A 55081-nucleotide genomic window follows, 5' to 3' on the forward strand; every position below is an offset into this window, starting at 1 on the left:
CGGCGGTTGGGCACAGGCCGCCGTAGGAGCGGGTTCACCCGCGAAAGGGCCGGGTCTGCTGGCCAATCTCCACCCGCCGTTCACCGTTACCGCCGCTACCGTATTCGCGGGTGAACCCGCTCCTACCACGGTGGTGGACACACATCGGGCGTTGGACACAGGCCGCCGTAGGAGCGGGTTCACCCGCGAAGAGGCCAGTACATGCAGCACATCCCGTCAGCCGAAACGATATTCCGGCAACCCTGCCAACCCCTCCTTCAGGTAATCCACCAGCCGCCGTACCTTCGGCGACAGGTGCCTCTGCTGCGGATACAGCGCCCATACCGCCGTATTCGGCGGCTGGTGCGCCTCCAGCAGCGACACCAGCGCACCGCTATTGAGGTGTTCCAGCACGTAGTAATCCGGCAACTGGCATAACCCTATCCCTTGTAACGCCGCATCCAGCACTGCCTGGCCACTGTTGCAGCGCCAGTTGCCCTGTACCCGCTGGCTGATCTCACGGCCATCCTGCTGTAGTGCCCACAAGTCCGAACTCCCCACCAGGCAATTGTGCCGCGCCAGCTCCGACAGGCTGTGCGGCCGGCCATAACGCTCAAGATAGGCCGGCGAGGCGCACAGGTACATGCGCCTCGGCGCCAGGCGGGTAGCCACCAAGCGAGAGTCGGCCAGGCGACCCAGGCGGATGGCCAGGTCCATGCCTTCATGCAGCAGGTCGAGGGTGTGGTTGCTCAGTTCCACATCCACGCGCAGCTGCGGGTACAGCGCCATAAATCGCGTCACCAGCGGCACGATGAAGCGCTCGCCGTAGGCCACAGCGCAGGTCATGCGCAGCAACCCCTTGGGTTCGCTGGCCAGGTCGCCCATGGCGCGCAGCGCTTCCTCACGGCCATCCTGCAAGCGCTGGCAATGCTGCAGGAAGGTCTGCCCGGCCTCGCTCAGGGTTACCCGGCGGGTACTGCGGTACAGCAAGCGCGTTTGCAGGCGTTCTTCCAGCCGGGCGATCTGCCGGCTGATGTGCGATGAGGAAACCCCCAGGCGTTCGGCGGCGGCAGTGAACTGGCCCGATTCGGCCACGGCGACGAATTCGTCGATGCCTTCCCATCGGCTGCTCATCGATTATCCCTGTATGGCAATAATGTTTTGTCTTTGGCCTGATTATTCATCAAAAGGCGCTGAATTACACTGCAAGACTGAATCGACCCACTGTCTGGAGACCTTTGATGATCAAGTCCCGTGCTGCCGTAGCCTTCGAAGCCAAGAAACCCCTGGAAATCGTCGAAGTCGACGTGGCCATGCCAAAGGCCGGTGAAGTGCTGCTGCGCGTGGTCGCCAGCGGTGTCTGCCACACCGATGCCTATACCCTGTCCGGTGCTGACCCGGAGGGTATCTTCCCATCGATCCTCGGCCACGAAGGTGGTGCAATCGTCGAAGCGGTAGGCGAGGGGGTCACCTCGGTCGCTGTAGGTGACCACGTCATCCCGCTGTACACCCCGGAATGCGGCAAGTGCAAGTTCTGCCTCTCGGGCAAGACCAACCTGTGCCAGGCCATCCGCGCCACCCAGGGCAAGGGCCTGATGCCGGACGGCACCACGCGCTTCTCGTACAAGGGCCAGGAGCTGTTCCACTACATGGGTACCTCGACCTTCTCCGAATACACCGTGCTGCCGGAAATTTCCGTGGCCAAGATCCAGAAAGAAGCACCACTGGAGAAGGTCTGCCTGCTGGGCTGCGGCGTCACCACCGGTATCGGCGCGGTGCTCAACACTGCCAAGGTCAAGCCGGGTGATACCGTGGCCATCTTCGGCCTCGGTGGCATCGGCCTGTCGGCCGTGATCGGTGCGGTCAAGGCCAAGGCCTCGCGTATCATCGCCATCGACATCAACCCGGCCAAGTTCGAAATCGCCCGCCAGCTGGGTGCCACCGATTGCGTCAACCCGAAAGACTACGATCGCCCGATCCAGGAAGTGATCGTCGACCTCACCGATGGCGGCGTGGACTTCTCCTTCGAGTGCATCGGCAACGTTCAACTGATGCGCGCCGCCCTGGAATGCTGCCACAAGGGCTGGGGTGAGTCGGTCATCATCGGTGTGGCCGGTGCCGGCCAGGAAATTTCCACGCGTCCGTTCCAGCTGGTGACCGGTCGGGTTTGGCGTGGTTCGGCGTTCGGCGGCGTGCGTGGCCGCAGCGAGCTGCCGAGCTACGTGGAAATGTCCGAGAAAGGCGAGATCCCGCTGGACACCTTCATCACCCACACGATGGGTCTGGAAGACATCAACAAGGCCTTCGACCTGATGCATGAAGGCAAGAGCATCCGTAGCGTGATCCACTTCTGAGGTTTGCCATGAGCCTGGATAACATCTCCTGCCAGAAGAGCTTCGGCGGCTGGCACAAGCGTTACCGGCATCACTCCAAGGTGCTGGGTTGCGACATGGTGTTCGCTGTGTACCTGCCGCCGCAGGCCGAGCAGGGCGAGAAGCTGCCGGTACTGTACTGGCTCAGCGGCCTCACCTGCACCGACGAGAACTTCATGCAGAAGGCCGGCGCCCAGCGTCTGGCCGCCGAGCTGGGGCTGATCATCGTTGCTCCCGACACCAGTCCGCGTGGCGAGCAGGTGCCGGGCGATCCGGACGGCGCCTGGGACTTCGGCCTGGGGGCGGGCTTCTACCTCAACGCTACCCAGCAACCCTGGGCCCAGCACTACCGCATGCATGACTATGTGGTGGAGGAGTTGCCAGCCCTGATCGAGGCACATTTCCCGGCGTCGGGCGAGCGCAGCATCAGCGGCCACTCCATGGGGGGCCATGGCGCGCTGGTGTGCGCCTTGCGCAACCCGGGGCGCTACCGCTCGGTGTCGGCATTCTCGCCGATCAGCAATCCGATGGATTGTCCGTGGGGCGAGAAGGCCTTCAGCCGCTACCTGGGTGAAGACCGTGGGCGCTGGCGTGAGTGGGATGCCAGCGTGCTGCTGGCTGAAACCCCTGCTGGCCAATGCCCGCCGTTGCTGGTGGACCAGGGCGACCGTGACGACTTCCTCGAGAAGCAACTCAAGCCTGAAGCACTGGAACAGGCGGCACGCAAAGGTGGCCATGAAATGACCCTGCGTATGCAGCCGGGCTATGACCATAGCTACTACTTCATTGCCAGCTTCATCGAGGAGCACCTACGCCATCATGCGGTGGCACTGGGGCGGGTGTAACACCCTGGTCCAAAAGCCGCCAAACCCGCTGCAAAGCAGGTAGAATCACGCCCTGACTCTTTCAGGGCGTTTTCTTATGCGTATTGGCCACGGCTACGATGTGCACCGTTTCTGCGACGGTGATTTCATTACCTTGGGCGGGGTGCGCATCCCGCACAAATACGGCCTGCTGGCCCATTCCGACGGTGACGTGCTGCTGCACGCCCTGAGCGATGCCTTGCTTGGCGCTGCGGCACTGGGCGACATCGGCAAGCACTTCCCTGACACTGACCCGCAGTTCAAGGGGGCTGACAGCCGCGCGCTGCTGCGCCATGTAGTCGGCATCGTCAAGGCCAAGGGCTGGAAGGTCGGCAACGTTGACGCCACCATCGTCGCCCAGGCACCGAAAATGGCCCCACACATCGAAACCATGCGCCAGCTGATCGCCGAAGACCTGCAGGTCGAGCTCGACCAGGTCAATGTCAAGGCCACCACCACAGAGAAGCTGGGCTTTACCGGTCGCGAGGAGGGCATTGCCGTGCATTCGGTCGCCCTGCTGCTGCCAGCATGACCGAACTGGAACTGCTGGGCCCGCGCGCATCGGGTGAATCCCTGGGTACCGCCGTCCTCAAAGCGGTTGCCGAAGACTTTCAGGTTGACGAAGTCCTGGATATCCCGCTATCGGGCCAGGGCGAGCACCTGTGGCTGTGGGTCGAGAAGCGTGATCTGAACACTGAAGAAGCTGCCCGGCGCCTCGCCCGCGCCGCTGGCGTGCCGGTGCGCAGCATCAGCTACGCCGGCCTCAAGGACCGCCAGGCGCTGACCCGCCAGTGGTTCAGCCTGCACCTGCCGGGCAAGGCCGACCCGGATCTGTCGCGAGCCGAGGATGCCAGCCTGCGTGTGCTCAAGCAGGTGCGTCACCAGCGCAAACTGCAGCGCGGGGCGCATTCGGCCAACGGTTTCACCTTGCGCCTGACGGCCTTGGCTGCCGATCACCAGGCGGTTGATGCGCGTCTGGAACAGCTCAGGCGGCAAGGTGTGCCCAACTATTTCGGCACCCAGCGCTTCGGGCACGGCGGTGGCAACGTCCATGACGCCCTCGATTGGGCCGTACGCAAGGCTTTGCCTGAACAGCGCAACGTGCGTTCGCGGCTGCTTTCGGCCGGGCGCAGCTACCTGTTCAATCAGGTGCTGGCTGCGCGTGTCGCTGACGGTAGCTGGACCCGAGCCCAGGTCGGGGACCTGCTGGCGTTCACCGACAGCCGCAGTTTCTTCCCGGCGGGTGAGGCAGAATGTGGCGACCCGCGCCTGGCGATTCTCGACCTGCATCCGACCGGCCCGATGTGGGGGGAGGGCGCTTCGCCTGCTGGCGCTGCGCCTGCCCAGCTGGAAAACGCTATCGGCTCAAGTCAGCCAGCACTTTGCCAGTGGTTGGCCCAGGCGGGCATGGATCACGAACGACGAATTCTGCGGCTCCCTATTGGCGGCCTGACGTGGCATTATCCCGAGCCTGATATCCTGCAACTGGAATTCGTCCTGCCGGCCGGATGCTTCGCCACCGTGGTGGTGCGTGAAGTCGTGGATCTGGTGTCGGCAGGGCAGACGGACAGCCCATGCGTATTCTGATTTCGAATGACGACGGTGTTACCGCACCTGGCATCGCCGCGCTGCATGCTGCGCTGGTGGATTATGCCGAGTGCGCGGTGATCGCCCCGGATCAAGACAAGAGCGGCGCCAGCAGTTCGCTGACGCTGGACCGGCCACTGCATCCGCAGACCCTGGCCAATGGCTTCATCAGCCTCAATGGCACGCCGACCGATTGCGTGCACCTGGGGCTCAATGGGCTGTTGCCGCAGACGCCGGACATGGTCGTATCGGGGATCAACCTCGGTGCCAACCTGGGCGATGACGTGCTGTATTCGGGTACGGTCGCTGCGGCGCTGGAAGGCCGCTTCCTCGGCGGTACCTCGCTGGCGTTCTCGCTGTTGTCGCGCCAGCCGGACAACCTGCCGACCGCGGCCTATATCGCCCGCCGCCTGGTCGAGGCACAGTCGCGCCTGGCGTTGCCGCCACGCACCGTACTCAACATCAATATTCCCAACTTGCCGCTGGAGCACATCCGTGGCATCCAGCTCACCCGTCTCGGTCACCGGGCGCGGGCGGCGGCGCCAACCAAGGTAGTCAACCCGCGTGGCAAGGAAGGCTACTGGATTGCCGTGGCCGGTGATGCCGAGGATGGCGGGCCGGGCACCGACTTCCACGCGGTGATGCAAGGCTACGTATCGATTACCCCGCTGCAACTCGATCGCACCTTCAATGATGCCTTCGAGCAGCTCGATGGTTGGCTGGAGGGCCTGCTCTGATGCGTGAGGACGATATGCTGCGGCGTGGCATCGGCATGACCTCTCAGCGTACCCGGGAGCGGCTGATCCAGCGCTTGTGCGAGGAGGGTGTTTCGAACCCCAAGGTGCTCGACGTGATCCGGCGTACGCCGCGCCACCTGTTCGTTGACGAGGCGCTGGCGCATCGGGCTTACGAAGACACCGCGCTGCCGATCGGCCACAACCAGACCATCTCCCAGCCGTTCATGGTTGCTCACATGAGCGAGCTGTTGCTCGAGGCCGGGCCACTGGACAAGGTGCTGGAGATTGGCACCGGCTCGGGTTACCAGACGGCGATCCTGGCCCAGCTGGTCGAGCGGGTGTTCTCGGTAGAGCGCATCAAAGTACTGCAGGATCGGGCCAAAGAGCGCCTGGTGGAACTGAACCTGCGCAACGTGGTATTCCGCTGGGGCGACGGTTGCGAGGGGTGGCCGGCACTTGCGCCGTACAATGGCATCATCGTCACCGCCGTGGCGCCGGAGGTGCCACAGGCACTGCTCGACCAGCTGGCACCCGGTGGGCGCATGGTCATCCCGGTAGGGCCGGCCGGCGAAACGCAGCAACTGATGCTGATCGTACGCGAGGAGCATGGTTTCTCCCGTCGCGTGCTGGGGGCTGTGCGTTTCGTGCCGCTGCTCAATGGTCCGCTGGCCTGAGGTCTGTTGAACTGAGCTGTGCAGGCATGAGGCGCGGTGTATTTTTGTGCCGGTGGCGAATTCTTGTCGCTTCGCCCTGTCTATCAGGCGGTGCGAAGCGCTAACGCACAGCGTGCACCGGGGTTTTGCGCTCGTCTTTCGTAGCCGTCTGCCAATACCGGCTGGCTTGGTTATAATTGCAACAATATTGCATTTCTTGTCTTCATATCGATTTTCGGCACCATGAGGGGAGCGCGGGTGGGTCACACAGTCATTCGGCAGCGCAAGGACGGCTCGGGTTTCAAGCTTCTGGTGATTGCATTGGCCATGGGCGCGCTTCTGGTGGGTTGCTCAAGCACCGGCAGCAACAGCGCGCGGGTGGTCGACCGCAACAACACCGTTCCCAAGCGTCCGGCAGTGACTTCCGGGCAATATATCGTCAAGCCAGGCGACACCCTGTTCTCCATCGCCTTCCGTTATGGTTGGGACTACAAGGAGCTGGCTGCACGCAATGGCATCCGGGCGCCTTATACCATTCGCCCGGGCCAGGCGATTCGATTCAGCAGCGGCTCCGGCAGCCGCACCACGGTGGTGTCCAGCCCGTCCTCGTCAAGCCGCACTACGGTCACGCGGCGGCCTGTGGGCACTCCTGCCACGGCGCCTGCCAGCACCCGTAAACCGGTCACGCCGGCCTCTTCGGGCAATGCGCCAGTGGTTGCCAGTGTGCCGGCTGCGGAGCGTGCCGTAGGCGGTTGGGCCTGGCCAGCCAACGGCGTGCTGATTGGAAAATTCGCTTCAAACGGTAGTTTGAATAAAGGCATTGATATCGCCGGTGATTTGGGACAGCCTGTTTTTGCTGCGTCTGATGGTGCAGTGGTCTACGCCGGAAGTGGTTTGAGGGGCTACGGCGAGCTGATCATCATCAAGCACAGCGACACCTACGTCAGTGCCTACGGTCATAACCGCAGGCTGTTGGTTCGGGAGGGGCAGCAGGTCAAGGCAGGGCAGTCGATTGCTGAAATGGGGTCTACGGGCACAGATCGGGTGAAGCTGCATTTCGAGATTCGCCGCCAGGGCAAACCCGTCGATCCGCTCCAGTTCCTGCCACGTCGTTGATCGTTGTACCCAGCCTGTTCCTGTGATGTAGAGGGGACAGGCTCAAGCGCTGCCAGGGATAAAGGTGCCGCTCGAGTCTGAGTTCGAACTCAGCAAAGGATTATAACAATGGCTCTCAGTAAAGAAGTGCCGGAGTTTGACATCGATGATGACGTCCTCCTGATGGAGACGGGTATCGTTTTGGAAACGGATGTGGTGTCAGACGAACCTGCTGTATCTTCGGTTCGGACGAGGGCCAAGTCGGGCTCTTCGCTCAAGCAACACAAGTACATCGATTACAGCCGGGCGCTCGATGCCACCCAGTTGTATCTCAACGAGATCGGTTTCTCGCCGCTGCTTTCGCCGGAAGAAGAAGTGCATTTTGCGCGCTTGTCGCAAAAGGGTGACCCTGCCGGCCGCAAGCGCATGATCGAAAGCAACCTGCGCCTGGTTGTCAAAATTGCCCGTCGTTACGTGAACCGTGGCCTGTCGTTGCTCGACCTGATCGAGGAAGGCAACCTGGGGTTGATCCGTGCGGTCGAAAAGTTCGACCCGGAGCGTGGTTTCCGTTTCTCGACCTATGCGACCTGGTGGATTCGCCAGACCATCGAACGGGCGATCATGAACCAGACCCGCACCATTCGCCTGCCGATCCACGTGGTCAAGGAACTGAACGTCTACCTGCGCGCCGCGCGCGAGCTGACCCAGAAACTCGACCACGAACCTTCACCAGAAGAAATCGCCACGCTGCTGGAGAAGCCGGTCACCGAGGTCAAGCGCATGCTGGGCCTGAATGAGCGGGTGTCGTCGGTGGATGTGTCGCTTGGCCCGGACTCGGACAAGACCCTGCTTGATACGCTGACCGACGACCGTCCGACTGATCCGTGCGAATTGCTGCAGGATGACGACCTGTCGCAGAGCATCGATCAGTGGCTGGGTGAGCTGACCGACAAGCAGCGCGAGGTGGTGGTGCGTCGCTTTGGCCTGCGTGGGCATGAAAGCAGTACCCTTGAGGATGTTGGCCTGGAGATAGGCCTGACCCGGGAACGGGTGCGGCAGATTCAGGTAGAGGGGCTCAAGCGTTTGCGCGAGATCCTTGAGAAGAATGGCCTGTCCAGTGAGTCGTTGTTCCAGTAGCGAAGGTCTGTGTCACTCAAAACGCCCCGATGACCTCGGGGCGTTTTCGTCTGTAGCGGAAAAGCTTGAGAGCGGCGGGGCGCACTTCAGGGCAGAACAGATACCCAATGTGTATTCCGCTACCCCGGTAACATTGCATGTAAGCCTTTTCTTACTCGTTTTGTAAGCTATCTATGCAAGCCTCAGTAGACCATTGTCGTTTCCTGGCTCTGTTTTTTTACAACTCATTGAAAATCATGATTTATTCGCCGCTGACCATATGTGTCGTCGGAAATACCCTGTGAGGTCTCGCGCTTGCCCGCCCGGCTCAACCCGCTAGTATTCGAACTGTGCACAGGGACATGCACAGGCTTTCAGGATGAAGGCCAAGGACATCGCAAGAAGCGATTTCATCAGGATGATGTTTGGGACAAGCAGGGACTACGGAAAAAATGTGGGCGGGTCAAACCGCCCCTTTTTTTGCACGTAGGAAAACAAAAAAGGCCCCGAAGGGCCTTTTTCGCGTCTGGGCGCTATCAGCGCTCCAGGTCGGCAATCTTGCCGGTCTTGCCATCCCATTCTTCAGCGTCCGGCAGGGCATCCTTACGCTCGGTGATATTAGGCCAGATTTCCGCCAGCTCGGCGTTCAGCTCGATGAAGTTTTCCATGCCCGAAGGCACTTCGTCTTCCGAGAAGATGGCTTGCGCTGGGCACTCCGGCTCGCACAAGGCGCAGTCGATGCACTCGTCCGGGTGGATGACCAGGAAGTTCGGGCCTTCGTAGAAGCAGTCCACCGGACAGACTTCCACGCAGTCGGTGTATTTGCATTTGATGCAGTTGTCGGTGACGACGAAGGTCATTTCTAATTCTCTCCTCAGGCGACGGCGGCGGCCCTTCCTCTCAGGGCCGCGCGGTTTACGGGCATGTGGCTGCAGGCCAGGCTAATAACCTGCAGCACCAGCAAACCGCGGCGGATTCTACCAGCTTGTAATGGGCGCCGTTATAACAGGTTCTTTAGTTGATATAGCATTTCGATAGCTTGACGCGGGGTCATGTCGTCCAGTTGCAGCTTGCCCAGCTTCTCGATGGCTGGATGTGGCAGGCTGGCGAACAGGTCGCTCTGGTGCGGTACCTGCGGCGCATCCTTGGCTTTTGCGGCCGGGGGCTGCTCGTGCGGCAGGCTGGTGGTTTCCAGGCGCCCCAGGTGTTCGCGGGCACGCTGGATGACCGCCGTGGGGACGCCGGCCAGTTGCGCCACGGCCAGGCCGTAGCTCTGGCTGGCAGGGCCGGGCAACACATGGTGCAGGAACACAATGCGTTCGTTGTGCTCGGTGGCGTTCAGGTGCACGTTGGCCACCAGCGGCTCGCTCTCCGGCAGCACGGTCAGTTCGAAGTAGTGCGTGGCGAACAGTGTGTAGGCACGCAGTTGGGCCAGGCGCTCGGCGGCGGCCCAGGCCAGCGACAGGCCGTCAAAGGTACTGGTGCCGCGGCCCACTTCGTCCATCAGCACCAGGCTGCGGTCGGTGGCGTTGTGCAGGATGTTGGCGGTTTCGCTCATCTCGACCATGAAGGTCGAGCGCCCGCCTGCCAGGTCGTCACTGGAGCCGATGCGCGTGAAGATGCGGTCGACCAGCGACAGCTCGCAACTCGCCGCAGGGACGAAGCTGCCGATGTGCGCCAGCAGCACGATCAGGGCGGTCTGGCGCATGTAGGTGGATTTACCGCCCATGTTCGGGCCGGTGATGATCAGCATGCGCGTGCTGTTGTCCAGGCCCAGGTCGTTGGCCACGAACGGTGTGGTCAGTACCTGCTCCACCACCGGGTGGCGGCCTTGCTCGATGCGCAGGCACGGTTCGTCGACAAAGCGCGGGCAGTTAAGGTCGAGGTTAAGCGCCCGCTCGGCCAGGTTGCTGAGCACATCCAGTTCGGCCAGCGCGGCTGCGCTGTCCTGTAGGGGTGCCAGGTGGCTGATCAAGGTTTCCAGCAGGGCGTCGTAGAGCATCTTTTCGCGGGCCAGGGCGCGGCTTTTGGCCGACAATGCCTTGTCCTCGAACGCCTTCAGCTCCGGGGTGATGAAGCGCTCGGCGCCTTTGAGTGTCTGGCGGCGGATGTAGTCGCCCGGGGCCTGCTCGGCCTGCTTGGTCGGCAGTTCGATGAAGTAGCCGTGTACACGGTTGTAGCCGACCTTGAGGTTGGCAAGGCCGGTACGGGCCTTTTCCCGGGCTTCCAGGTCGATCAGGAACTGGCCGGCGTTCTCGCTGATTGCCAGCAGCTCGTCCAGTTCGTTGTCATAGCCGGCCTTCAGTACACCGCCGTCGCGGATCACCGCCGGCGGGTTGTCGATGATTGCCCGCTCCAGCAGGCTGGCCAGCTCCGGATAGGTACCGGTAATCGCCGCCAGGCGCGCCAGGTGCGGCGCTTCGAGCTCGGTCATGGCGTTCTGCAACTCTGGCAACGCGCCCAGCGCATCGCGCAGGCGTGCCAGGTCGCGCGGGCGGGCATTGCGCAGGCCAATACGGGCGAGGATCCGCTCGATATCGCCAATTTCCTTCAACTGCGGCTGCAGCTTTTCGAAGCGGTAGCTGTCGAGCAGGCAGCGGATCGAGTCCTGGCGTGCTTGCAGCACCTTGAGGTCGCGCAGTGGGCGGTTCAGCCAGCGGCTCAGCAGGCGGCTGGCCATGGCGGTCTGGCAGCGGTCGATTACCGATTGCAGGGTGTTGTCGCGCCCACCGGCCAGGTTGATGTCCAGCTCCAGGTTGCGCCGGCTGGCACCATCGAGGATGACCGTATCATCCAGGCGCTCGTGGCGCAGGCTGCGCAAGTGCGGCAGGGCGGTGCGCTGGGTTTCCTTGGCGTAGGTCAGCAGGCAGCCGGCGGCACCGATGGCCAGGGTCAGCTTGTCGCAGCCGAAGCCCTTGAGGTCCTTGGTCGCGAACTGCTGGCACAGGGCCTTGCGTGCCGAGTCGCGGTCGAAGTCCCACGGTGCGCGGCGGCGGGCGCCTGGGCGTTTCTCCGCAGGCAGGTCCCGTGGCCAGTCGTCGGGGATCAACAGCTCGACCGGGTTCAGGCGCTCGAGTTCGGCCAGCAGGTTTTCCCAGCCCTTGATCTCCTGCACGCTGAAATTGCCGCTGGTGATGTCCAGTACCGCCAGGCCGAACAGGCGCTCGTCACCGAGCAGTGCGGCAATCAGGTTGTCGCGGCGCTCGTCGAGCAGTGCCTCGTCACTGACCGTGCCCGGGGTGATGATGCGCACCACCTGGCGTTCCACCGGGCCCTTGCTGGTGGCCGGGTCGCCGATCTGCTCACAGATCACCACCGACTCGCCGAGTTTGACCAGCTTGGCCAGGTAACCCTCCAGCGAATGGAACGGAATCCCGCACATGGGGATGGACTGGCCGGCCGACTGACCGCGGGCGGTCAGGGTGATATCCAGCAGTTTCGCGGCCTTTTTCGCATCTTCGTAGAAGATTTCGTAGAAGTCGCCCATGCGGTAGAACATCAGCTGGTCCGGGTGCTGGTTCTTCAGCTTCCAGTACTGCTGCATCATCGGTGTGTGTGCGGAAAGATCTGACATTCAGGGCCTTACAGGGGGGATCTGGTTGGCGATGGTAAACCCGTAATGGTACAGGCTTTTTCGTTGCGATGCAGGCGCGTGCTTTGGGGCATGCGCGCAGTCTGGCGGGCAATGGTGGAGCTGCACCGCGTAACCCTCTAGAATGCGCGCCCCTCGATGAATGCCCCTAGCCGTGACCTGCACGATGAATGTGTCCAGCCCTGTCCCTTATGTATCGCAACAGCTGATCTACCTCCTTTATGGCGAGCGCCGGATCTACCAGCTGGAGGCAAAACTCAGCATCCTTACCGCCCTGGCCCGTTGCAGGTCGGCTGAGCTGCCGGTGATCCGTGTGCTTACCGACCAGCCACAGGCTTTTGCCGGCTGGCCGGTGGAAGTGATCGCACTGGACGAGCAGACCCTGCAGGCCTGGGCCGGCTACGGCGGCTACACCCACCGGCGCAAGGCCTGTGCCATTGCCCTGGCCGGTCAGTGGGCGGACAAGACCGTGTTCATCGATACCGATACGGTATTTCTGCAGTCGCCGCAAAAGCTGTTCAGCCAGGTCGATGCCGGGCAGTTCTTGGTCGACGAGGTGGAAATGAGCTGGGCCGAGGCCTCCCGCAGCAGTTATTACCGCAGTTTCACCGAAGGACTTGCGGAGTCGGGCGAAGCACCGGCCGATGACTTGCGGCTGTGTAACAGCGGTGTCATGGGCTTTACCCGCGACAACGTAGGCACCGCCGAGCGCGCCATCTGCCGGATCGACACCTGGACGCCGTATGCCCGTGACCTGCATACGATCGAGCAGATCGCCTTTTCCTTCGAACTGGATGGCGCGCAGATCAACGAGGCGCGCGGCGTGATCAGCCATTACTTTGCGATGAAGCATTACGTGCATGCCATTCTAGAAATCTTCTTTGCCCGGCATGGCGAGCATTTTCATCCGAAGATGCCAGGTCTGGCCCTGAAGGTGCCGGCGCACCGCCCGGAGCCCTCGTGGTTGACTCGGCTCTCGGTGAAATGGAGCCTCAAGCATGTGCCCCGGGAGCTGCGTGGCATCGGCCGCAAGTTGCTCTATGGCAGTGTGATGAGTGGTGATGATTACCAGCGCGCGTGCAAGGTGGTCTGGTGGCGTTCGGCAATTGAGGACATGCGCAAGCTGGGCGGCTTCGACTGTAGCCGGGAGTGGCCTGAGGGGCTGCCGCGGTTGGGGCAGCGTGACGAACTGGCGTTCAGCGAAATCGCCCGGGCCAGCCTGAAAGTTCCTGAGCCAGAGTTCGAAGCAGGGTGATAGGGTAGAGAGCCGCCCTCAAGGAGCACCCTACATGGACCCGATCACCACGCTCGCCACCCGTCTGGGTGAACACCTGCGCCGATTCAATGCGCAGGTGACTACCGCCGAATCATGCACCGGTGGTGGCATTGCCGAAGCCATCACCCGCATACCTGGCAGCTCGGCCTGGTTCGAAGCCGGCTACGTCACCTATTCCAATGCCCAGAAAACCCGCCAGCTGGGGGTACCTGAAGCGTTGTTCGGTCAGGTGGGGGCAGTCAGCCAGGAAGTGGTCGAAGCCATGGTCCGCGGAGCTCAGGCCGCCAGTGGCGCACGCTTCGCCGTGGCGGTGAGTGGTGTGGCCGGGCCGGACGGCGGCTCGCCAGCCAAACCGGTGGGCACCGTGTGGCTGGCCTGGGGTGACGGCGACCGGGTGTTCAGCGAACGCCGGCAGTTCGACGGTGACCGCGAGGCGGTGCGCCGACAGACGGTGATCGCCGCGTTAGACGGCTTGTTACAGCTTGGTGCCGAGTAAATCGACGACAGGGGTTTGCGCGGGCGTCTGCCTGTGGAATAATACTGGCTACTTATACAGGTATTCCGGCCGTCAGGGCCAAGTCGAACACGTGAGGATTTCAATGGACGACAACAAGAAGCGCGCCTTGGCTGCGGCCCTGGGTCAGATCGAACGCCAATTTGGTAAAGGCGCGGTCATGCGCATGGGTGACCATGAGCGTCAAGGCATTCCTGCCATTTCCACCGGCTCGCTGGGCCTGGATATCGCCCTGGGTATCGGCGGTCTGCCAAAAGGCCGTATCGTCGAGATCTACGGCCCGGAATCGTCGGGTAAGACCACGCTGACGCTGTCTGTCATCGCTGAAGCGCAGAAGAACGGTGCCACCTGCGCCTTCGTCGACGCCGAGCATGCCCTTGACCCTGAGTACGCCGGCAAGCTGGGCGTCAACGTCGATGACCTGTTGGTTTCGCAGCCGGACACCGGTGAACAGGCCCTTGAAATCACCGACATGCTGGTGCGCTCCAACGCGGTCGACGTGATCATTGTCGACTCCGTGGCCGCGTTGGTGCCGAAGGCCGAGATCGAAGGCGAGATGGGTGATATGCATGTGGGCCTGCAGGCCCGCCTGATGTCCCAGGCGCTGCGCAAGATCACCGGTAACATCAAGAATGCCAACTGCCTGGTCATCTTCATCAACCAGATCCGTATGAAGATCGGTGTGATGTTCGGCAGCCCGGAAACCACGACCGGTGGTAACGCCCTGAAGTTCTATGCTTCGGTCCGTCTGGACATCCGCCGTACCGGCGCGGTCAAGGAAGGCGACGAGGTGGTCGGCAGCGAAACCCGCGTCAAGATCGTCAAGAACAAGGTCTCGCCTCCGTTCCGTCAGGCTGAGTTCCAGATTCTTTACGGCAAAGGTATCTACCGTAACGGCGAGATCATTGACCTGGGGGTATCTCAGGGCCTGGTCGAGAAGTCCGGTGCCTGGTACGCCTACCAGGGCAACAAGATCGGTCAAGGCAAAGCCAACGCTGCCAAGTACCTGGCTGAGAACCCGGCTATTGGTGCCGAGATCGAGAAGCAGATTCGTGACAAGTTGCTGAAAGCGGGCGCTGTTGCTGAAGCCGGCAAAGCTGCTGCTGCCGAAGCTGATGCCGATGACATGGCCGGCGCTGACGCCGGTTATTGATTGCGCAGTAGATAGCCGAATATGTCCGCCGTACTCGATACCCCCGTCGCCATCCGGCGGACAGCCATGGACCTGCTCGCACGACGTGAGCACGGTCGAGTCGAGCTGACGCGCAAGTTGCGTCAGCGCGGCGCTTCTGACGAGTTGATCGAGCCTGAACTCGATCGGCTCGCCGAAGAAGGGCTGCTTAGTGAAGCCCGCTACCTTGAGAGTTTCATCCGTTATCGTTCCGGCTCTGGCTATGGCCCTGCGCGTATTCGCGAAGAGCTATGTCAGCGTGGTTTGGCGCGTGCAGACATCGACCAGGCCCTGCGTGAAAGCGAGGTGAATTGGGGTGAGCGTATGCGAGACGTGTGGCAGCGCAAGTTTGCTGGGCAGCGCCCGCAAGATCCGCGCAGCCGTGCCCAGCAGACCCGGTTCCTGGCTTACCGTGGGTTTCCCATGGACATTATCGGCCGTCTGCTCAACGGGCGTGATCTCGACGATTATTGACGCTCGGTAAGTGCCCGTAGCGGATAATCTGTTTTGCCAAATTCCCCAGGCTGCCTCCATTCCATTGTAGGAGCGGGTTCACCCGCGAATACGGTGGCGGCTGCGACGGTGAATGGCCGGGGAGATTGGCTGGCAGGCCCGGCCCTTTCGCGGGTGAACCCGCTCCTGCAACGGTCTATGCCCAACCATCGACCAGGTGTTGCCCCAGCAGGTATCACGCGAGCTGTTACAGAAAAGCATCAACTCACTTTCAGCGCCTGCCTGGCCCTCTGCGTGGTATGCATCGGCTCCGGCTTGGCCCAGTTCTCCGGCAGGTTGATGAAATCCACCAACTCACGCAAGCGGCCCTGATCCCGGCCGTTGAAGGCGAATGACAGGCGGGTCAGGTGGCTGTAATTGCCAACTTCGTGCTCGGCGCTGCTATCCGCTTGCTGGTGATATTTGCCACTCAGGCGCAAATCGGCAAAACCTTCCTGAATGTCATACAGCGCCGCTTCGCTGAGCGGGTGATGCATGCGAATCACGAACTGGCTCTTCAACCAGCGGCTGGAATGGTAGTTGCTGTAGAACTGGTTGATTTCCTCAACGGCCTCGTCGGCACTGTGCACCAGGCGCACCAGTTTCAGGTCGCTGGGCAGGATGTAGCGGTTTTCTTCGAGCTGGCGGCTGATGAAGTCCAGGCAGTCGTGCCAGAAGCTTCCGCCCGGCGAATCCAGTAGCACAACCGGCACCAGTGGGCTCTTGCCGGTCTGGATCAAGGTCAGTACCTCCAGCGCTTCATCCAGGGTGCCGAAGCCGCCAGGGCACAACACCAGGCCATCGGCCTCCTTGACGAAGAACAATTTGCGGATGAAGAAAAAGTGGAACGGCAGTAGTTTGTCGGTACCGTTCACCGTCGGGTTGGCATGTTGTTCGAAGGGTAAGGTGATGTTGAAGCCCAGACTGTGCTCGCTGCCGGCCCCTTCGTGGGCAGCCGCCATGATGCCGCCGCCGGCACCGGTGATGACCATCAGGTCGGAGCGCGCCAGAGTGGCGCCCAGCTCGCGGGCCAGGGCGTACATCGGATGTTCCTGCGGGGTGCGTGCCGAGCCGAACACGGTCACTTTGCGTCGGTCCTTGTAGCGCTGCAGGGTGCGGAACGACTGGTCCAGTTCGCGCAGGGCCTGCAGGGTGATCTTGGCGCTCCAGCGGTCGCTGTCGTCATGGGCCATGCGCAGGATGGTCAGCATCATGTCGCGGTAGAGCGGCAGGTTGGGGCTGTTGGGGGCAACCAGTTGAAGTTGTGCTTCGATATTGCTCAGGTCGATATTGTTGTCGCGGAAGTGGCTGAACAGCAGTTCATTCGAATGGTAAGGCATGCGACGTCTCCTTCTGCACCAATACCTCTGACCTCAATCTAGACCCTTGCGCCCGATCGTGCCGAGGTGTTCGGCGCAGCCGCCTGTCGGCCTGCGGCCATCGGCAGCACGGGTTTGGTTAACTGGTAGAGCGAAATGTGTCGATGCAGGAGGTGGCGGTATGCATCGCTTGGTCATCGAAGTGGACCGGCAGCTCTACCAGCAGCTGGAGAACGCCGCCCAGGTGCATCACCTGAGCCTTGAAGCCGAGTGCCGCCGCAGGCTGTCGGGGCTGGAGTGCCGGTCGCGATACTTGCAGGCGCTGTTGGCGGAGATGCGCGCCGATGCCGCTGAAGGTCGCTGGCGCGCTCATGAGGACGAGAAAGCGTAGCCTTGACGCTATGCTTATTTCTTCTTGTTGCCGGCCAGGCAGCTGGCGTTGTCGAAGGCTTGGTCCATGACTGGCTGGTTGGTTTTGTAGACCGTGAAGCGGTAGACCATGACCGCGCCCTTGGACATCAGGTTGCGGAAGCCGTTGTTGCGGCACACGCTGTCGCCGAGCTGGCTACGCACTTGCTCAGGGTTGGCCTGCATGCGCTCTGCGTGGCTCTGGCGTACGCTCAGATGGTTGACCAGCGCCTTGCCTTCAACGGTATAACCCTGATCGAGGATGTCCTCGTTAATTGCGCGCGGGGTGCCGACGCTGCTCTCTTTGGCGACCTTCTGCAGCAGGGTGTTCAGGTCGTAATCCTGCTTGGATGCCGCCTGGGCTGCCAGAGGCAGGGCGAGCAGCAGGCTCAGGGCGGGGGCAATAAGGCGCAGCATGAATCTCTCCTGGTTCGATGACTGGCGCTTTGACATGCGCGGGCCGACGGCGTTCCGTGAAATTGCGCGCGGCGAGGTCCGGCACGGTAAAAAACCGATTATAAGGAGCGCTTTGCCGGCTGCACAGCAATTGCCACCTGTTCTGGTAGACTGGCAGCCTTGTTTTCTCCGAGTCATCCTTGTGCCCATTTCCAATCTGTCCAGAGGCCTGCCGGCATGAGCCATGCGGTAGCGCGTCTGCGCGCCGAACGCCTGGCCCGCAGCAACAAGCCTTTCATCGCCCGTGGCTCGCGTGCCGAGCGTTGCCCGGATTGCCGGGTCATTGCTACCCATTGCCTGTGTGCCTGGAAGCCTAGGGTGCAGGCTGACGCGGGTGTGTGCCTGCTGATGCACGACACCGAGCCGCTGAAACCCACCAACACCGGCTGGTTGATTGCCGACCTGATTGAAGACACCTGGGCCTTCGGCTGGTTGCGCACCGCGGTTGACGAGCGCCTGCTGGCCTTGCTCGATGACCCGAGCTGGCAGCCCTATATCGTTTTTCCGGGCGAGTTCGTTGCCCAGGAGCGGGTGGTCAGCGAGGTGGTGCGCGAGCCGGGCAAGCGTCCACTGTTCATCCTGCTGGATGCCACCTGGACCGAAGCGCGCAAGATGTTCCGCAAAAGCCCGTACCTGGACCGCTTCCCGGTGTTGAGCCTGCAAGCCGAGCAGATGTCGCGCTACCGCCTGCGGCGCTCCAAGCGCGATGATCATTTCTGTACGGCAGAAGTTGCGGCCATGTGCCTGGACCTTGCTGGCGACAGCCAGGCCTCGCAGGCGCTGGATGCCTATCTGGATGTGTTCAGCCTGCATTACCTGAGCGGCAAGCGGCGGCTGCCACTTGACGAGCAGGACGACACCCACCAGCGTTTGCATACCTTCCTATAGTCCAAGGGGCACAACCCCTGCTTTGGTTCATAATGACTGAGCTGGCAGCCAGGGTGGGCGAGACGGCAGGGCGATTGGCTTGATCACCCTTGAACGTGCTCGGCATCCTTGGCGCCGTTTCCCGCCGGGCGCTTCCCTTCCTCTCGAGTGCCTGGCACAGAACAGGATCCTTAGATCGATGGCCACATACGAAATCCTGATTGCCGATGACCACCCACTGTTCCGTGGCGCCCTGCGCCAGGCCGTTACCCTCGGGCTTGGCTCCGATGTGCGTCTGGTCGAAGTTGCGAGCATTGCCGAACTGGAAACCCGCCTGAGCGAAAAAGCCGACTGGGACCTGGTGCTGCTGGACTTGAACATGCCGGGTGCCTACGGTTTTTCCGGTCTGGTGCTGCTACGCGGGCAGTACCCGCAGATCCCCGTGGTGATGGTTTCGGCACAGGAAGAGGCCGCCGTGGTGGTCAAGTCCCGCGAGTTCGGCGCCAGTGGTTTCATTCCCAAGTCCAGCACCCTGGAAGTGATCCAGGATGCGGTGCGCAAGGTGCTTGACGGTGAGGTCTGGTGGCCGCCGCAGGCGTTCGAAAAGGTCGATGTTTCGGCCGAGGCCAAGGCCGCCAGCGAAGGCTTGGCCAGCCTCACGCCGCAGCAGTTCCGCGTACTGACCATGGTTTGTGAAGGCTTGCTGAACAAGCAGATCGCCTATGAGCTGAGCGTGTCGGAAGCGACCATCAAGGCCCACGTTACCGCGATCTTCCGCAAGCTGGGTGTGCGTACCCGGACCCAGGCTGCGTTGCTGCTGCAACAACTGGAATCGGTTGCCAGCAACTGAGTGCGCGTGGCTTCACGCTTTTTTGACCCGAGCCGGTCTAGTCTGCTGGCCTTTCTGCTGTGAAGTGACTTACATGACCTCGCCATTCAAGGGCCAGACCGGCCTCAAACGCATCTTGAACGCCGCTGGCTACTCGCTGGACGGCCTGCGAGCCGCCTTCAAGGGCGAGGCCGCATTCCGCCAGCTGGTGCTGCTCAATGTGCTGCTGATCCCGATCGCCTTGTGGTTGCCGGTCAGCCGCGCCGAACGGGCAATCATGATTGTGGTTTGCCTGCTGGGGCTGATCGTCGAGCTGTTCAACTCGGCGGTGGAGGCGGCCATCGATCGCATTTCGCTGGAGCGCCACCCTCTGTCGAAAAACGCCAAGGACATGGGCAGCGCCGCACAGCTGGTGGCACTGACCATGGTGGCGTTGGTGTGGGGGGTGATCCTGCTTTAAGCGATCGGCGGCAGCACGATTTCGTCGCTGCGGGTAAAGCCCGCAGTGAAGTTGCGGCATAGCTCGAGAAACTCACGCATGGCCGAGGTCTGGTACTTTTGTTTGTGCCAGATGAAGTAGAACTGGCGCAGCAGGTCCAGTTCCGGGGTTTCCACAGGTACCAGGCTGCCACGGCGGAAGGCGTCACGCAGGGCCAGACGTGAAATGCAACCGATGCCCAGGCCCGACTCCACCGCCCGCTTGATCGCTTCGGTGTGCTCCAGCTCCAGGCGAATATTCAGGTTGGCGCGGTGATGGCGCATGGCCTGGTCGAAGGTCAGGCGCGTGCCTGAGCCTTGTTCGCGCAGGATCCATGCCTCTTGCGAAAGGCTTTCGATATCGGCGCGGCCCAGTTTCGCCAGTGGGTGCTGTGGCGCACAGAACACCACCAGTTCGTCCTCGACCCACGGCTGAACCTCCAGGTCGGGGTGATTGCAGTCGCCTTCGATTAGACCCAGATCAATTTCGTAGTGCGCGACCTGTTGCACGATATGCGCAGTATTTTGAACATGCAGTTTTACCTGGCTTTCCGGGTGTGTCTGCATGTAGTTGCCGATCAGCAGGGTGGCCAGGTAGTTGCCGATGGTCAGTGTGGCGCCGACCGCCAGCGAGCCGAAACCGGATTTGCCGTTGAGCAAGTCTTCGATTTCCTTGGCCTGGTCAAGCAGGGCTACTGCTTGTGGCAGCAGTTGATGGCCCAAGGCATTGAGGGCCAGGCGTTTGCCGGCACGGTCGAACAGCTGGCAGCTCGATTGGCGCTCCAGCTCGGTGATAGAGGTGCTGGCAGCCGACTGCGACAGCGCCAACAGGCTGGCGGCCCGAGAGACGCTTTGGTGCTGGGCGACAGCAACGAAGACTTGCATTTGACGGAGTGTGAATCGCATATCGATATAACCGATAACACATATCTTGATAATCCAGTTAACAGATATTGTCGCTGCCCCTAAACTATTGCGCAACTGTGCGCTTTGCGCGCGCGTTTTTCTTCAGGAGCCCCATCGATGAGCAACATGAACCACGAACGTGTCCTCAGTGTGCACCACTGGAACGACACCCTGTTCAGCTTCAAGTGCACCCGCGACCCGGGCCTGCGCTTCGAGAACGGTCAGTTCGTGATGATCGGCCTGCAGCAGGACAACGGCCGTCCGCTCATGCGTGCCTACTCCATCGCTTCGCCGAACTGGGAAGAGCACCTTGAATTCTTCAGCATCAAGGTACCGGACGGCCCGCTGACCTCGCAGCTGCAACACCTGAAGGAAGGCGATGAGATCATCATCAGCAAGAAGCCTACCGGTACCCTGGTACTCGACGACCTGAACCCTGGCAAGCACCTGTACCTGCTGAGCACCGGTACTGGCCTGGCGCCGTTCATGAGCGTCATCCAGGATCCGGAAACCTACGAGCGCTTTGAAAAAGTGATCCTGGTCCATGGCGTGCGCTACGTGAACGAAGTCGCCTACCGCGAGTTCATCACCGAGCACCTGCCGCAGAACGAGTTCTTCGGTGAGTCGGTTCGCGACAAGCTGATCTACTACCCGACCGTGACCCGTGAGCCGTTCGAAAATCAGGGCCGTCTGACCGACCTGATGCGCAGCGGCAAGCTGTTCAGCGACATCGGCCTGCCGCCGATCAACCCGCAAGACGACCGCGCGATGATCTGTGGCAGCCCGAGCATGCTCGACGAGACCAGCGAAGTGCTGGACAGCTTCGGCCTGAAGATCTCCCCGCGCATGCGCGAGCCGGGTGACTACCTGATCGAGCGTGCCTTCGTCGAGAAGTAAGGCGCAGATTGGTTCAGGAAGGCGACTCTCGGGTCGCCTTTCTTATGCCTGGGATTTGTGCATTGCCTGTTCTGGCCCTTTCGCGGGTAAACCCGCTCCTACGGGGGGCGTGCAATTCTCGAGACGTGCGCTGCACCTGTAGGAGCGGGCTTGCCCGCGAAAGGGCCGGTGCAGGCGATCCCCGGTCTATTCGACCCGCGTCTCGCCGCTGTACACCAGAACTTCCCGGCACCGCTTGCACAGGTATCGCCGCCCCTGGTGCACCAGCTTGTGCCGCTGCGCGGTAAACGGGAAGTCGCTTTTCGGGCATGGGCAGCGGTAGATGTAGCGGGTCACTGCGCGCCGTTGCACGTCATAGTTGTGGCAACGATTGGGCGGCAGCTCATACACCCCGCGCATGATCAACTGCCACTCTTCACCGTGGGCCTGGATGCGGTCGCCAAACAGTTGGTGGGCAACCAGGTGCGCCACTTCATGGGCCACGGTCTGGCGCAGGAAGTCTTCCTGGTTTTCGCGGTAGAGCTGCAGGTTGAAGCGCAGCAGATTCTCGTGCAGGTGGGCGACGCCGGCTTTTTGCCCGCGCAGTTTGAAGCTGACTTCGGGGCGCGGAAAGCGGCGTTTGAAAAAGGCTTCGGCTTGCTGGTAGCAGGTTTCGACGCGTTGTTTGAGCTGCTCGGGCATGGCGGGGCGGTTCTCCTAGCCAGGCATTATGCCGCAAGCGCAGGTGGCTTGCCGAGTCACCGGTCAGCGCACAGCCAGAAGCCGCCTTGCGGCGGCCCCTGGTTGATGCCCCAGTGTTGGTTCAGTCTGTTCTAGTTGGTGTAGACGGGCCCCACGCCCAGTCCCCAGATAATGACGGTAGCCGCCATGATTGCCACCAGTACCACCAAGCCTACTGCCAGCACTGAGCTGGAGAACAGGAAGCCTTCATCCGATGGTATGTTCATGAACGTCGGCAAGCCGACATACAGCAGGTATACCGTGTAGCAGATGGCAGCTGTGCCGATCAGCATGCCCAGCCACAGGTGCGGGTAAAGCGCCGCCAGGCCGCCGATAAACAAGGGTGTGGCGGTGTAGGTGGCAAAGGCGATGCATTGCGCCATGGACGGGTTGGCATCGTAGGTGCGGGCCATCCAGTGGATGAAAGCGCCCATTACCGCCACCCCAGCGAGCATGGCCAGGTATGACATGATGCTCATCCAGACAGCGCTTTCCATGGTCAGCATCACTGCCGGCCGGTCACCGATCACCCAGCCCACCTGGGTTGTGCCGATAAACGCCGAAACGGCAGGAATCGCCGCGAGGATCAGGGTGTGCGTCAGGTACATGTGGCTGATGGTTTCTTCTTCGCCACGAATTTCCCGCCATTCCTGATCGGGATGGGTAAACAGCCCCACAACGTGATGAATCATGCCGATCACTCCTCTCAATGTTGCCAAACGCCCCCCATATGGAGCGCAAGCGGCCCGAGGCCCTAACACCGATGCAAGCGGTAATGTGGCCTTATGTGGCAGTATAGGAAGCCGTTACCCACATAAACCGCGCTTTTTAGAGCAAATTGCGCTGTAAGCGGTGCTGTTGATTACATTGAAGTCTTTATCGGAATGCCTACAGCGATGCTGCGTTTGTGCGTAAAATAGCCGGCTTTTGTCACACCTCGCGGATCCAAGCGCTATGGGCACCCTCTCGGTCAACCAGAACAAACTGCAAAAACGCCTGCGTCGTCTCGCTGGCGAAGCCATCACCGACTACAACATGATCGAGGATGGCGACAAGGTCATGGTCTGCCTGTCCGGCGGCAAGGACAGCTACACCATGCTCGACGTTCTGTTGCACCTGCAGAAGGTGGCACCGATCACGTTCCAGATCGTGGCGGTGAACATGGACCAGAAACAGCCGGGCTTCCCTGAGCACGTATTGCCGGCCTACCTCAAGGAACTGGGTGTCGAGTACCACATCGTCGAGAAGGATACCTACTCGGTGGTAAAGGAGCTGGTACCCGAAGGCAAGACCACTTGCTCGCTGTGTTCTCGTCTGCGCCGCGGTACCCTGTACACCTTTGCCGACGAAATTGGCGCTACCAAGATGGCGCTGGGGCATCACCGCGACGACATCGTCGAAACCTTCTTCCTCAACATGTTCTTCAACGGCGCGCTCAAGGGCATGCCGCCGAAGCTGCGCGCCGACGACGGCCGCAACGTGGTGATCCGCCCGCTGGCCTACTGCAGCGAGAAGGACATCCAGGCCTACTCGGACATGAAGGAATTCCCGATCATCCCGTGCAACCTGTGCGGCTCGCAGGAAAACCTGCAGCGCCAGGTGGTCAAGGACATGCTGGTGGAGTGGGAACGCAAGCACCCGGGCCGTACCGAGAGCATCTTCCGTGCCCTGCAGAACGTGGCTCCGTCGCAGTTGGCCGACCGGAACCTGTTTGACTTCACCAGCCTGAAGATCGACGAAAACGCTACCCCGCGTTTCCTCGACGTGCTGAACATCTGAGCCCATGCGCGATTACCAGTGGTTGCATGAGTACTGCCTTAACCGCTTTGGCTCGGCCCAGGCGCTGGAGGCTTTCCTGCCGCAGCCGCGCACGCCGGCGCAACTGCGCGACATCAGTGACGACCGCTACCTGTCGACGCTGGCCCTGCGGGTGTTTCGCGCCGGGCTCAAGCACAGCCTGGTGGACGCCAAGTGGCCGGCGTTCGAGCAGGTGTTCTTCGGCTTCGATCCGGAGAAAGTGGTGTTGATGGGTGCCGAGCATCTGGAGCGGCTAATGCACGACGAGCGCATCATTCGCCACCTGGGCAAGCTCAAGAGCGTGCCGCGCAATGCGCAAATGGTGCTGGATATCGCCAAGGCGCATGGCAGTTTTGGGGCATTTATCGCCGACTGGCCAGTGACCGACATTGTCGGCTTGTGGAAGTACCTGGCCAAGCACGGCAACCAGTTGGGCGGGTTGTCGGCGCCACGGTTCTTGCGCATGGTCGGCAAGGACACCTTCATCCCGACCGATGACATGGCAGCGGCGTTGATTGCACAGAAGGTGATCGACAAGCAGCCAACCAGCCAGCGCGACCTGGCTCTGGTGCAGCAGGCGTTCAACCAGTGGCATGCAGAGAGCGGGCGGCCGCTGTGCCAGTTGTCGGTGATGCTGGCGCACACCGTCAACCATTGAGCCTTGTGTTGCTCCCATTCGCGGGCACGCCCGCTCCCACAGGAATCGCACCGCACTTAAGGCCTGTGCAGTACCTGTGGGAGCGGGCGTGCCCGCAAAAAATCTAACTGCCTTCGCCTGCCATGCGCCGCTCATGCTGGAACTTCCAGCGCACGTACAGTAGCCCGGCAATGAACAGCCCCAGGCTCACCAGCACTTCAAGCCAGCCGAATACCGCCCGGGCCGGGTCGAACGCCGCCAGCACGCCCTTGATGAAATAGATATTCACCACGAAGCAGGTCCAGGCATGCGCCCGGGCGCTGCCTTTCAGCATGCCTGGCAGCAGCAACAGCAACGGCACCAATTCGATCGCCAGGATCACCTCGACCCGGGCCCCGTGCAGGTTGGCGAACCACAGGTTGTTCACCACCAGCAGGGCGATCAGGCCGAAGAAGCATGCCAGGCTGAATGCCCGCGTCAGGCGCAGGCGTGGTACCAGCCATTGCAGCGGTGGCAATACCTTGGGCTTTCTAGCCACGCGCCGCCTCCAGGGCCTTGGCCGTGGTCGCCAGGCGTTGGCCCAGGGCGCGGCACAGGGTGATTTCGTGGGAGTCGAGTTCGCGCTTGCCATCGGCACCTGCGTGGTGGCTGGCGCCATAAGGCGTGCCGCCGCCGCGGGTCTCGAGCAGTGCCGACTCGCTGTAGGGCAGGCCCATCACCAACATGCCGTGGTGCATCAGTGGCAGCATCATCGACAGCAAAGTCGTTTCCTGGCCGCCGTGCAGGCTGGCGGTGGAGGTGAACACGCCAGCCGGTTTGCCGACCAGCTCACCGCCTAGCCAAAGGCTGCTGGTGCCATCCAGGAAGTACTTGAGTGGCGCTGCCATGTTGCCGAACCGGGTCGGGCTGCCCAGTACCAGGCCTGCGCAGTGGCGCAGGTCATCAAGGGTGGCGTACAGCGCGCCACTGGCCGGAATATCCGGGGCCACCGCTTCGCATTCGGTGGAAATCGCGGGCACCGTGCGCAGGCGCGCCTCCATGCCGGCCAGCTCGATACCGCGGGCGATGTGCCGGGCCATTTCGCTGGTCGCTCCATGGCGGCTGTAATACAGCACCAGGATGTAGGGCGCGCTCACGGCAGGATCTCCAGCACTTTTTCTGGCGGACGACCGACCACGGCCTTGTCACCGGCAACCAGGATCGGCCGCTCGATCAGTTTGGGGTGCTGGGCCATGGCCTCGATCAGTTGCGCGTCGGTCAGTGCCGGGTCGGCCAGGTTCAGTGTTTTATATTCGTCCTCGCCGCTGCGCAGCAATTGGCGCGGGGCGATGCCCAGCTTGCCGAGCAAGGCCTTGAGGGTGGCAGCGTCGGGCGGGGTTTCCAGGTAGCGCACGATGGTCGGGGCCAGGCCGCGGGCTTCGAGCAGTTCAAGGGCGCCGCGGGATTTCGAGCAGCGCGGGTTATGATAGAGCGTGAGGTCAGTCATGTCGGGTCGCATCCAGCTGGGTGTGGCGGCTATTCTAACCGCAGCGACTGACCAATTTGCTTTAAAACTCGAGAAGGATTGACCCATGGCAAGGCGTTTGGCAGCAGTACTGGCCATCACCGCGAGCCTGTTGCTCGGTGGTTGCGGTGCCGATTATGGCGTGGACCAACACGGTAATACGGTTAAGGCCGAACAGATCGAAGGGCACTGGCTGGTGCTCAACTACTGGGCTGAGTGGTGCGGGCCGTGCCGTACCGAAATCCCGGAACTGAACGCAGCGGCCAAGCAGTGGGCGGCTGATGGCGTCAAGGTGGTGGGGGTGAACTTCGATGGCCTGCAGGGGCAGGACCTGAAGCAGGCTGCCGAAACCCTGGGCATCGGTTTCACCGTGCTGGCCCAGGACCCGGCCGAGCGCTATGACCTGCCGCGTAGCGAGGCCTTGCCGGTGACCTACATCATCGACGACAAGGGCAAGGTGCGTGAGCAGTTGATGGGCGAGCAGACCCTGGAAGGGTTGCAGGCAAAGATCAAGGCCCTGAAAGGCGCCTGATGCATTCGGGGCCGTTCTGCAGCCCTTCGCGGGCACGCCCGCTCCCACAGGGGGACGCGATAAACTGTGGGAGCGGGCGCGCCCGCGAAGGGCCGCAAAGCGGCCCCGGCAATCCTCAGCCTTCCTCGGGCCAGAAGCGCAGCGGCTTGCCTTCGGCCGGCCAGAAGCGTATCTGCTCCACCGGTGACACATCCCAACGCTCTACCGTTTCCAGCGCCTGCAGGAAGCGCTTTTCCTGTTCCATCAGCGCGGGTGCGCACAGCTTGCGGGTCTTGCCGACCTTGCCGAAGCTGAGGTGCTCGCCATCGAGCGTGTAAGGCGCAAACCAGTGGTTGCAGCCGCCGTTGCCATAGGCACGGCCGTCGCTGGCCAGTGTCAGGGTCAGGTGGCTGTAGTCGATCAGTGGTCGTTCGCCAATCCACTCCAGCACGTAGCTGCGCTCCTGCTGCAGCTTGGAAGGTTCTGTGGCGCAGCCGAGCAGGCCGGTTGCAATCAGCACGCCGGTCAGCAGATTCTTCACTCGGCGCTCTCCTGGCAACGTGGGCACAGGTGTTTTTCGCCACGGCTGGCCCAGCCCAGCTCTGCGATACGGGCACTGGCAGCCGGTTGACGAGCTGCCTTGCCGAGCTTGGCGTCTACCGCGAACTCGAAGCCCAGCACCGCATCGCAGCGATCGCATTCGACCTGCCAGGTGAGGATTTCCAGCTCGTTGAACACCGGGCCGCTCGCCACGGCAACCCACTGGCCGCGTGGGTTGATCAGGTGGCGCACGCTTTCCACGGTCAGGCGCATGGACAAATCCTTGCTGCCCTTGAGCGTGACCAGCAGGCTGTCGCCTTTGTGCATCGAGCCGCCGTTGCCGGTGACCTGATAGCGGCCTGGCACCAACGCACGGCACTCGATCAGGGTGTGTTGCGGGTTGAAAAGGGTGTAGCGAAAATCGTGTTCGACCATGGGTCCTCCAGAAATGCCGCGTATCCTAGCACTAACCCATTACCAGATTCTGTGGATTGCCTGCCGCCCAGCGGTTGATGTTGTCCAGTGTGGTCGCGGCAATGGCATCCAGCGCCTCGCGGGTGAGGAAAGCCTGGTGGGCGGTGATGATCACGTTGGGGAAGGTCAGCAGCCGAGCTAGCACATCGTCTTGCAAGGGCAGGTCGGAGCGGTCCTCGAAGAACAGTTGGGCTTCTTCTTCGTAGACGTCCAGGCCCAGGTAGCCAAGCTGGCCGCTCTTCAGTGCGTCGATCAGCGCAGGGGTGTCGACCAGCGCACCGCGACCGGTGTTGATCAGCATGGCGCCGGGCTGCAACTGGGCCAGGCTTTGCGCATTGATCAGGTGGCGAGTGTGCTCGGTCAGTGGGCAGTGCAGGCTGATGATGCGGGCTTCGCGCAATAGCTCGGGCAGGGGCATGTAGCGGGCGCCAAGGGCCAGCAGCTCTGGGTTGGGGTAGGGGTCGTACGCCAGCAGCTTGCAGCCGAAACCGGCCATGATGCGGGCAAAGGCGGCACCGATCTGGCCGGTACCGACCACCCCGACGGTTTTGCCGTGCAGATCGAAACCGGTCAGCCCGTGCAAGGTGAAGTCGCCTTCGCGAGTGCGGTTGTAGGCCCGATGCAGACGCCGGTTGAGTGCCAGGATGAGCGCCACGGCATGCTCGGCAACGGCGTGTGGCGAGTAGGCCGGCACACGCACCACGGCCAGGCCCAAGCGCTGGGCGGCGGCCAGGTCGACGTGGTTGTAGCCGGCCGAGCGCAGCGCGATCAACCGCGTGCCAGCTGCGGCCAGGCGCTGCAGCACCGGTTCGCCGAGCTCATCATTGATGAAGGCGCAGACCACCTCAAAGCCATCTGCCAGGGCGGCGGTGTCGAGGGTCAGGCGGGCGGGCTGGAAATGCAGCTCCAGGGTGGTGCCGCGGGCAGCCTCGGTGAAGCTTTCCTGGTCGTAGTGCTGGCTGCTGAACAACAGGGCGCGCATGGTGGAACTCCTTTGCAATGCATGTTTTGGGTGGGGCGCTGCCTGTCAAGGCATACCCAGCGAGGCCCAGATCCACTCAAGCGCTCAATCTGGCCTGTGCCGCCAGCCGGCTGATCGCGCTGTCCAGTTCATCCAGGGCCTGCTGCGCCTGCGGATTGTCCTGCTTCAGCAAGGTTTCGCTGCGTTGGCACGCTGCCCTTAATTGCGGCACGCCGCAATAGCGTGAGGCACCGTTCAGACGGTGTACTTGCTCGATCAGGCCATTGCGGTCATCGGCTGCGCGGGCGGCGCGTATGGCTTCACGGTCCGTATCCAGCGACGCCAGCAGCATGCTCAGCATGTCAGCCGCCAGATCTGCCTTGCCAGCGGCCAGGCGCAGGCCCTCTTCGGGGTCGAGTACCTTCAGTTCGTCGCCGTTGGTCAGCAACTCGGCCTGCGCCTGCTGCGGTGTGCCCAGGCTCAGGCCGGTCCACTTCATCACCACCTGGGCCAGTTGCCGTTCGCTGATCGGTTTGGTCAGGTAGTCGTCCATGCCGCTGTGCAATAACGCACGTTTTTCGTTGGCCATGGCATGGGCCGTGAGGGCGACGATCGGCAGCGGATTGCCGCTTTGGGTGTTCTCCCACAGGCGGATCTGTTCAGTACAGGCGCGGCCGTCCATGCCGGGCATCTGCACATCCATCAGCACCAGGTCGAACAGCTCGCCCTGCACGGCCTGTACCGCCGCATGGCCATTGTTGACGGCCAGTACCTCGGCACCCAAGTCTTCGAGCAGGGTTTTCACCAGCAGCAGGTTGGCGGCATTGTCGTCGACGCAGAGTATTTTCGGTCGGCGCTGGCCATTGGGGTTATTTGCATCGGCCAGCGGTCGACGTGGTTGCACCAGTTCCAGCAAGAGACGCCGCAGCTTGCGGGTGCAGGTCGGCTTGGACAGCAATTGGCCATGGCCGTTAGGCAGGTATGGGTGGTAAAGCGCCTGCTCGGTGGTCGGGCACAGCACCACGCACTGGCAGTGGTAACGCTCGAGCTGCTGGTGATAATGGCCCAGTTGCTCGGGCGACAGGTTGCCCAGGTTGGCCCCGAGCACCGCGAACTCGAACGGCAGGCCGGCCTGGCTGGCGGCCTGCACCCCCTGCAGCAACTGGTCATAGGAGCCGAAAAGGCTCACGCTGAGGCCGCAGTCTTGCAACTGGTGCTCCAACGCCTGGCGTGCCAGTTCGTGGCCATCGACAATGGCGGCACGGCGGCCCAGCAATGGCTGCGGTGGCAGTTCTTCAGCATCGTCATGCGCCTTGGGCAGGTTGAGGCTGATCCAGAACTGCGAACCTTCGCCAGGGGTACTGTCGACGCCGATCTCGCCGCCCATCTGTTCGATCAGGCGCTTGGAAATCACCAGCCCTAGACCGGTGCCGCCGGGCTGGCGGGCCAGTGAGTTGTCAGCCTGGCTGAAGGCCTGGAACAGTGTGCGCACATCCTGTGGTGACAGGCCGATGCCGGTGTCCTGCACGCTGATGCGCAACTGCGCGCAGTCTTCGTGCTCGTCTTCCAGCATGGCGCGCACGACGATGGTGCCTTCGCGGGTGAACTTGATGGCATTGCTGACCAGGTTGGTGAGGATCTGCTTGAGCCGCAACGGGTCGCCAACCAGCGAAGCAGGCGTGTCGCGGTAGATCAGGCTCAGCAATTCCAGCTGCTTGGCGTGGGCGGCCGGAGCGAGGATGGTCAGGGTGTCCTGGATCAGGTCACGCAGGTTGAACGGTATGCTGTCGAGCACCAGCTTGCCGGCTTCGATCTTGGAGAAATCGAGGATCTCGTTGATGATTCCCAGCAAGTTGTCAGCAGACTTCTCGATGGTGTTCAGGTAGTCGAGCTGGCGGGGTGTCATCTCGCTTTTTTGCAGCAGGTGGGTAAAACCGAGGATGCCGTTGAGCGGGGTGCGGATTTCGTGGCTCATGTTGGCCAGGAACTCCGACTTGATGCGGCTGGCCTCAAGTGCCTCTTTGCGCGCCATGTCCAGCTCGATGTTCTGGATTTCGATGGTTTCCAGGTTCTGGCGCACGTCTTCGGTGGCCTGGTCGATGCTGTGCTGCAGTTCTTCGTGGGCGTTTTGCAGGGTTTCGGCCATGCGGTTGATGCCGTGGGCCAGTTCGTCCAGCTCATGGCTGCCCAGGGTCGGCAGGCGTTCCTCGAGGTGCCCGTCCTTGAGCTGGTTGACCGCGTGCTTGATGCGCTCGATAGGGTCGTTGATGGTGCGGCTCATGCGCAGCGCCAGCAGGCCACTGAGTGCCAGGCAAGCGAGGATCAGCAACAGGCTGGTGAACAGGTTGCGGTAGCCGCGCAGCAGCGTGCCGTCGTGCGACAACTCGATCTCTACCCAGCCCAGCAGGCGATCGGCTTCGGCGGGCACGGCGTCGGTGGCCAGGTCACGGTGGTGGCCGAACACTGGCATCAGGTAGCGGGTGGCGTCGTTGCCACTGCGCTGCAGGAGTTGGGTGCCGGTACCGCCGCTGGGCGGCAGGTTGAGCATGCTCGGGCCTGCGTGGGCCAGGCGCGTGCGGTCTGGGGCCAGGAACGCAACTGCGCGCACATCGGCCTGCTCCAGGGTTTGTGCGGCAATTCTCTCCAGTTGCGCAGGCGCGAGCCGGGCCATGGCGGGTGCGGCCAGTGGCGCCAGTTGTTCGGCGATCATTTTGCCGCGCTGCAACAGCTGGGTGCGCAGGTCGTTCTGTTGCAGCCAGGTGAAATAGCTACCCAGCACCAGGGCCATCAAGCCGGCCGGCAGCAGTGCCAGCAGCAAGACCCGACTGCGGATTCCCAAACGATCGAGCACAATCGCCTCCTCTGATGTGCCTGGATGCCGTCAAGTGGTAACGGCCAAGCCGCGAAGTTACTCCGCCTGCGGCACCATTGCATCTCTTTAGTATGTGTCATGCGCTGTTGCCGGGGTATTGGTCGCAACGCGGTTGCCTGGCAGGTGGCGAATGCTCAATAATCGCTCAATTGAGAATTAATGGCAGTTGCCAATGAATCCTGTAGCTATTTACAACTCCAATATCCTTGCCATCGAGGACGACCCGGTTCTTGGTGCCTATCTGCAAGAGGAATTGCAGCGCGGGGGCTTCCAGGTCACCTGGTGCCGCAATGGCCTGGAGGGCCTGGAAACGGCTGGCCGCCAGGCTTTCGATGTTGTGCTCATGGACATCCTGCTGCCCGGGCTTGATGGGCTGGACGCCTTGGCGCAGTTGCGCAGGCGCAGCGCCACGCCGGTAATCCTGATGTCGGCGCTGGGAGCCGAGGCCGACCGTATCAGCGGCTTTCAGCGCGGTGCTGACGATTACCTGCCCAAGCCATTCAGCATGGCCGAGTTGCAGGTGCGCATCGAGGCGATTCTGCGCCGCGTGGCCCTGGAGCGGCGGCATCAAGGCCCGCTGGAGCAAGCCAACTGCGGCGAGCTGCAGTTCGACGAGGGGTTGTGTGACGTGTGCCTGGATAATCGCCTGGCAGGTCTGACCCCCAGCGAATACCGCGTGCTGGACATCCTCAACCGCAACCTCGACGAGGTCCTCAGCAAGCCGTTCCTGTACCAGCAGGTGTTGCAGCGCGGCTATTCACGGCACGACCGCAGCCTGGACATGCACGTCAGCCAGATCCGCCGCAAGCTCAAGGGCATCGGTTATCACGAACGGCAGATCCGCACCGTGTGGGGCAAGGGTTACGTGCTCAGTGCCGGCGAGGCAGAGTGAACCATGCTCGACCGCCATTCGCTGTTCTGGAAGCTGGCCATCTTGCTGGTGGGCTTCTGCCTGCTGATGATCGGCCTCAGCTATACCTGGGGCCGGCATATGGAAACCCAGAACGCCTTCCTCTCGCAGCCGGCACGGCAGACGTTGCTGGGCTATGCCGCCGAAGCTGAAAAGGCCTGGCGCAGCGGCGGTCGGGCAGGGCTGGACCAATGGGTGGCGGCCATGCATCAGCGCGAACGGGGCTGGGTTGGCGTGCTCGACATCAACCTGCGGCCGCTCGACAACGCCACACTCAACCCGCAGATCATGCAGCGTCTGACGCGCCTGCGCGGTGTCGATTGGCCCATGAGTCGGCGCAGCGTCGACCAGCCGTGGGTGCGCATACCGTTCCCGGGGGCGCCGGAGCAGGGCATGCTGGTGATCGAGCTGCCGCAGCGCTTCAATCCGGGCCAGCACCGCGTGCTGTGGCGCATCGTCACCAATGGCATTATCCCGGGGCTGTTCACCTTGCTGTTGTGTGTAGGCCTGTACCGCATGTTGATCGTGCCGCTCAATCAACTTCGCGAGCAGGCCAATGCCTGGCGGGCCGATCAGCTGTCGGCCCGCCTGGACTCGCGCACCATCGCCCGGCATGACGAGTTGGGCGAACTGGCGCGTGCCTTTGACCAGATGGCCGAGCGGCTGCAAGGCACGGTGGCTATGCAGCAGCAGTTGCTGCGCGACCTGTCCCACGAAATGCGTACGCCGCTGAGCCGGCTGCGGGTGGCCTGCGATGGTGAAACCGACCTGCAGCGTCTGCGTGATCGCCTGATCCGTGAAGTGGACTGCATGCAGCAACTGGTCGAAGACACCCTGCAACTGGCCTGGCAGGACGCCGAGCGTGCGCCGATGAACCTGGAGCCGATCGAGGTCCACGCCTTGTGGGAGTTGCTGGCCGAAAATGCCAGCTACGAGAGCGGCTGGTCGCCTGCGCAATTGCGCTGCGAAGTGCCGGCCGACTGCTGGGTGCAGGGCAACCTCAACCACCTGGCTCAGGCGCTGGAGAACATGTTGCGCAATGCCATTCGTCACTCGCCGGCCGAGGGGGTGGTGCGGCTGGGAGGCCAGCGCGAAGGCGGTTATTGGTGGCTATGGTTGGAGGATGAAGGTGGCGGTGTGGCTGAAGAGGACCTGGAGCGGATCTTCGCGCCGTTCTCGCGGCTGGACGGTTCTCGGCCGGGGGATGGGGGCTTCGGTCTGGGCTTGAGCATCGCCCGCAGTGCCATTCAGCGCCAGGGCGGGACCTTGTGGGCGCAGAATGGCAAGCGCGGGTTGCGCTTGTGGATGAAGTTGCCGTTGCATGTGCCGGCCTCTTCGCGGGTAAACCCGCTCCTACAGGCTAGCGGATCCCCGTAGGAGCGGGTTTACCCGCGAAGAGGCCAGCACATGTCACACCGTTATAGCTTGTAGCTATATGCACTACAGATTGCGTGATATGGCCGCGAAGGGTTTGCCGGTATGATAGGCACCCCGCCGTCCGGATTGCGAAATACGCCCATGACCTTGCAGTACCCAACCATCGCCGATTGCGTCGGCAATACGCCACTGGTTCGCCTGCAGCGCATCGCTGGCGAAACCAGCAATACCCTCCTGCTCAAGCTCGAAGGTAACAATCCCGCCGGCTCGGTGAAGGACCGCCCGGCACTGTCGATGATCGCTCGCGCCGAACTGCGTGGCCAGATCAAGCCAGGCGATACCCTGATCGAAGCCACCTCAGGCAACACGGGCATCGCCCTGGCGATGGCGGCGGCGATCAAGGGCTACAAGATGATCCTGATCATGCCCGACAACTCCACCGCCGAGCGCAAGGCCGCCATGACGGCCTATGGCGCCGAGCTGATCCTTGTGACCAAGGAGGAGGGTATGGAAGGCGCCCGTGACCTGGCCGAGAAGCTGCAGGCCGAAGGCCGTGGCCTGGTGCTCGACCAGTTCGCCAACGGCGACAATCCGATCGCCCACTACAACAGTACCGGCCCGGAGATCTGGCAGCAGACCCAGGGCACCATTACCCATTTCGTCAGCTCCATGGGTACCACCGGTACCATCATGGGCTGCTCGCAGTACCTCAAGGAACAGAACCCTGCGGTGCAGATCATCGGCCTGCAACCGATGGAGGGCTCGGCCATTCCGGGCATTCGCCGCTGGCCCGAGGAATACCTGCCGAAAATCTTCGACGCCACCCGCGTCGACCGCGTGGTCGACATGTCGCAGCAGGAAGCCGAAGACACCACCCGTCGCCTTGCGCGTGAAGAGGGCATTTTCTGCGGCGTGTCTTCTGGTGGTGCGGTCGCGGCCATGTTGCGTCTGTCCCGCGAAGTGGAAAATGCCGTGATGGTTGCGATCATTTGCGACCGCGGCGACCGTTATCTGTCCACTGGCCTGTTTGACCCACGCTAAATGTCCAAGAAAAAAAGCAACAGCGGCCTGCGCTTCCAGCCGGCCGGCGGCAATCGCACCTCCCAGGTCCCAGTGGGCAAGAAGCAACGGCTGGACATCGAGCGCCTGGCCGGTGACGGCCGTGGCATCGCCTTCCTCGACGGGCGTACCTGGTTCGTCAGCGGCGCCTTGGCCGGTGAGGCCGTGGAGGCACGCGTGCTCAATGCCCGTGGCAAAGTGGTCGAAGCCCGCCTGGAGCGGTTGCTGCAGGCCGGGCCCGAACGCCGTGAGGCGCCATGTCGCTACTACGACCGCTGCGGTGGCTGCAACCTGCAGCACCTGCCGCACGAAGCGCAACTGGCGCTGAAGCAGCGCACCCTCGCCGAGCAGTTGCAGCGGGTGGCCGGCGTGCAACCCGAGGAATGGGCCACACCCCTGAGCGGGCCGGAATTCGGCTACCGGCGCCGGGCCCGTGTGGCCGTGCGCTGGGACGTCAAGGCGCGTCAACTGGAGGTGGGGTTCCGCGCCGAAGCCAGCCAGGACATCATTGCCATCGACGATTGTGCCGTGCTGGTACAGCCCTTGCAGTCGATTCTGCGCCACTTGCCGACGGTGCTGCGCTCGTTGAGCAAACCGCAGGCTCTGGGCCATGTGGAGCTGTTCAGTGGCACCGCCGAGGCGGTTCTGGTGCGCCACGTCATGCCGTTGCCGGCTGAGGACCAGGCCAGGCTGCAAGCGTTCTGCGAGCAAGCCAATGCCCAGCTATGGCTGCAAGGCGAAGCTGAGCCGGCGCCCGTGGACCCTGCTGCGCAGTTGGGCTTTGCCCTGGCACCTTGGCAGCTGGAGCTGGCCTGGCGCCCGGGCGACTTCGTGCAGGTGAATGCCCAGGTCAATACCGCGATGATCGAGCAGGCCTTGGCCTGGCTCGCGCCACAGGCCGACGAGCGTGTGCTGGACTTGTTCTGCGGTCTGGGTAACTTTGCCCTGCCGCTGGCTCGCCAGGCGCGTGAGGTGGTGGCAGTGGAAGGTGTGCAGGCCATGGTCGATCGGGCCGCGGCCAATGCCCGGAACAACAATGTGCATAACGCACGGTTTTTTCAGGCCGATTTATCGCAGCCTTTGGCAGGCACCGGATGGGCCGCCGAGGGCTTTTCTGCGGTACTCTTGGATCCACCGCGCGACGGTGCTTTCGAGGTGGTGCAAGGCATCGCCCGCCTCAAGGCCAGAAGGCTGGTCTACGTATCGTGCAACCCGGCCACGCTGGCGAGAGACGCCCAAGTGCTGGTCGGCCAGGGGTACCGGTTAAAAAGGGCCGGGATTCTCGACATGTTTCCTCAGACGGCGCATGTCGAGGCCATGGCGTTATTCGAAGCGGGCTAGCTGACTGGCCCCTTGGTGCGGTTGCCACGGAATGGCGGCCGCACGGTGATCGCCAGCACATCCGTATGGTGTGCTGCATGGAAAGGTAAAACAAAGATGGTACAGGTGAGAGTGCACCAGCCGGTCAACACTGACGGCAGTATCAATCTCGAAGCATGGTTGGACCATGTGGTAAGCGTCGATTCGGCACTGGATCGCGCAGCGCTGAAAGAAGCCTGCGAGTTTGCGCATGAGGTAGAGAAAAAGGGCAACCCGGCCAAGCATTCCTGGGCGGATGGTACGTCCAGCTTCCAGGCTGGCCTGGAAATCGCCGAAATTCTGGCTGACCTCAAGCTCGACCAGGACTCCCTGGTGGCTGCGGTCATCTACCGTTCGGTGCGCGAGGGCAAGGTCACCCTCGCCGAAGTCAGCCAGTGTTTTGGCCCGGTGGTCTCCAAGCTGATCGACGGCGTGCTGCGCATGGCCGCCATCAGTGCCAGCCTCAGCCCGCGACAGTCGCTGGTGCTGGGTTCGCAGGCGCAGGTCGAAAACCTGCGCAAGATGCTGGTGGCCATGGTCGACGACGTGCGCGTGGCACTGATCAAGCTGGCCGAACGCACGTGCGCAATCCGTGCGGTCAAGTCCGCCGACGACGAGAAACGCCTGCGCGTCGCGCGTGAAGTGTTCGACATCTATGCGCCGCTCGCGCACCGCCTGGGTATCGGTCACATCAAGTGGGAGCTGGAAGACCTCTCCTTCCGCTACCTGGAGCCCGACCAGTACAAGCAGATCGCCAAGCTGTTGCATGAGCGGCGGCTGGACCGCGAGCGCTTCATCAGCGACGTGATGACCCAGCTGCAGAACGAGTTGCTTGCCACTGGCGTAAATGCCGACATCAGCGGTCGGGCGAAACATATCTATTCGATCTGGCGCAAGATGCAGCGCAAAGGCCTGGAGTTCAGCCAGATCTACGACGTGCGAGCGGTGCGCGTACTGGTGCCGGAAATCCGCGACTGCTACACCGCGCTGGGCATCGTGCACACCTTGTGGCGACATATTCCCAAGGAGTTCGACGACTACATCGCCAACCCCAAGGAGAACGGCTACCGCTCGTTGCACACCGCGGTAATCGGCCCCGAGGGCAAGGTGCTGGAGGTGCAGATCCGCACCCACGGCATGCACGAAGAGGCCGAGCTTGGGGTATGCGCCCACTGGCGCTACAAGGGCACGGACGTCAAGCCCAGCTCCAACCACTACGAAGAGAAGATTTCCTGGTTGCGCCAGGTGCTGGAATGGCACGAAGAGCTGGGCGACATCGGTGGCCTGGCCGAGCAGTTGCGGGTCGATATCGAGCCTGACCGGGTTTATGTGTTCACCCCCGACGGCCACGCCATCGACCTGCCCAAGGGGGCCACGCCACTGGACTTCGCCTACCGCGTGCACACCGAGATCGGCCACAACTGCCGCGGCGCCAAGATCAATGGCCGTATCGTGCCGTTGAACTACAGCCTGCAGACTGGCGAGCAGGTGGAGATTATCACCAGTAAGCACGGCAACCCCAGCCGAGACTGGTTGAACTCCAACCTGGGCTACGTCACCACCTCGCGGGCGCGGGCCAAGATCGTCCACTGGTTCAAGCTGCAGGCTCGCGACCAGAACGTTGCCGCCGGCAAGACCTTGCTTGAGCGCGAGCTCAGTCGTCTGGGCCTGCCGCAGGTTGATTTCGAGCGCTTGGCCGAGAAGACCAACGTCAAGACTGCCGAAGACATGTTTGCCGCGCTCGGTGCTGGCGACTTGCGCCTGGCTCATCTGGTCAACGCTGCCCAGCAGTTGCTGGAGCCCGAGCGTATCGAGCAGATCGAACTGGTGCCGCGCAAGCCTACCGGTCCGCGTACCGGCAAGCGTGGCGACATCCAGATCCAGGGTGTCGGCAATCTGTTGACACAAATGGCCGGCTGCTGCCAGCCGCTACCGGGCGATGCCATTGTCGGTTACATCACCCAGGGCCGTGGCGTGAGCATTCATCGCCAGGACTGTGCCTCGGTACTGCAGCTGGCGGGCAGGGAGCCAGAGCGCATGATCCAGGTGAGCTGGGGGCCGATCCCGGTGCAGACCTACCCGGTCGACATCGTCATCCGTGCCTACGACCGCCCGGGTCTGCTGCGCGATGTGTCGCAGGTGCTGCTGAACGAAAAGATCAACGTGCTGGCGGTGAATACCCGATCGAACAAGGAAGACAACACCGCGCTGATGTCGCTGACCATCGAGATCCCCGGCCTGGACGCACTGGGGCGCCTGCTGGGGCGGATCTCGCAGTTGCCGAACATCATCGAAACGCGGCGTAATCGTACCCCTTGAGACTGTGGCGCCAGCTTCGCGGGCTTGCCCGCTCCCACAGGATGGATGCAGGTTTGGAAATCTGCACCGTACCTGTGGGAGCGGGCAAGCCCGCGAAGCAGCCACCACCGAAGGACCTGCCTGTATGACCTACACCCTTGACGACCTGCTGCATCTCATGGCCCGTCTGCGCGACCCGCAGTACGGCTGCCCGTGGGACCTGAAGCAGAACTACGCCAGCATCGTCCCGCACACCCTCGAAGAGGCCTACGAGGTCGCCGACACCATCGAGCGCGGCGATTTCGAGCACCTGCAAGGTGAACTGGGCGACTTGCTGTTCCAGGTGGTCTATTACAGCCAGCTGGCCCGGGAGGAGGGGCGTTTCGAGTTCGACGGCGTGGTCGACAGCATCACCCGCAAGCTCATCCGCCGTCACCCGCATGTATTCCCCACTGGCGAGCTGTACGCGCCGATGGATACCCCCGGTTTGAGCGATGCGCAGGTCAAGTCGCGCTGGGAAGAAATCAAGGCCGAAGAGCGCGCGGAAAAAAGCCAGCCTGAACAGCTTTCGCTACTCGACGACGTTCCGGCAGCCTTGCCGGCGCTGTCGCGGGCAGCCAAACTGCAAAAGCGCGCGGCCACGGTCGGTTTCGACTGGCCAGCGGCATTGCCGGTGCTGGACAAGGTCCGTGAAGAGCTTGATGAAGTGCTGCAGGCCATGGCCGACGGTGATGTCGATGCCCTTGAAGATGAAATGGGTGACCTGCTGTTCGCCACCGTCAACCTGGCACGCCACCTCCAGCAGGACCCGGAGCACGCCTTGCGCCGCGCCAATCGCAAGTTCGAACGACGCTTCCGTTTTATCGAACAGGCATTGCGCGACAGTGGCCGCCCCATTGAAGATTGTGACCTTGACGAGCTGGATGCCCTTTGGGGGGAAGCCAAACGTCAGGAAAAGAACCTGCCCAGCTGCGGCTGAGCTGTTGCATAAGTGAGTGAGTATTCATGAGCCTTTCCCTTCGCGACCAATTGCTCAAAGCCGGTCTGGTCAACCAGAAACAGGTCTCGCAGACCAACAAAGCTGAAAAGAAACAAAAGCGCATGGAGCACAAAGGCCAGGTCGAAGTCGACGACAGCCAGCAGCGCATGGCCAAGGAAGCCATGGCTGAAAAAGCCAGGCGTGACCAGGAACTGAACCGCCAGCAGCAGGAAAAGGCCGAGCAGAAGGCCCGTGCCGCGCAGGTCAAGCAACTGATCGAGGCCACTCGCCTGCCCAAGCTGAACACCGAGGATTACTACAACTTCGTCGACGACAAGAAGGTCAAGCGCATTGCCGTCAACGCCCTCATGCGTACCAAGCTGAGCAATGGTGCGCTGGCCGTGGTAGCCCATGCCGGTGGCTACGAGGTTATCCCCCGTGAGGCCGCATTGAAGATCCAGGAGCGCGACCCTGGCCGTATTCTGCTGCTCAATAGCCATGTCGAGGAAGCGGACGAAGACGACCCGTACGCGGCTTACAAGATCCCTGATGATCTGATGTGGTAAACAGTAAAACACCGCTCTGGCGGTAACGCGGTTCATTCAAGATCGCCAGGGCCGCTTTGCGGCCCTTTTGCGACGCAAGGTCGCTTCTGCGGCGCGATCAGTCAGCTGTGCCATTGCCTTGGTTCCTTCCGTTCGTCGGACATTTCCTAGGGTTTTGGCACAGCGGCTAGCCTCCAGCTTAGCGTCAGGGATAGCGCTGAACATTCGGTCCAGGAAGGGCCAGTACGCCTCGTCGTCCCGACGCTTTATCTGCTGAGGAGACGATAATGAAAATAACCCTGAAACGGTTGGCGTGCCTGGGTGCAAGTTTCACCAGCGCGTTCGCCATGGCCGATGCGGCCAGTCCGCCGGTGCTGTCACCTGCGATTCCCTTCGACGTTACCGCCAATCCCCCTTTCACCCTGGACAACCTGCAACACGATTTCGACGTGCTGTCGTGGCAGACCTTCGTCGCCCTGAACTGGCCCGCCAACGCCGACGGCAGCGCCAACACCTCGGCGCAGATCGGCGCACCCGGCAAGACGGTGTGGGAGTCGTGGAAAGAGAGCTACGAGATCTTCCTGCCCAAGGGACAGAAACCCGTTGCCTGGGATCAGCAGGCACCCGTGCCCGCAGCCTGCCAAGGCAAGGGTGACTTGCCGGTGCTGCAGCAGATGGGCAAGGTCGCCGGCGTGCTCGATGAGTTCATCCAGCCGTTCAAGACCGGCCCGTTGGTCGACCAAAGCGGCACCTACACGCGCAACGCGATCATGGTCAACAAGCCGATGTTCGATGACATCGTCAACAATGGCCTGTACAGCAAGGAAGGCCAGCAAGCGTTCCTGAGCAAGGCTGACAACCGCATCGCTTTCGCCTGTGGTTCGCAGAAGGCCCAGCAGGTCGGTGCGATCATGGTCAAGTCGGCCTGGAAAGTGCTCGATGGCAGCGACAACCCGCAGGAGTTCCACGCCGTCGACGCGCTGGTCTACACCCCCGGCAACGCCGACCCGAACAAGGGGGCGCTGATCCCCGAGTCGTGCAATGCGCAGAAGGTCGGGCTGGTAGGCCTGCACATCGTGCACAAGACCGAAGGTGCACCACAGTGGGTATGGTCGACGTTCGAGCACGTGCGCAACGTGCCGGAAAAGACCACGCCCATGAACGAGCGCAAGGGGCCCTACCTGTTCTACGACGCCCAGGCCAGCGACCGCCCGGTGAACGAGCCGCCCGCGCAACCGTGGGACCCGTCGAAGAAGGCCATCCCCTCGCAGATCGTGCGTGAAATTCCCATCACCGCCGCCACCCAACAGCTCAACGCACAGTGGCAAGGTGCGCTCAAGGGCACGGTGTGGGCCAACTACCACCTGATCAGCACCCAGTGGCCCACCGCCCCGGCCGATGACTGCCAGGTGCCGTCACCGACCAACCCGTTAGGTACGCCTGCGCCGAACTTCCTGGCCAACGCCACCCTGGAGACCTACAACCAGGGCACCACCCCGCAGGCCTCGTCCAGCTGCATGGAGTGCCACAACAACGCGACCACTCGCGTGACCCAGTCACCGCGCACCAGCTTCGCCGATTTCACTTTCCTGCTTGAACGTGCCCAATCCACCGGCGCCAAGGAGTGATGCCATGAGCGACCAGAACCTGCAAAACTTCATCGGCTTGTCCGCCGTGCTCACTGGCCTGTCGGCCAAGCTGCTGGCGCCTTCCGTCGACCCGATCAACCTGCCGCCGGTGTTCTTCGCCACCGCCCAGCAAGGCATGGGCCTCGAGGCGTTCAGCAGCCTGCTGGAGCTGTACGCCAGCATCCAGAGCCAGCCGCCCGCGCAAATCGCCAGCGCCGTGCTCGATAACGCGAACCCGCAAATCGCCCAGGGCGCCCGCTCGATCATGAAGCTGTGGCTGCTCGGCAGTTGGTACCAACCCTACGACCTGGGCAACGCGCGCACGGGTGACACGCGCGTGGTCTCCGACCAGGCCTACAAGGAGAGCTGGGCGTGGAAGATCGCCCAATCCCATCCCATGGGCTACAGCCAGTTCCACTTCGGATACTGGGGAGAGCAGCCACCGACCCTCAAGCAATTCACCGGAGTCGACGCCAAGGAAGGGCAGCAGCCATGAGCAATGTACAAACCCAGAACATCGAAACCGCCGATGTGATCGTGGTGGGCGCCGGCATGGCCGGCAGTGTCATGGCCTACCAGTTGGGCCTGGCCGGGTTGAAAGTGCTGGTGCTCGAATCGGGCCCGGCCATTCCGCCCAATCGCAGCGAGTACCTGGAGCGCTTCTACACCGCGGTGCTCAAAGCGCCCGAATCGCCGTACCCACCTGAACAGAGCGAGCAGACCCCGGCCACGCAGTTCGCGCCACGGGCGACCATCCAGGACCTGATCACCGCGGGTAGCCAAGACCCGGACAAGGCGCAGAAAAGCTACCTGGTGCAGAAGGGACCGCAACTGTTCGCCAGCACTTACGAGCGGGTAGGTGGCGGCACCATGTGGCACTGGATGGGCACGGCCCTGCGCCTGTTGCCCAACGACTTTCGCATGCGCACTGCGTACAACGTCGGGGTCGACTGGCCGATCAGTTACGACGATCTGCAGACCGCCTATTGCCGCGCCGAAGAGGAGATGGGCGTGTCCGCCGATGTCGCCTCGCAGACTTACCTGGGCGTGACGTTCCCGCATGGCTACAAATACAGCATGCATGGCATCCCGCCGTCGCTGGTCGACCAAGGCCTGGGCGAGAACGTCACGGGCACGGTATACCAGAGCCCGGAGAAGGGGCCCGACGGCAAGCCGTACCCAGGTGTCACCCTCAATGTCCGGCAGACCCCGGCCGGGCGCAACTCGCAGAATGATAACGGCCGTCGGGTGTGTGCAGGCAACACCAGTTGCACACCGATCTGCCCGATCCAGGCCAAGTACGATGCCACCGTGACCATGGCCAAGGCACTGGATACCGGCAACGTGCGCATCCTCTACCAGACCGTGGCAAGCCAGGTGCAGGTCGATGCCAATGGGGTCACGGGAATCGACTTCATCCAGTATCAGAACAACGGCGCGCGCCAGAACGGCACGGCCCAGGGCAAGCGCTACGTGATTGCCGCCCACGCGATCGAAACACCGAAGCTGCTGCTCAACTCCATCGGCCCGAACAGCCCTAAAGGGGTCGCCAACAGCAGCGGCCAGGTCGGCCAGGCGTTGGCTGACCACCCGGTGTACCTGGCCTGGGGCCTGATGCCCGAAGGCAAGCCGCTGTTCCCGTTCCGTGGGCCATTGTCCACCTCGGGGATCGAGGACATGCGCGATGGCCCGTTCCGCAGCCAGCGTGCCGCCTGGCGTATCGAAATCGGCAACGAGGGCTGGAACTGGTCGGTGAACGACCCCTACACCTCGGTCTGCGATTTCATCGACGGGACCAACCACGGCGGCGCTAACCCCAACAAGCTGGCATTGTCCGGCCAGGCGCTGGTGCAGCAGCTCAACAGCGTGCTGACCCGCCAATTCCGTCTGGGCTTCTTGGTCGAGCAGGTGGAGAAAGACCCGGACAAAGCGCTGTGCCGGGTGGAGAGGAGCACGGAGTTCACCGACGGCCTGGGCCTGCCTCGGCCACAGATCACCTACGAACTGTCCGACTACACCAAGGAGGGTTTCAAGCAAGCGCGCCTGGCCGCCACGCACATCATCACCGAGCTGATGGGCGCCACCGAGCTGACCGACCTGAACCCTAAGCTCGAGCCCGGCTCGCAAACGGTGTTCGAGTACGACGGCCAAAACTACGCGTTCTACGGCGCTGGCCACCTGATGGGCACCTACCGCATGGGCTCGGACCGCACCAAGTCGGTGGTGGACAAGGACCAGCGCAGCTGGGACCACCCCAACCTGTTCCTGGTCGGCGACGGTGTGTTCCCCACCACCGGCACCGCCAACCCGACCTTGACCATCACCGCGTTGACCTTCCAGGCCGCCGATGTGGTGGCCAGCGACCTGCTCAAGCGTACCGTACAGGTGCAGGCCAACCAGGCATGGCAGGGCACGGGCATGCAGATCAATGGGCAGAGCTGGCAGTTGGCGGTCTGTACGGGCGGGCAGTGGACGGCCAACCCGGCCACCGGCATGGTTGGCGCGCAGGGCAACCCAGCGTTGATCGCCAAGCAGGGCTACACCCTGCCGGGGCAGAACGAAGGGGCGTTGATCGGGCGTATCGGCAACAGCGGCGTGCCGTTCCTGGTCGGCAACCAGATGCAATTGCCGCGTGGCCAGCAGGGAGAGTTGCAATTGTGCATCAATGACGACTTGGACGGCCGTTACGGGGCTGGCCTGAGCGATAACCTGGGCAGCCTGTCGGTGGAGGTGCGTTTCGGGTCGGTGTAGACCCTGTCATGGCAACCCCACAAGGCTCCGGCACTGCCGCAGTATTGTGGGGTTGTTCTTCGAGCCCGGGTGAATCAGGGATTCGCGGCAATGCGCTGGGTCATTGTGTAGCGCGCTGGTTTTCCAGGTCTTCAAGCTCAACGCGGTATTGGTGCGCTTCGTGTTCGTTATGGAACATGCCCACCAGTTGGCCTTGTTGGTACACATCCCAGATCCGCACGCCAGCGGCCAGGCCTTCGTGGGACATTTTCGATTCGTCGCGTTCGGTTACTTGGACAGTCATCGTTAAACTCCACTTCTTCAAGATGGCTGCGACAGTGTGTCGCACGTCTTCTTTATAGAGTTTGTTAGCAGACTAAGTAAATAAAACAGGCATGAAACAAGTTTCATGAAGCTGGGAGGTGTGCTGCCTCGATGGGCTTCTTCGCAGCAAAGAAAAGCCCCGCACTGGGCAGGGCTTCAGGTGTTGCAGGCAGTGCCGGATCAGTTGCCCTTCACCGGCTTGCCATCGACCGTGCCATCCTGCAGCACGATCACGTACTCCTTGCCATCGGTCTCTACCTGGCGCAATTGCACCAGCAGGTAGTCCCAGTTCTTGGCAAACCATAGCTCGGTGATGCGCTTGCTCTGGCTTGGATCGCGCACGCGCTCGACCTTCACTGCATCGACCTGGCCGGTCTTGGTGGTGACCTTTTCGGTGCCCAGCACGCGGAAGTCGTAGGTGTCGATTTCGTCGCCGTCGACCACCTGGTAGGTCATGCTTTTCTTGCCCGCGGCCACGTCGTGCTGCAGGGCCAGCTGGTAGGACGACTTGTCCAGTACGCCGCGGTTCAGTGGCAGGCTGACGGCATCGCCACGGTCGCTGCCGGTGACCTTCTTGGTGCTCCAGTCGAAGTCCAGGTCGACCTTCTTGGCCTTGCCCAGGCCGCCGCGCTCGAAGTGGTACTTCTGCGGCAGCAGGGTGTCGTTTTCCATGCGCAGGGTGCTTTGCTCGGTCAGGCTGGCGATCATCATGGAAGCCTTGAAATTAAGGTCCCAGGTACCGTTGGCATTTTTGACCAGGCTGCGCTCGGCGGTGCCGCTCATGGGCAGCTGTTTCCAGTCGGCCGTGTAGCTGGCCGAGAAGGGCTTCAGATCAGCTGCCTGGAGGGGCAGGGCGAGCACGGCGAGAGCCAAGAGCAGGGCGCGACGCATAAATTCTCCTAGGATCGAATCAAGTGACCGCTGGCCGCCAGTGGCTGGCCGTCCAGTAATGCACCCTGTTCGCCAAGACGCAAGCGCCCTTCAGCGAACCAGCGCACCGCCAGTGGGTAGATCAGGTGTTCCTGATGGTGTACCCGCTGTGCCAGGCTTTCGACGGTGTCATCAGACGCCACCGGTACCACAGCCTGTACGACCAGTGGGCCGCCATCGAGTTCCTCAGTCACGAAGTGTACGCTGCAGCCATGCTCGGCGTCGCCAGCTTCCAACGCCCGGCGATGAGTATGCAGGCCCTTGTACTTGGGCAGCAGCGATGGGTGGATGTTGAGCAGGCGGCCCTGATAGTGGCGCACGAAGCCGCCACTGAGGATGCGCATGAAGCCGGCCAGCACCACCAGGTCCGGGGCAAAGCCGTCGATGCGCGCCATCAGCGCGGCATCGAAGGCTTCACGGCCGTTGAACTGGGTGTGGTCGAGCACGACGCTGTCGATGCCGGCCGCTGCGGCGCGTTGCAGGCCGTAGGCATCGGCGCGGTTGGAGACCACCGCGCGGATACGCACCGGGCTGTCCTGCCCTTGGCAGCTGTCGATCAGGGCTTGCAGGTTGCTGCCGGAGCCCGACAGCAGTACCACTACATTGCAGGCATTGCTCGGCATCAGTGTGCCTTGAGGTTCTGCAGCTCGACCTGGGCAGCGCCTTCGGCGGCTTCGGCGATGTGGCCGATTACCCATGGCTGCTCACCGGCGGCGCGCAGTTCGTTCAGGGCGGCTTCGACCTGGTCCTGGGCCACGCAGATGACCATGCCCACACCGCAGTTCAGTACGCGGTGCATTTCGTGCTCGTCGACGTTGCCTTTTTCCTGCAGGAAGTCGAACACCGCCGGTCGCTGCCAGCTGGCCACGTCAACCACGGCCTGGGCGTTTTTCGGCAGTACGCGCGGGATGTTGTCCAACAGGCCGCCGCCGGTGATGTGGGCCATGGCCTTGACTGCGCCAGTGTTCTTGATCAGCTGCAGCAGCGGCTTGACGTAGATGCGGGTCGGCGCCATCAGCAGGTCGGTCAGCGGCTTGCCGTCCAGCTGGGTGTTCTCGATATCGGTAGCCGAGACTTCGAGGATCTTGCGGATCAGCGAGTAGCCGTTGGAGTGCGGGCCCGAGGACGGCAGGGCGATCAGCGCGTCGCCGGTGGCAACCTTGGAGCCGTCGATGATTTCGGCCTTTTCCACCACACCTACGCAGAAACCGGCCAGGTCGTAGTCTTCACCTTCGTACATGCCAGGCATTTCGGCGGTTTCACCACCGACCAGCGAGCAGCCGGCCAGTTCGCAACCGGCGCCGATGCCGGTGACCACGGTGGCGGCCACGTCAACGTTCAGCTTGCCAGTGGCGTAGTAGTCGAGGAAGAACAGCGGCTCGGCGCCGCAGACGACCAGGTCGTTGACACACATGGCGACCAGGTCCTGGCCAATGCTGTCGTGCTTGTTCAGGTTAAGTGCCAGGCGCAGCTTGGTACCGACGCCGTCGGTGCCGGAGACCAGCACCGGCTGCTTGTAGCCGGCCGGGATCTCGCAGAGGGCGCCGAAGCCACCCAGGCCACCCATGACTTCAGGGCGTGCGGTGCGTTTTGCCACGCCCTTGATGCGTTCGACCAGTGCTTCGCCGGCGTCGATGTCTACACCGGCGTCCTTGTAGCTCAGGGAGGGTTGCTTGCTCATTGATCCAGGCCTTTAGGAGGGAGGGATTCTTAAAAACGACCATGACGGCCAAGGCCGGCTGGTAAGCGGCGGCTGCCTGAAACGTCAGTAGTCTGTGAAGGCGCGCGATTTTATCAGGGTTGCCGTGCAGCGGCCATCCTCAGGCCGACGGGCAGGGCATGAAAAAGATAATTAGTTGGGACGTTCGCCTTGAGGGAACAGCCATGCGCCGCGCGGGCGGTGCGCGATCTCACCGGCGCTGCGCCGTTCAACGCGAACACCGGTAGGCCCTACAACACCCGCAAGCAATCTTTCACGCCCCGCGGCTGGTTACCTGGCGCCCCCGTGTATAAGGTATAGGCATTGCGGTAACTGGACAGGAATCCTCCATGCGTTTGTTCAATATTCTGGCAGCCGGTTGCCTGGCCCTGATCTCGGCCACTGCCCTGGCTGAAAATGTCTCAGGCCTTTATCAGGTGCGCGAACCGGTCTCCGGGCCGGGCGCTGAAGCCCGTACCGCGGCCACGGTCAAAGCCCTGGACACGCTGGTGCTGCGTCTGACCGGTGACCCAAAGGCAGTGCAAAGCCCTGCGTTGGCCGAGCTGCGCAAGGACCCTCGGCAAATCATCAACCAGGTGGGCAGCGAAGCCGGCCCGCCCGAGTCGATAGTGGTCGAGTTCGACCCTGGTAGTACCGAGCGGGCCTTGCGCAAGGCTGGCCTGGCGCTATGGGGCAGTAATCGGCCTTCAATACTGGGGTGGTGGTTGAACGACACTGTTGAGGGCAGCAACCTGGTCGGTGATGGCCAGGTCAGTGCCCAACCCCTGCGCCGCGCCGCCCAGCACCGCGGTCTGCCGCTGCGCTTGCCGCTGGCCGACTTGCAGGAGCAACTGGTTGCCAATGCCAGGCAGATCGAAGGCAGCGACCCGGCGCAGTTGCGCGAAGCATCCGAGCGCTACGGCGCCGATGCTTTGCTGGCGGTACATGCACAGGAAGCCGACGGCAAGTGGCAGGGCAAGTGGCAGCTGTGGCTGGGCGACCAGCGTGAGCAGGGCAATGCCGAGGGTGCCGACCCGACAGCCTTGGCTGACGCGGTGATGCTGGCGGTAAGCAGCCGCCTGGCGCCGCGCTACGTTACCCGGCCGGGTGCCGGCCGCCAATTGCAGGTGCAAGTGCAGGGCATGAACCTGCAGCGCTACGCCGAACTGGCCCGCGTGCTGGAGCCCTATGGCCCACGCTTGCAGGCGGCCGAAGGCACGACCTTGACCTACGGGGTCACTGGCAATCGTGATCAGCTGCGTGCCCAGCTTGGCCTGGCCAAACTGCAGGAGGTGCCGGTAGAGCAGGCATCGGCAGTGCCAGCCACGCCAGCACCGGCAGTGGACGCCGCTGCCGGGCAGCCCGCGCCTGCGCAGCCAGCACCCACGCCGTTCGACGGCTTGCGTTTTCGCTGGTAAGGGGCGCTTGCCGTGACTGACATGCGTCGCTGGATCTGGCTGGGTGTTGCGCTGCTGATCGCTGTGCTGCTTTATAGCCTGCACAATATTCTTACGCCGTTCCTGGTTGGCATCATGCTGGCCTACCTGGCCGACCCGCTGGTCGATCGCCTCGAGCGCCTGGGGCTATCGCGTACCTGGGGTGTAGTGGTGGTGTTCGGCCTGTTCACCCTGGTGCTATTGGCCTTGTTGCTGGTGCTTGTGCCGATGCTGGCCAAGCAGTTGGTGCGCCTGTACGAATTGGCGCCGCAGGTGCTCGACTGGCTTGAGCATGTAGCGCTGCCGTGGGTACAGGGCCGCCTTGGCCTGGCCGATGGTTTCTGGAAATTCGACAAGATCAAGGCCGCCATCGGCGCGCACATGGGGCAGACCACCGATATCGTCAGCATGCTGCTGTCCCAGGCTACCGCCTCAGGCCTGGCGTTGGTGGCCTGGCTGGCCAACATGGTGCTGATCCCGGTAGTGGGCTTCTATCTGCTGCGCGATTGGGACCTGATGATGGGCAAGCTGCGCAGCCTGCTGCCGCGCCAGCGCGAGACGCAAGTGATGGGCCTGGCAGGTGAATGCCATGAAGTGCTGGGCGCATTCGTGCGCGGGCAACTGATGGTGATGCTGGCCCTGGGCATCATCTATTCAGCCGGCCTTATGCTGGTGGGGCTCGAGCTCGGTCTGCTGATCGGCATGCTTGCAGGTCTTGCGGCCATCGTGCCATACATGGGCTTCATCATTGGCATTGGTGCCGCGCTGGTGGCCGGCCTGTTCCAGTTCGGTGGCGACCTGTACCCGATGCTGGGCATCGTTGCGGTGTTCATGGTCGGGCAGGCGCTGGAGGGTATGGTACTGACCCCGCTGCTGGTGGGCGATCGCATCGGCCTGCACCCGGTTGCGGTCATCTTTGCCATCCTCGCGGGTGGTGAACTGTTCGGCTTTACCGGCGTGCTGCTGGCGCTGCCGGTGGCGGCGGTGATCATGGTGCTGCTGCGGCATGTGCATGCTCTGTACAAGGAATCGGACATGTACGCCGGAAATATCGACCCGGAGCTTTGAACGCCACGCGTTTTGTCTTGAGCCTTTTCGCGCCCCGCATCCGCAGGTCGCTTGCAAAACGCAACTTGTTGATTTTGCTTGCCCTATCCGCAGTCGAGATTGTGCGCCCCGCGTTGCAGGTATAGACTTTGCACATTGTTCACCAAAGGCCCCCCGCGGTCCTGCCGACCGCCCGCGAGCATGAAACCACCGATCCAGTTGCCCCTGGGTGTGCGCCTGCGCGATGACGCCACCTTCATCAACTACTATCCGGGCGCCAATGCTGCGGCATTGGGTTACGTCGAGCGGTTATGCGAAGCCGACGCCGGCTGGACCGAGAGCCTTATCTACCTGTGGGGCAAACAAGGTGTTGGCCGTTCCCACCTGCTGCAGGCCGCCACCCATCGCTTCCAGCAACGTGGCGAACCTGCTGTCTACCTGCCACTGGCGCAACTGCTCGATCGCGGCGTAGAACTGCTCGACTACCTGGCCCAGTACGAACTGGTGTGCATCGACGATTTGCATGTGATCGCCGGCAAGGCTGATTGGGAAGAGGCCATGTTCCACCTGTTCAACCGCCTGCGCGACAGCGGCCGCCGCTTGCTGCTGGCAGCCTCGGCATCACCGCGCGAGCTGCCGATCAAGCTGCCGGACCTGAAGTCGCGCTTGACCCTGGCCCTGGTGTTCCAGATGCGCGGCCTGTCTGATGAAGACAAGCTGCGCGCGTTGCAACTGCGTGCTTCGCGCCGTGGCCTGCACCTGACCGACGAAGTCGGCCATTTCATCCTCACCCGCGGGGCGCGGAGCATGAGCGCGTTGTTCGACTTGCTCGAGCGCCTCGATCAGGCGTCGCTGCAGGCACAACGCAAGCTCACCATTCCTTTTCTCAAGGAAACCCTCGGCTGGTAACCCCCTGAAAACACTGGGCCAGAGCGGTGGCGCAAAAAAGTCACATCTTTTTCGATAAAATTTGCAAATGGCCATGATAGAGGGCATAGTCTCACCCTTCTAAAGGATTACAGACACGGTCGTGCCCATGCTGAAGCGCTTCGCACCCCTCGTGCCACTCGCACTCGTGACCCTGCTTTTTGGCTGCGCGGCCCAAGGCCCGGTATCTCAGCCCCAGGATCACACCCCGGTCACCGCACAATCGGCTATCAAGGCCAAAGCCTCTTCCTCGGCGGTATTCGGTGAGCCGGAAGAGCTGGCCACCGAAGATGACCTTTCGTCTTTCTCCGGCAGCAAGCCTTACCAACTGCCCGTTCTGGCTGACAGCATTCTCGAGCGCGGTATGTCGTTGATCGGCACCCGCTACCGTTTCGGTGGTACCTCGGAAAAGTCCGGCTTCGACTGCAGTGGCTTCATCGGTTACCTGTTCCGCGAAGAGGCGGGCATGACGCTGCCGCGCTCCACGCGTGAGATGATCAAGGTCGATGCGCCGAAAGTGGCCCGCAACAAACTCAAGCCAGGTGATTTGCTGTTCTTCAGCACCAATGGCCGCGGCCGGGTGAGCCATGCCGGTATCTACCTGGGTGACAACCAGTTCATCCACTCCAGCAGCCGCCGCAGCGGCGGTGTACGCATCGACAACCTCGGTGATCGCTACTGGAGCAAGACCTTCATCGAAGCCAAGCGAGCCTTGGCCATGGCGCCGACCAACATCGCGCGCAACTGATATCAAAATGATGTACCCTGCCGCGGCGGTGATGCTTTGAAAAAAAGCACACCGCCGTGCGCATTTACAGAAAGCGTCTAATCTAAATTCTCAACTCTTTTCGGCTGCAGCGCAGCGGTCTCAGACAGGATGTTCTGGCCATGGTAAAAATGGCGCGCTTCGCATTTCTCTCCTTGGCAGCCTTGCTGGCTGCATGTTCCAGCCGTGCGCCTGCGCCGGCCCCTGTGGTACAGCCACAGGTTACCTATAGCCAGCCCAATCCTTCGCCGGTTGCCGATGACGTGCTGATTCGTGCCATTGGTCTGGTTGGCACGCCTTATCGTTGGGGTGGCAATACGCCGGACTCCGGCTTCGACTGCAGCGGCCTGATCAAATATGTGTACCGTGATGCTGCAGGCATCAGTCTGCCGCGCTCGACGCGAGAGATGATCGTCATGCGCGCACCGACGGTGGATGCCAGTTCACTGCAGTCCGGTGACCTGGTGTTCTTTGCCACCAATGGTGGCTCGCAGGTCAGCCATGCGGGCATCTATGTAGGGGACGGGCGCTTCGTGCATGCACCGTCCACCGGTGGTACCGTGCGCCTGGACTACCTGTCAAACAGCTACTGGGCCAAGGCCTACCTGCAGGCCAAGCGGGTGATTCCTCAAGGGCATCTGGCGCAGAATCCCTGATATCGATACCTGTATCGGCCCCGCTGAGCTCGGGACCGATACAGGCTGCCGAGATTCAGGGGGCTTTGCTCACCCGCCAGATCACATTGCCGACATCGTCGGCCACCAGTATCCCGCCTTGACCGTCCTGGATCACGCCCACCGGCCGACCCATCGCCTTGCCTTCTTTATCGAGAAAGCCCGTTAGCAGGTCTATGGGGCGGCCCGCAGGTTTGCCTGATCCGTCGAAGGGCACGAACAGCACTTTGTAGCCACTGTGTGGTTTGCGGTTCCACGACCCGTGCTGGCCCACCAATGCCCCTTGTTCGAAAGGCGACGGCAACACGCCTGGTCCGATGAATGCCAGCCCCAAGGATGCAGTATGCGGGCCGACCGCATAGTCCGGCACCAGTGCCTCGGCCACCTTTTGCGGGGCCTGCGGGTGTACTCGTTGGTCTACGTGTTGCCCATAGTAACTGTAGGGCCAGCCATAGAAGCCGCCGTCTTTCACCGAGGTGATATAGTCCGGCACCAGGTCGCTGCCGAGTTCGTCACGCTCGTTGACCGCTGTCCACAACACTTCGCTGTGCGGCTCCCAGGCCAGTCCGTTGGGGTTGCGCAAGCCGGTGGCGAACAGCCGGTGCTTGCCGCTGGCGGGGTCTATCTCCCAGATCGCGGCACGCCCTTGCTCCTTGTCCATGCCGTTTTCCCCCACGTTGCTGTTCGAGCCAACCGTCACGTAGAGCTTCCTGCCATCAGGGCTTGCGATCACGTTCTTGGTCCAGTGGTGGTTCAGAGGGCCGCCGGGTAGCTCGGTCACCGGGTGGCCTTCATCGTCAATCTGTAGGGCGCCAGATTCATAGTGAAAGCGCAGCAGCCTGTCTGTTTCCGCCACGTACAAGTTCTTGCCCACCAGTGTCATGCCGAAGGGGGAGTTGAGGCCTTTGATGAAAACGCTGCGGACTTCTGCCACGCCATCCTGATCGGCATCGCGCAGCAGGGTGATACGGTTGGCACTGGGTACGGTAGCGCCGGCACGTTTCATCGCCTTGCCCATGACCCAGCCGCGAATGCCCTTGCCATCTTCGGGTTTGGCCGGCGCGTTGGTCTCGGCCACCAGCACATCGCCGTTGGGCAGCAAATAGAGCCAGCGTGGGTGATCGAGGCTTTTGGCGAACGCTGCGACTTGGGTGCCAGGTGCTGCGGTCGGTTTCATACCCTTGGGCCAGCCGACTGCGGGGGCGATATTTACGGTGGGGATCAAGGTCGTGACAGGGGCAGGCAGCTTGGGCGTTGGTCCGCTGCCCTCGCGCACGTCCAGCAGCGCCGTCTCGCCGCAGCCTGCCAGGCTGGCTGCGATTAACCAAGACATGAGGCATTTCATAGGCGGCGTCCTCCAAAGAAGGCCTGTTGAACTGAGAGGGGGCTGGGGTCGTCGGGTTCCCCTCGGCGCCCCCGTCGATCCAGCAGCCTCTGAGAGGCTTGTTCTTGCTCGTGCCTCGACTTTTGCATCTAAGTGCACGGTAGTTCAGGCAACGCAGATTGCTACTTCGGAAGGCCGGGCGCAGCGCAGGGGCCGGGCGTTCAGAGCGGGCCAGGCATACTTTGGCGGCGTCACCCGCTTCGATTGACGCTCCCGGTACAACCCTCTAACCTTCGCGGCGTGTTTCAGGTGCCCTGCCAGCCCCGACTGGGCAGGGTGAAACTGGGAAGCCGGTGGGTGCCAGCATGGCGCGATTCCGGCGCTGCCCCCGCAACGGTGGATGAGTAAAAGGCCGCGCAGGGCCACTGGATGCCAGCATCCGGGAAGGCGCGCAGGCCAGGGCCGAGGCCCACTCACAAGCCCGGAGACCGGCCTGATACTGCCAACGGCATCACGGAGGGTGATGCGCGGTGCACCGTGGCTTCCTGCCATGGCCTCTGCGCGCTCTCCGTTTGCCTGCCTATTACCTGTCGCCGCGCATTGCCGTGGTGCCAGCCAGCGGAGAACCCTGATGAGCGAATCCACCGAACGCGACGAACGCCACCTGGCGCGCATGCAGCGCAAGAAGGCGGTCATCGACGAACGCATCGCCAATTCCCCTAACGAATGTGGCCTGCTGCTGGTGCTGACCGGCAACGGCAAGGGCAAGAGCAGTTCGGCCTTCGGCATGCTCGCGCGCGCCTTGGGCCACGGCATGCAATGCGGTGTGGTGCAGTTCATCAAAGGGCGCAACAGCACCGGCGAGGAGCTGTTCTTCCGTCGCTTCCCCGAACAGGTGCGCTACCACGTGATGGGCGAGGGCTTTACCTGGGAAACACAGGACCGCCAGCGTGACATCGCTGCCGCGCAAGCCGCCTGGGCGGTGTCGCGCCAGTTGCTGCAGGACCCAGGTGTGCAGTTCGTGGTGCTGGACGAGCTCAACATCGCGCTCAAGCATGGTTACCTCGACCTGGACCAGGTACTGTCCGACATTCAGGCCCGCCCGCCCATGCAGCATGTGATTGTCACTGGCCGCGCTGCGAAGCCCGAGATGATCGAACTGGCTGATACCGTGACCGAAATGGGTATGCTCAAGCATGCCTTCCAGGCTGGTATCCGCGCGCAGAAAGGCGTCGAACTGTGAGTCGATCGCGCCACTGCCCCGCCGTGTTGATCGCGGCACCGGCCTCTGGCCAGGGCAAGACAACCGTCACTGCTGCCCTGGCCCGCCTGCACCGCAACCTCGGGCGCAAGGTGCGGGTGTTCAAGTGCGGGCCCGACTTTCTTGACCCGATGATTCTCGAACGGGCCAGTGGCGCGCCGGTGTATCAGCTGGATCTGTGGATGA

At 62.4% G+C, this 55081-nt stretch carries 58 protein-coding genes and 1 riboswitch (1 of these 59 cut by a window edge); of the genes, 38 read left to right on the forward strand and 20 right to left on the reverse strand.

The features are described from left to right. Positions 1 to 216: 216 nt before the first annotated feature. Positions 217 to 1113 (reverse strand): LysR substrate-binding domain-containing protein, encoded by an 897-nt coding sequence (locus tag ACF8RA_RS07840; protein ID WP_021785896.1) that lies wholly within the window; start codon positions 1111 to 1113, stop codon positions 217 to 219. A 107-nt stretch (positions 1114 to 1220) separates the two neighbouring features. Between ACF8RA_RS07840 and ACF8RA_RS07845 the strand changes: the two genes are divergently transcribed. The 8 genes from ACF8RA_RS07845 (at position 1221) to rpoS (ending at position 8423) form a co-directional block, all read left to right on the forward strand. After that, positions 1221 to 2333, forward strand: a complete 1113-nt coding sequence (locus ACF8RA_RS07845) for an S-(hydroxymethyl)glutathione dehydrogenase/class III alcohol dehydrogenase (protein WP_021785895.1) — start codon at positions 1221 to 1223, stop codon at positions 2331 to 2333. 8 nt (positions 2334 to 2341) lie between these two features. Then, positions 2342 to 3196: an S-formylglutathione hydrolase gene (gene fghA / locus ACF8RA_RS07850; protein ID WP_014592130.1), complete on the forward strand. Its 855-nt coding sequence runs from the start codon at positions 2342 to 2344 to the stop codon at positions 3194 to 3196. A gap of 76 nt (positions 3197 to 3272) precedes the next feature. Beyond that, a complete protein-coding gene (ispF, locus tag ACF8RA_RS07855; protein ID WP_003252342.1) occupies positions 3273 to 3746 on the forward strand; it encodes a 2-C-methyl-D-erythritol 2,4-cyclodiphosphate synthase in 474 nt (157 codons plus the stop codon). Beyond that, the gene (truD, locus tag ACF8RA_RS07860; RefSeq protein WP_392460818.1) at positions 3743 to 4801 is read left to right on the forward strand and encodes a tRNA pseudouridine(13) synthase TruD; all 1059 of its coding nucleotides are present in this window, start codon (positions 3743 to 3745) and stop codon (positions 4799 to 4801) included. Before ispF ends, truD begins: the two co-directional genes overlap by 4 nt. Then, positions 4789 to 5538: a 5'/3'-nucleotidase SurE gene (surE, locus tag ACF8RA_RS07865; protein ID WP_176682772.1), complete on the forward strand. Its 750-nt coding sequence runs from the start codon at positions 4789 to 4791 to the stop codon at positions 5536 to 5538. Before truD ends, surE begins: the two co-directional genes overlap by 13 nt. Positions 5539 to 5573: 35 nt before the next feature. Next, positions 5574 to 6212, forward strand: coding sequence for a protein-L-isoaspartate(D-aspartate) O-methyltransferase (locus ACF8RA_RS07870; RefSeq protein WP_176682794.1), 639 nt, complete (start codon positions 5574 to 5576; stop codon positions 6210 to 6212). A 237-nt stretch (positions 6213 to 6449) separates the two neighbouring features. Then, complete coding sequence (locus ACF8RA_RS07875; protein ID WP_392518998.1) at positions 6450 to 7307, forward strand: peptidoglycan DD-metalloendopeptidase family protein; 858 nt, start codon at positions 6450 to 6452, stop codon at positions 7305 to 7307. Positions 7308 to 7415: 108 nt separating this feature from the next. Beyond that, the gene (gene rpoS / locus ACF8RA_RS07880) at positions 7416 to 8423 is read left to right on the forward strand and encodes an RNA polymerase sigma factor RpoS (protein ID WP_021785876.1); all 1008 of its coding nucleotides are present in this window, start codon (positions 7416 to 7418) and stop codon (positions 8421 to 8423) included. A 515-nt stretch (positions 8424 to 8938) separates the two neighbouring features. On the opposite strand, the gene fdxA is transcribed toward rpoS, so the two are convergent. Both fdxA and mutS read right to left on the reverse strand, forming a co-directional pair. Beyond that, positions 8939 to 9262, reverse strand: coding sequence for a ferredoxin FdxA (fdxA, locus tag ACF8RA_RS07885; RefSeq protein WP_027595821.1), 324 nt, complete (start codon positions 9260 to 9262; stop codon positions 8939 to 8941). 140 nt (positions 9263 to 9402) lie between these two features. Then, complete coding sequence (mutS, locus tag ACF8RA_RS07890) at positions 9403 to 11976, reverse strand: DNA mismatch repair protein MutS (RefSeq protein ID WP_176682773.1); 2574 nt, start codon at positions 11974 to 11976, stop codon at positions 9403 to 9405. A gap of 184 nt (positions 11977 to 12160) precedes the next feature. Here mutS and ACF8RA_RS07895 point away from each other — a divergent pair, with 184 nt between their 5' ends. The 4 genes from ACF8RA_RS07895 to recX all read left to right on the forward strand — a co-directional run bounded on the left by ACF8RA_RS07895 (position 12161) and on the right by recX (position 15429). Continuing rightward, a complete protein-coding gene (locus ACF8RA_RS07895) occupies positions 12161 to 13249 on the forward strand; it encodes a hypothetical protein (RefSeq protein WP_176682774.1) in 1089 nt (362 codons plus the stop codon). 34 nt (positions 13250 to 13283) lie between these two features. Then, entirely contained in the window at positions 13284 to 13766 is a 483-nt protein-coding gene (locus ACF8RA_RS07900; protein ID WP_010952695.1) for a CinA family protein, read from the forward strand. A gap of 103 nt (positions 13767 to 13869) precedes the next feature. Beyond that, entirely contained in the window at positions 13870 to 14937 is a 1068-nt protein-coding gene (recA, locus tag ACF8RA_RS07905) for a recombinase RecA (RefSeq protein WP_176682775.1), read from the forward strand. 21 nt (positions 14938 to 14958) lie between these two features. Continuing rightward, entirely contained in the window at positions 14959 to 15429 is a 471-nt protein-coding gene (gene recX, locus ACF8RA_RS07910; RefSeq protein ID WP_392514976.1) for a recombination regulator RecX, read from the forward strand. Positions 15430 to 15668: 239 nt separating this feature from the next. On the opposite strand, the gene ACF8RA_RS07915 is transcribed toward recX, so the two are convergent. Then, positions 15669 to 16787 carry an LOG family protein gene (locus tag ACF8RA_RS07915; RefSeq protein ID WP_176682777.1) on the reverse strand — a complete coding sequence of 373 codons (1119 nt, stop codon included), beginning with the start codon at positions 16785 to 16787 and terminating at the stop codon, positions 15669 to 15671. Between the two features lie 160 nt (positions 16788 to 16947). Here ACF8RA_RS07915 and ACF8RA_RS07920 point away from each other — a divergent pair, with 160 nt between their 5' ends. After that, a complete protein-coding gene (locus ACF8RA_RS07920) occupies positions 16948 to 17157 on the forward strand; it encodes a hypothetical protein (RefSeq protein ID WP_176682778.1) in 210 nt (69 codons plus the stop codon). A 14-nt stretch (positions 17158 to 17171) separates the two neighbouring features. On the opposite strand, the gene ACF8RA_RS07925 is transcribed toward ACF8RA_RS07920, so the two are convergent. Beyond that, on the reverse strand, positions 17172 to 17591 hold the full coding sequence (locus tag ACF8RA_RS07925; protein WP_021785869.1) for a quorum-sensing-regulated virulence factor family protein: 420 nt from the start codon (positions 17589 to 17591) through the stop codon (positions 17172 to 17174). Here ACF8RA_RS07925 and ACF8RA_RS07930 point away from each other — a divergent pair. From ACF8RA_RS07930 to ACF8RA_RS07945, 4 genes are all read left to right on the forward strand, one after another. Further along, positions 17590 to 17811, forward strand: a complete 222-nt coding sequence (locus ACF8RA_RS07930; RefSeq protein ID WP_176682499.1) for a hypothetical protein — start codon at positions 17590 to 17592, stop codon at positions 17809 to 17811. The genes ACF8RA_RS07925 and ACF8RA_RS07930 overlap by 2 nt on opposite strands. Continuing rightward, positions 17808 to 18518 (forward strand): tRNA-uridine aminocarboxypropyltransferase, encoded by a 711-nt coding sequence (locus ACF8RA_RS07935; protein WP_176682779.1) that lies wholly within the window; start codon positions 17808 to 17810, stop codon positions 18516 to 18518. The genes ACF8RA_RS07930 and ACF8RA_RS07935 overlap by 4 nt, the downstream gene beginning before the upstream one ends. Positions 18519 to 18696: 178 nt before the next feature. Further along, positions 18697 to 19347, forward strand: coding sequence for a response regulator transcription factor ErdR (erdR, locus tag ACF8RA_RS07940; RefSeq protein WP_010952699.1), 651 nt, complete (start codon positions 18697 to 18699; stop codon positions 19345 to 19347). 73 nt (positions 19348 to 19420) lie between these two features. Then, complete coding sequence (locus tag ACF8RA_RS07945; RefSeq protein ID WP_176682780.1) at positions 19421 to 19786, forward strand: diacylglycerol kinase; 366 nt, start codon at positions 19421 to 19423, stop codon at positions 19784 to 19786. Here the strand turns inward: ACF8RA_RS07945 and finR are convergent. Continuing rightward, on the reverse strand, positions 19783 to 20709 hold the full coding sequence (gene finR, locus ACF8RA_RS07950; protein WP_003252379.1) for a LysR family transcriptional regulator FinR: 927 nt from the start codon (positions 20707 to 20709) through the stop codon (positions 19783 to 19785). The genes ACF8RA_RS07945 and finR overlap by 4 nt on opposite strands. Before the next feature lie 117 nt (positions 20710 to 20826). Between finR and fpr the strand changes: the two genes are divergently transcribed. Then, entirely contained in the window at positions 20827 to 21606 is a 780-nt protein-coding gene (gene fpr / locus ACF8RA_RS07955) for a ferredoxin-NADP reductase (protein ID WP_003252381.1), read from the forward strand. Between the two features lie 186 nt (positions 21607 to 21792). Here fpr and ACF8RA_RS07960 read toward each other — a convergent pair whose 3' ends face one another. Together ACF8RA_RS07960 and ACF8RA_RS07965 are read right to left on the reverse strand one after the other, a co-directional pair. Continuing rightward, positions 21793 to 22287, reverse strand: coding sequence for a SprT family zinc-dependent metalloprotease (locus ACF8RA_RS07960; RefSeq protein WP_252459427.1), 495 nt, complete (start codon positions 22285 to 22287; stop codon positions 21793 to 21795). Positions 22288 to 22418: 131 nt separating this feature from the next. Continuing rightward, on the reverse strand, positions 22419 to 23018 hold the full coding sequence (locus ACF8RA_RS07965) for a Yip1 family protein (RefSeq protein ID WP_103443838.1): 600 nt from the start codon (positions 23016 to 23018) through the stop codon (positions 22419 to 22421). 262 nt (positions 23019 to 23280) lie between these two features. Here ACF8RA_RS07965 and ttcA point away from each other — a divergent pair, with 262 nt between their 5' ends. Together ttcA and ACF8RA_RS07975 are read left to right on the forward strand one after the other, a co-directional pair. After that, on the forward strand, positions 23281 to 24105 hold the full coding sequence (ttcA, locus tag ACF8RA_RS07970) for a tRNA 2-thiocytidine(32) synthetase TtcA (protein WP_339443485.1): 825 nt from the start codon (positions 23281 to 23283) through the stop codon (positions 24103 to 24105). Positions 24106 to 24109: 4 nt separating this feature from the next. Next, entirely contained in the window at positions 24110 to 24781 is a 672-nt protein-coding gene (locus ACF8RA_RS07975) for a DNA-3-methyladenine glycosylase I (RefSeq protein ID WP_176682782.1), read from the forward strand. A 103-nt stretch (positions 24782 to 24884) separates the two neighbouring features. Here the strand turns inward: ACF8RA_RS07975 and ACF8RA_RS07980 are convergent, their stop codons facing one another. The 3 genes from ACF8RA_RS07980 to arsC are packed head-to-tail and all read right to left on the reverse strand — an operon-like array spanning position 24885 to position 26246. Beyond that, a complete protein-coding gene (locus tag ACF8RA_RS07980; protein WP_176682783.1) occupies positions 24885 to 25298 on the reverse strand; it encodes a DUF2069 domain-containing protein in 414 nt (137 codons plus the stop codon). Next, positions 25291 to 25896 carry an NAD(P)H:quinone oxidoreductase gene (gene wrbA / locus ACF8RA_RS07985; RefSeq protein WP_176682784.1) on the reverse strand — a complete coding sequence of 202 codons (606 nt, stop codon included), beginning with the start codon at positions 25894 to 25896 and terminating at the stop codon, positions 25291 to 25293. The genes ACF8RA_RS07980 and wrbA overlap by 8 nt, the downstream gene beginning before the upstream one ends. Then, complete coding sequence (gene arsC / locus ACF8RA_RS07990; RefSeq protein ID WP_103469350.1) at positions 25893 to 26246, reverse strand: arsenate reductase (glutaredoxin); 354 nt, start codon at positions 26244 to 26246, stop codon at positions 25893 to 25895. The genes wrbA and arsC overlap by 4 nt, the downstream gene beginning before the upstream one ends. Before the next feature lie 85 nt (positions 26247 to 26331). Between arsC and ACF8RA_RS07995 the strand changes: the two genes are divergently transcribed. Beyond that, entirely contained in the window at positions 26332 to 26796 is a 465-nt protein-coding gene (locus ACF8RA_RS07995) for a peroxiredoxin family protein (RefSeq protein ID WP_010952706.1), read from the forward strand. A gap of 115 nt (positions 26797 to 26911) precedes the next feature. On the opposite strand, the gene ACF8RA_RS08000 is transcribed toward ACF8RA_RS07995, so the two are convergent. The 4 genes from ACF8RA_RS08000 to ACF8RA_RS08015 form a co-directional block, all read right to left on the reverse strand. Next, a complete protein-coding gene (locus ACF8RA_RS08000) occupies positions 26912 to 27316 on the reverse strand; it encodes an META domain-containing protein (protein ID WP_021782541.1) in 405 nt (134 codons plus the stop codon). Beyond that, entirely contained in the window at positions 27313 to 27750 is a 438-nt protein-coding gene (locus tag ACF8RA_RS08005; RefSeq protein WP_176685503.1) for a hypothetical protein, read from the reverse strand. The genes ACF8RA_RS08000 and ACF8RA_RS08005 overlap by 4 nt, the downstream gene beginning before the upstream one ends. 31 nt (positions 27751 to 27781) lie before the next feature. Continuing rightward, complete coding sequence (locus tag ACF8RA_RS08010) at positions 27782 to 28771, reverse strand: 2-hydroxyacid dehydrogenase (protein WP_176685502.1); 990 nt, start codon at positions 28769 to 28771, stop codon at positions 27782 to 27784. 76 nt (positions 28772 to 28847) lie between these two features. Beyond that, complete coding sequence (locus ACF8RA_RS08015; protein ID WP_176685501.1) at positions 28848 to 31601, reverse strand: response regulator; 2754 nt, start codon at positions 31599 to 31601, stop codon at positions 28848 to 28850. Positions 31602 to 31794: 193 nt separating this feature from the next. Here ACF8RA_RS08015 and ACF8RA_RS08020 point away from each other — a divergent pair, with 193 nt between their 5' ends. From ACF8RA_RS08020 to ACF8RA_RS08065, 10 genes are all read left to right on the forward strand, one after another. Continuing rightward, positions 31795 to 32514: a response regulator transcription factor gene (locus ACF8RA_RS08020; RefSeq protein WP_176685500.1), complete on the forward strand. Its 720-nt coding sequence runs from the start codon at positions 31795 to 31797 to the stop codon at positions 32512 to 32514. 3 nt (positions 32515 to 32517) lie between these two features. Next, on the forward strand, positions 32518 to 33909 hold the full coding sequence (locus tag ACF8RA_RS08025) for a sensor histidine kinase (protein WP_176685499.1): 1392 nt from the start codon (positions 32518 to 32520) through the stop codon (positions 33907 to 33909). A gap of 141 nt (positions 33910 to 34050) precedes the next feature. Beyond that, entirely contained in the window at positions 34051 to 34950 is a 900-nt protein-coding gene (gene cysM / locus ACF8RA_RS08030; RefSeq protein WP_010952713.1) for a cysteine synthase CysM, read from the forward strand. Beyond that, a complete protein-coding gene (rlmD, locus tag ACF8RA_RS08035) occupies positions 34951 to 36309 on the forward strand; it encodes a 23S rRNA (uracil(1939)-C(5))-methyltransferase RlmD (RefSeq protein ID WP_392518999.1) in 1359 nt (452 codons plus the stop codon). Between the two features lie 96 nt (positions 36310 to 36405). Then, entirely contained in the window at positions 36406 to 38646 is a 2241-nt protein-coding gene (gene relA, locus ACF8RA_RS08040) for a GTP diphosphokinase (RefSeq protein WP_176685497.1), read from the forward strand. 124 nt (positions 38647 to 38770) lie between these two features. Beyond that, on the forward strand, positions 38771 to 39604 hold the full coding sequence (gene mazG, locus ACF8RA_RS08045) for a nucleoside triphosphate pyrophosphohydrolase (protein WP_176685496.1): 834 nt from the start codon (positions 38771 to 38773) through the stop codon (positions 39602 to 39604). 26 nt (positions 39605 to 39630) lie between these two features. Next, entirely contained in the window at positions 39631 to 40170 is a 540-nt protein-coding gene (locus tag ACF8RA_RS08050) for a DUF2058 domain-containing protein (RefSeq protein WP_176685495.1), read from the forward strand. A gap of 266 nt (positions 40171 to 40436) precedes the next feature. Continuing rightward, positions 40437 to 41777, forward strand: coding sequence for a cytochrome C (locus ACF8RA_RS08055; protein ID WP_176685494.1), 1341 nt, complete (start codon positions 40437 to 40439; stop codon positions 41775 to 41777). Between the two features lie 4 nt (positions 41778 to 41781). Beyond that, a complete protein-coding gene (locus ACF8RA_RS08060) occupies positions 41782 to 42273 on the forward strand; it encodes a sorbitol dehydrogenase (RefSeq protein WP_104962419.1) in 492 nt (163 codons plus the stop codon). Next, positions 42270 to 44528 (forward strand): GMC oxidoreductase, encoded by a 2259-nt coding sequence (locus ACF8RA_RS08065; protein WP_392519001.1) that lies wholly within the window; start codon positions 42270 to 42272, stop codon positions 44526 to 44528. The genes ACF8RA_RS08060 and ACF8RA_RS08065 overlap by 4 nt, the downstream gene beginning before the upstream one ends. Positions 44529 to 44628: 100 nt before the next feature. Here the strand turns inward: ACF8RA_RS08065 and ACF8RA_RS08070 are convergent, their stop codons facing one another. From ACF8RA_RS08070 to purM, 4 genes are all read right to left on the reverse strand, one after another. Further along, positions 44629 to 44811 (reverse strand): hypothetical protein, encoded by a 183-nt coding sequence (locus tag ACF8RA_RS08070; protein ID WP_021782528.1) that lies wholly within the window; start codon positions 44809 to 44811, stop codon positions 44629 to 44631. Between the two features lie 200 nt (positions 44812 to 45011). Beyond that, entirely contained in the window at positions 45012 to 45722 is a 711-nt protein-coding gene (locus ACF8RA_RS08075) for a DUF3108 domain-containing protein (RefSeq protein WP_176685492.1), read from the reverse strand. An 8-nt stretch (positions 45723 to 45730) separates the two neighbouring features. Beyond that, positions 45731 to 46384: a phosphoribosylglycinamide formyltransferase gene (gene purN / locus ACF8RA_RS08080; RefSeq protein WP_176685491.1), complete on the reverse strand. Its 654-nt coding sequence runs from the start codon at positions 46382 to 46384 to the stop codon at positions 45731 to 45733. After that, positions 46384 to 47442 (reverse strand): phosphoribosylformylglycinamidine cyclo-ligase, encoded by a 1059-nt coding sequence (gene purM, locus ACF8RA_RS08085; protein WP_003252437.1) that lies wholly within the window; start codon positions 47440 to 47442, stop codon positions 46384 to 46386. The genes purN and purM overlap by 1 nt, the downstream gene beginning before the upstream one ends. A 368-nt stretch (positions 47443 to 47810) precedes the next feature. Between purM and ACF8RA_RS08090 the strand changes: the two genes are divergently transcribed. From ACF8RA_RS08090 to ACF8RA_RS08110, 5 genes are all read left to right on the forward strand, one after another. Then, positions 47811 to 48878 (forward strand): DUF2066 domain-containing protein, encoded by a 1068-nt coding sequence (locus ACF8RA_RS08090; protein ID WP_392460827.1) that lies wholly within the window; start codon positions 47811 to 47813, stop codon positions 48876 to 48878. Positions 48879 to 48890: 12 nt separating this feature from the next. Continuing rightward, on the forward strand, positions 48891 to 49964 hold the full coding sequence (locus ACF8RA_RS08095; protein WP_176685489.1) for an AI-2E family transporter: 1074 nt from the start codon (positions 48891 to 48893) through the stop codon (positions 49962 to 49964). A 180-nt stretch (positions 49965 to 50144) separates the two neighbouring features. Further along, the gene (gene hda, locus ACF8RA_RS08100; protein WP_003252443.1) at positions 50145 to 50852 is read left to right on the forward strand and encodes a DnaA regulatory inactivator Hda; all 708 of its coding nucleotides are present in this window, start codon (positions 50145 to 50147) and stop codon (positions 50850 to 50852) included. 127 nt (positions 50853 to 50979) lie between these two features. Next, entirely contained in the window at positions 50980 to 51618 is a 639-nt protein-coding gene (locus tag ACF8RA_RS08105) for a C40 family peptidase (protein ID WP_209964040.1), read from the forward strand. Positions 51619 to 51758: 140 nt separating this feature from the next. After that, positions 51759 to 52292, forward strand: a complete 534-nt coding sequence (locus ACF8RA_RS08110; protein ID WP_176685488.1) for a C40 family peptidase — start codon at positions 51759 to 51761, stop codon at positions 52290 to 52292. Positions 52293 to 52347: 55 nt separating this feature from the next. Here the strand turns inward: ACF8RA_RS08110 and ACF8RA_RS08115 are convergent, their stop codons facing one another. Beyond that, a complete protein-coding gene (locus tag ACF8RA_RS08115) occupies positions 52348 to 53655 on the reverse strand; it encodes a PQQ-dependent sugar dehydrogenase (protein ID WP_392514990.1) in 1308 nt (435 codons plus the stop codon). A 269-nt stretch (positions 53656 to 53924) separates the two neighbouring features. Beyond that, a riboswitch (cobalamin riboswitch) is annotated at positions 53925 to 54146 on the forward strand. A gap of 119 nt (positions 54147 to 54265) precedes the next feature. On the opposite strand from ACF8RA_RS08115, the gene cobO reads away from it, so the two are divergent. Continuing rightward, positions 54266 to 54877, forward strand: coding sequence for a cob(I)yrinic acid a,c-diamide adenosyltransferase (gene cobO, locus ACF8RA_RS08120; RefSeq protein ID WP_014754250.1), 612 nt, complete (start codon positions 54266 to 54268; stop codon positions 54875 to 54877). Next, positions 54874 to 55081: the beginning of a cobyrinate a,c-diamide synthase gene (locus ACF8RA_RS08125; protein WP_392460829.1), read on the forward strand. 1088 nt of this gene lie beyond the right edge of the window; 208 of the gene's 1296 nt are visible here — the first part of the coding sequence; it begins with the start codon at positions 54874 to 54876; its stop codon lies off the right edge, out of view. The genes cobO and ACF8RA_RS08125 overlap by 4 nt, the downstream gene beginning before the upstream one ends.

The sequence above is a fragment of the Pseudomonas sp. FYR_5 genome (assembly GCF_043106315.1).
Lineage (GTDB): Bacteria > Pseudomonadota > Gammaproteobacteria > Pseudomonadales > Pseudomonadaceae > Aquipseudomonas > Aquipseudomonas putida_Y.

Coding starts and splice junctions, on each gene's coding strand:
- ACF8RA_RS07840 (WP_021785896.1), bottom strand. CDS start 1,113: ATGAGCAGCCGATGGGAAGGCATCGACGAATTCGTCGCCGTGGCCGAA.
- ACF8RA_RS07845 (WP_021785895.1), top strand. CDS start 1,221: ATGATCAAGTCCCGTGCTGCCGTAGCCTTCGAAGCCAAGAAACCCCTG.
- fghA (WP_014592130.1), top strand. CDS start 2,342: ATGAGCCTGGATAACATCTCCTGCCAGAAGAGCTTCGGCGGCTGGCAC.
- ispF (WP_003252342.1), top strand. CDS start 3,273: ATGCGTATTGGCCACGGCTACGATGTGCACCGTTTCTGCGACGGTGAT.
- truD (WP_392460818.1), top strand. CDS start 3,743: ATGACCGAACTGGAACTGCTGGGCCCGCGCGCATCGGGTGAATCCCTG.
- surE (WP_176682772.1), top strand. CDS start 4,789: ATGCGTATTCTGATTTCGAATGACGACGGTGTTACCGCACCTGGCATC.
- ACF8RA_RS07870 (WP_176682794.1), top strand. CDS start 5,574: ATGACCTCTCAGCGTACCCGGGAGCGGCTGATCCAGCGCTTGTGCGAG.
- rpoS (WP_021785876.1), top strand. CDS start 7,416: ATGGCTCTCAGTAAAGAAGTGCCGGAGTTTGACATCGATGATGACGTC.
- fdxA (WP_027595821.1), bottom strand. CDS start 9,262: ATGACCTTCGTCGTCACCGACAACTGCATCAAATGCAAATACACCGAC.
- mutS (WP_176682773.1), bottom strand. CDS start 11,976: ATGTCAGATCTTTCCGCACACACACCGATGATGCAGCAGTACTGGAAG.
- ACF8RA_RS07895 (WP_176682774.1), top strand. CDS start 12,161: ATGAATGTGTCCAGCCCTGTCCCTTATGTATCGCAACAGCTGATCTAC.
- ACF8RA_RS07900 (WP_010952695.1), top strand. CDS start 13,284: ATGGACCCGATCACCACGCTCGCCACCCGTCTGGGTGAACACCTGCGC.
- recA (WP_176682775.1), top strand. CDS start 13,870: ATGGACGACAACAAGAAGCGCGCCTTGGCTGCGGCCCTGGGTCAGATC.
- recX (WP_392514976.1), top strand. CDS start 14,959: ATGTCCGCCGTACTCGATACCCCCGTCGCCATCCGGCGGACAGCCATG.
- ACF8RA_RS07915 (WP_176682777.1), bottom strand. CDS start 16,787: ATGCCTTACCATTCGAATGAACTGCTGTTCAGCCACTTCCGCGACAAC.
- ACF8RA_RS07920 (WP_176682778.1), top strand. CDS start 16,948: ATGCATCGCTTGGTCATCGAAGTGGACCGGCAGCTCTACCAGCAGCTG.
- ACF8RA_RS07930 (WP_176682499.1), top strand. CDS start 17,590: ATGAATCTCTCCTGGTTCGATGACTGGCGCTTTGACATGCGCGGGCCG.
- ACF8RA_RS07925 (WP_021785869.1), bottom strand. CDS start 17,591: ATGCTGCGCCTTATTGCCCCCGCCCTGAGCCTGCTGCTCGCCCTGCCT.
- ACF8RA_RS07935 (WP_176682779.1), top strand. CDS start 17,808: ATGAGCCATGCGGTAGCGCGTCTGCGCGCCGAACGCCTGGCCCGCAGC.
- erdR (WP_010952699.1), top strand. CDS start 18,697: ATGGCCACATACGAAATCCTGATTGCCGATGACCACCCACTGTTCCGT.
- ACF8RA_RS07945 (WP_176682780.1), top strand. CDS start 19,421: ATGACCTCGCCATTCAAGGGCCAGACCGGCCTCAAACGCATCTTGAAC.
- finR (WP_003252379.1), bottom strand. CDS start 20,709: ATGCGATTCACACTCCGTCAAATGCAAGTCTTCGTTGCTGTCGCCCAG.
- fpr (WP_003252381.1), top strand. CDS start 20,827: ATGAGCAACATGAACCACGAACGTGTCCTCAGTGTGCACCACTGGAAC.
- ACF8RA_RS07960 (WP_252459427.1), bottom strand. CDS start 22,287: ATGCCCGAGCAGCTCAAACAACGCGTCGAAACCTGCTACCAGCAAGCC.
- ACF8RA_RS07965 (WP_103443838.1), bottom strand. CDS start 23,018: ATGATTCATCACGTTGTGGGGCTGTTTACCCATCCCGATCAGGAATGG.
- ttcA (WP_339443485.1), top strand. CDS start 23,281: ATGGGCACCCTCTCGGTCAACCAGAACAAACTGCAAAAACGCCTGCGT.
- ACF8RA_RS07975 (WP_176682782.1), top strand. CDS start 24,110: ATGCGCGATTACCAGTGGTTGCATGAGTACTGCCTTAACCGCTTTGGC.
- arsC (WP_103469350.1), bottom strand. CDS start 26,246: ATGACTGACCTCACGCTCTATCATAACCCGCGCTGCTCGAAATCCCGC.
- ACF8RA_RS07995 (WP_010952706.1), top strand. CDS start 26,332: ATGGCAAGGCGTTTGGCAGCAGTACTGGCCATCACCGCGAGCCTGTTG.
- ACF8RA_RS08005 (WP_176685503.1), bottom strand. CDS start 27,750: ATGGTCGAACACGATTTTCGCTACACCCTTTTCAACCCGCAACACACC.
- ACF8RA_RS08010 (WP_176685502.1), bottom strand. CDS start 28,771: ATGCGCGCCCTGTTGTTCAGCAGCCAGCACTACGACCAGGAAAGCTTC.
- ACF8RA_RS08020 (WP_176685500.1), top strand. CDS start 31,795: ATGAATCCTGTAGCTATTTACAACTCCAATATCCTTGCCATCGAGGAC.
- ACF8RA_RS08025 (WP_176685499.1), top strand. CDS start 32,518: ATGCTCGACCGCCATTCGCTGTTCTGGAAGCTGGCCATCTTGCTGGTG.
- cysM (WP_010952713.1), top strand. CDS start 34,051: ATGACCTTGCAGTACCCAACCATCGCCGATTGCGTCGGCAATACGCCA.
- rlmD (WP_392518999.1), top strand. CDS start 34,951: ATGTCCAAGAAAAAAAGCAACAGCGGCCTGCGCTTCCAGCCGGCCGGC.
- relA (WP_176685497.1), top strand. CDS start 36,406: ATGGTACAGGTGAGAGTGCACCAGCCGGTCAACACTGACGGCAGTATC.
- mazG (WP_176685496.1), top strand. CDS start 38,771: ATGACCTACACCCTTGACGACCTGCTGCATCTCATGGCCCGTCTGCGC.
- ACF8RA_RS08050 (WP_176685495.1), top strand. CDS start 39,631: ATGAGCCTTTCCCTTCGCGACCAATTGCTCAAAGCCGGTCTGGTCAAC.
- ACF8RA_RS08055 (WP_176685494.1), top strand. CDS start 40,437: ATGAAAATAACCCTGAAACGGTTGGCGTGCCTGGGTGCAAGTTTCACC.
- ACF8RA_RS08060 (WP_104962419.1), top strand. CDS start 41,782: ATGAGCGACCAGAACCTGCAAAACTTCATCGGCTTGTCCGCCGTGCTC.
- ACF8RA_RS08065 (WP_392519001.1), top strand. CDS start 42,270: ATGAGCAATGTACAAACCCAGAACATCGAAACCGCCGATGTGATCGTG.
- ACF8RA_RS08070 (WP_021782528.1), bottom strand. CDS start 44,811: ATGACTGTCCAAGTAACCGAACGCGACGAATCGAAAATGTCCCACGAA.
- ACF8RA_RS08075 (WP_176685492.1), bottom strand. CDS start 45,722: ATGCGTCGCGCCCTGCTCTTGGCTCTCGCCGTGCTCGCCCTGCCCCTC.
- purN (WP_176685491.1), bottom strand. CDS start 46,384: ATGCCGAGCAATGCCTGCAATGTAGTGGTACTGCTGTCGGGCTCCGGC.
- purM (WP_003252437.1), bottom strand. CDS start 47,442: ATGAGCAAGCAACCCTCCCTGAGCTACAAGGACGCCGGTGTAGACATC.
- ACF8RA_RS08090 (WP_392460827.1), top strand. CDS start 47,811: ATGCGTTTGTTCAATATTCTGGCAGCCGGTTGCCTGGCCCTGATCTCG.
- hda (WP_003252443.1), top strand. CDS start 50,145: ATGAAACCACCGATCCAGTTGCCCCTGGGTGTGCGCCTGCGCGATGAC.
- ACF8RA_RS08105 (WP_209964040.1), top strand. CDS start 50,980: ATGCTGAAGCGCTTCGCACCCCTCGTGCCACTCGCACTCGTGACCCTG.
- ACF8RA_RS08110 (WP_176685488.1), top strand. CDS start 51,759: ATGGTAAAAATGGCGCGCTTCGCATTTCTCTCCTTGGCAGCCTTGCTG.
- ACF8RA_RS08115 (WP_392514990.1), bottom strand. CDS start 53,655: ATGAAATGCCTCATGTCTTGGTTAATCGCAGCCAGCCTGGCAGGCTGC.
- cobO (WP_014754250.1), top strand. CDS start 54,266: ATGAGCGAATCCACCGAACGCGACGAACGCCACCTGGCGCGCATGCAG.